Origin of the sequence: Maribellus sp. CM-23 (assembly GCF_021354595.1) — a bacterium.
In the GTDB taxonomy this organism is placed as follows: Bacteria; Bacteroidota; Bacteroidia; order Bacteroidales; family Prolixibacteraceae; genus Draconibacterium.
This window is the reverse complement of record NZ_JADWYJ010000001.1, coordinates 57,672-115,342: the sequence shown is the minus strand read 5'-3', so window position 1 is coordinate 115,342 and position 57,671 is coordinate 57,672. Positions and strand designations below refer to the sequence as shown.

General features: G+C 43.5%; 51 protein-coding genes and 1 riboswitch (2 of these 52 cut by a window edge). Of the genes, 32 read left to right on the top strand and 19 right to left on the bottom strand.

The window, feature by feature from the left end:
* The 24 genes from INQ51_RS00485 to INQ51_RS00370 form a co-directional block, all read left to right on the top strand.
* Positions 1-1,131: the 3' portion of a Gfo/Idh/MocA family protein gene (locus INQ51_RS00485; protein WP_233375932.1), read on the top strand. The gene continues 288 nt to the left of window position 1, outside the view; only the last 1,131 of its 1,419 coding nucleotides appear in the window; the start codon falls outside the window, past its left edge; its stop codon occupies positions 1,129-1,131.
* 220 nt (positions 1,132-1,351) lie between these two features.
* Complete coding sequence (locus tag INQ51_RS00480) at positions 1,352-2,731, top strand: mandelate racemase/muconate lactonizing enzyme family protein (RefSeq protein WP_233375931.1); 1,380 nt, start codon at positions 1,352-1,354, stop codon at positions 2,729-2,731.
* 21 nt (positions 2,732-2,752) lie between these two features.
* Positions 2,753-3,982, top strand: coding sequence for an Nramp family divalent metal transporter (locus tag INQ51_RS00475; protein ID WP_233375930.1), 1,230 nt, complete (start codon positions 2,753-2,755; stop codon positions 3,980-3,982).
* Positions 3,983-3,992: 10 nt separating this feature from the next.
* A complete protein-coding gene (locus INQ51_RS00470; RefSeq protein WP_233375929.1) occupies positions 3,993-5,120 on the top strand; it encodes a M20 family metallopeptidase in 1,128 nt (375 codons plus the stop codon).
* Positions 5,117-6,154 (top strand): NAD-dependent epimerase/dehydratase family protein, encoded by a 1,038-nt coding sequence (locus tag INQ51_RS00465; protein WP_233375928.1) that lies wholly within the window; start codon positions 5,117-5,119, stop codon positions 6,152-6,154. Before INQ51_RS00470 ends, INQ51_RS00465 begins: the two co-directional genes overlap by 4 nt.
* A gap of 13 nt (positions 6,155-6,167) precedes the next feature.
* Positions 6,168-7,235, top strand: a complete 1,068-nt coding sequence (locus INQ51_RS00460; RefSeq protein WP_233375927.1) for a dihydrodipicolinate synthase family protein — start codon at positions 6,168-6,170, stop codon at positions 7,233-7,235.
* Positions 7,236-7,552: 317 nt separating this feature from the next.
* Complete coding sequence (locus tag INQ51_RS00455) at positions 7,553-9,136, top strand: beta-N-acetylhexosaminidase (RefSeq protein ID WP_233375926.1); 1,584 nt, start codon at positions 7,553-7,555, stop codon at positions 9,134-9,136.
* Positions 9,137-10,208: 1,072 nt separating this feature from the next.
* The gene (locus INQ51_RS00450) at positions 10,209-10,640 is read left to right on the top strand and encodes an energy transducer TonB (protein ID WP_233375925.1); all 432 of its coding nucleotides are present in this window, start codon (positions 10,209-10,211) and stop codon (positions 10,638-10,640) included.
* Positions 10,641-10,817: 177 nt separating this feature from the next.
* The gene (locus INQ51_RS00445; RefSeq protein WP_233375924.1) at positions 10,818-11,372 is read left to right on the top strand and encodes a Crp/Fnr family transcriptional regulator; all 555 of its coding nucleotides are present in this window, start codon (positions 10,818-10,820) and stop codon (positions 11,370-11,372) included.
* An 81-nt stretch (positions 11,373-11,453) separates the two neighbouring features.
* Positions 11,454-12,050, top strand: a complete 597-nt coding sequence (locus INQ51_RS00440; protein ID WP_233375923.1) for an NAD(P)H-dependent oxidoreductase — start codon at positions 11,454-11,456, stop codon at positions 12,048-12,050.
* A gap of 1 nt (position 12,051) precedes the next feature.
* Positions 12,052-12,534, top strand: a complete 483-nt coding sequence (locus tag INQ51_RS00435; protein ID WP_233375922.1) for a DUF4405 domain-containing protein — start codon at positions 12,052-12,054, stop codon at positions 12,532-12,534.
* Positions 12,535-12,757: 223 nt separating this feature from the next.
* On the top strand, positions 12,758-13,474 hold the full coding sequence (locus INQ51_RS00430) for an RluA family pseudouridine synthase (RefSeq protein ID WP_233375921.1): 717 nt from the start codon (positions 12,758-12,760) through the stop codon (positions 13,472-13,474).
* A gap of 200 nt (positions 13,475-13,674) precedes the next feature.
* Positions 13,675-14,436 carry a hypothetical protein gene (locus INQ51_RS00425; protein ID WP_233375920.1) on the top strand — a complete coding sequence of 254 codons (762 nt, stop codon included), beginning with the start codon at positions 13,675-13,677 and terminating at the stop codon, positions 14,434-14,436.
* Between the two features lie 179 nt (positions 14,437-14,615).
* Positions 14,616-15,461, top strand: a complete 846-nt coding sequence (locus INQ51_RS00420; protein WP_233375919.1) for a DUF4349 domain-containing protein — start codon at positions 14,616-14,618, stop codon at positions 15,459-15,461.
* A 75-nt stretch (positions 15,462-15,536) separates the two neighbouring features.
* The gene (locus INQ51_RS00415; RefSeq protein ID WP_233375918.1) at positions 15,537-16,127 is read left to right on the top strand and encodes an RDD family protein; all 591 of its coding nucleotides are present in this window, start codon (positions 15,537-15,539) and stop codon (positions 16,125-16,127) included.
* A gap of 290 nt (positions 16,128-16,417) precedes the next feature.
* Complete coding sequence (locus INQ51_RS00410; protein ID WP_233375917.1) at positions 16,418-17,227, top strand: hypothetical protein; 810 nt, start codon at positions 16,418-16,420, stop codon at positions 17,225-17,227.
* A 135-nt stretch (positions 17,228-17,362) separates the two neighbouring features.
* Complete coding sequence (locus INQ51_RS00405) at positions 17,363-17,671, top strand: hypothetical protein (protein ID WP_233375916.1); 309 nt, start codon at positions 17,363-17,365, stop codon at positions 17,669-17,671.
* Positions 17,672-17,833: 162 nt separating this feature from the next.
* A riboswitch (cobalamin riboswitch) is annotated at positions 17,834-18,120 on the top strand.
* Between the two features lie 74 nt (positions 18,121-18,194).
* Entirely contained in the window at positions 18,195-19,010 is an 816-nt protein-coding gene (locus tag INQ51_RS00400) for an ABC transporter substrate-binding protein (protein ID WP_233375915.1), read from the top strand.
* A 3-nt stretch (positions 19,011-19,013) separates the two neighbouring features.
* Positions 19,014-20,033: a FecCD family ABC transporter permease gene (locus INQ51_RS00395; RefSeq protein ID WP_233375914.1), complete on the top strand. Its 1,020-nt coding sequence runs from the start codon at positions 19,014-19,016 to the stop codon at positions 20,031-20,033.
* A 4-nt stretch (positions 20,034-20,037) separates the two neighbouring features.
* Complete coding sequence (locus INQ51_RS00390; RefSeq protein WP_233375913.1) at positions 20,038-20,847, top strand: ABC transporter ATP-binding protein; 810 nt, start codon at positions 20,038-20,040, stop codon at positions 20,845-20,847.
* A gap of 137 nt (positions 20,848-20,984) precedes the next feature.
* Complete coding sequence (locus INQ51_RS00385) at positions 20,985-21,821, top strand: sugar phosphate isomerase/epimerase family protein (protein WP_233375912.1); 837 nt, start codon at positions 20,985-20,987, stop codon at positions 21,819-21,821.
* 169 nt (positions 21,822-21,990) lie between these two features.
* Complete coding sequence (locus INQ51_RS00380; protein ID WP_233375911.1) at positions 21,991-22,689, top strand: hypothetical protein; 699 nt, start codon at positions 21,991-21,993, stop codon at positions 22,687-22,689.
* Between the two features lie 361 nt (positions 22,690-23,050).
* On the top strand, positions 23,051-23,638 hold the full coding sequence (locus tag INQ51_RS00375; RefSeq protein WP_233375910.1) for an RNA polymerase sigma factor: 588 nt from the start codon (positions 23,051-23,053) through the stop codon (positions 23,636-23,638).
* Positions 23,628-25,139, top strand: a complete 1,512-nt coding sequence (locus INQ51_RS00370; RefSeq protein WP_233375909.1) for a tetratricopeptide repeat protein — start codon at positions 23,628-23,630, stop codon at positions 25,137-25,139. The genes INQ51_RS00375 and INQ51_RS00370 overlap by 11 nt, the downstream gene beginning before the upstream one ends.
* Positions 25,140-25,351: 212 nt before the next feature.
* Here the strand turns inward: INQ51_RS00370 and INQ51_RS00365 are convergent, their stop codons facing one another.
* The gene (locus tag INQ51_RS00365) at positions 25,352-28,225 is read right to left on the bottom strand and encodes a CHAT domain-containing protein (protein ID WP_233375908.1); all 2,874 of its coding nucleotides are present in this window, start codon (positions 28,223-28,225) and stop codon (positions 25,352-25,354) included.
* Positions 28,226-28,360: 135 nt separating this feature from the next.
* Between INQ51_RS00365 and INQ51_RS00360 the strand changes: the two genes are divergently transcribed.
* Positions 28,361-28,513, top strand: coding sequence for a hypothetical protein (locus tag INQ51_RS00360; RefSeq protein ID WP_233375907.1), 153 nt, complete (start codon positions 28,361-28,363; stop codon positions 28,511-28,513).
* 185 nt (positions 28,514-28,698) lie between these two features.
* On the opposite strand, the gene INQ51_RS00355 is transcribed toward INQ51_RS00360, so the two are convergent.
* From INQ51_RS00355 to guaA, 6 genes are all read right to left on the bottom strand, one after another.
* Positions 28,699-29,835: a class I SAM-dependent RNA methyltransferase gene (locus INQ51_RS00355; RefSeq protein WP_233375906.1), complete on the bottom strand. Its 1,137-nt coding sequence runs from the start codon at positions 29,833-29,835 to the stop codon at positions 28,699-28,701.
* Positions 29,836-29,848: 13 nt separating this feature from the next.
* The gene (gene epsC, locus INQ51_RS00350; RefSeq protein WP_233375905.1) at positions 29,849-30,775 is read right to left on the bottom strand and encodes a serine O-acetyltransferase EpsC; all 927 of its coding nucleotides are present in this window, start codon (positions 30,773-30,775) and stop codon (positions 29,849-29,851) included.
* Positions 30,776-30,859: 84 nt separating this feature from the next.
* On the bottom strand, positions 30,860-31,384 hold the full coding sequence (locus INQ51_RS00345; protein ID WP_233375904.1) for an AAA family ATPase: 525 nt from the start codon (positions 31,382-31,384) through the stop codon (positions 30,860-30,862).
* Positions 31,368-31,979, bottom strand: a complete 612-nt coding sequence (gene pnuC / locus INQ51_RS00340) for a nicotinamide riboside transporter PnuC (protein ID WP_233375903.1) — start codon at positions 31,977-31,979, stop codon at positions 31,368-31,370. The genes INQ51_RS00345 and pnuC overlap by 17 nt, the downstream gene beginning before the upstream one ends.
* 4 nt (positions 31,980-31,983) lie before the next feature.
* Positions 31,984-33,612, bottom strand: a complete 1,629-nt coding sequence (locus INQ51_RS00335) for a S41 family peptidase (RefSeq protein ID WP_233375902.1) — start codon at positions 33,610-33,612, stop codon at positions 31,984-31,986.
* A 72-nt stretch (positions 33,613-33,684) separates the two neighbouring features.
* Complete coding sequence (guaA, locus tag INQ51_RS00330) at positions 33,685-35,214, bottom strand: glutamine-hydrolyzing GMP synthase (protein ID WP_233375901.1); 1,530 nt, start codon at positions 35,212-35,214, stop codon at positions 33,685-33,687.
* A 209-nt stretch (positions 35,215-35,423) separates the two neighbouring features.
* On the opposite strand from guaA, the gene INQ51_RS00325 reads away from it, so the two are divergent.
* A complete protein-coding gene (locus INQ51_RS00325) occupies positions 35,424-37,922 on the top strand; it encodes a LysM peptidoglycan-binding domain-containing protein (RefSeq protein ID WP_233375900.1) in 2,499 nt (832 codons plus the stop codon).
* A 177-nt stretch (positions 37,923-38,099) separates the two neighbouring features.
* Entirely contained in the window at positions 38,100-38,471 is a 372-nt protein-coding gene (locus INQ51_RS00320) for a VOC family protein (protein ID WP_233375899.1), read from the top strand.
* A gap of 192 nt (positions 38,472-38,663) precedes the next feature.
* Here the strand turns inward: INQ51_RS00320 and INQ51_RS00315 are convergent, their stop codons facing one another.
* From INQ51_RS00315 to INQ51_RS00305, 3 genes are all read right to left on the bottom strand, one after another.
* Complete coding sequence (locus INQ51_RS00315; protein ID WP_233375898.1) at positions 38,664-39,668, bottom strand: YeeE/YedE thiosulfate transporter family protein; 1,005 nt, start codon at positions 39,666-39,668, stop codon at positions 38,664-38,666.
* A gap of 62 nt (positions 39,669-39,730) precedes the next feature.
* Complete coding sequence (locus tag INQ51_RS00310; RefSeq protein WP_262909844.1) at positions 39,731-40,615, bottom strand: carbon-nitrogen hydrolase; 885 nt, start codon at positions 40,613-40,615, stop codon at positions 39,731-39,733.
* A 6-nt stretch (positions 40,616-40,621) separates the two neighbouring features.
* Positions 40,622-41,665 (bottom strand): agmatine deiminase family protein, encoded by a 1,044-nt coding sequence (locus tag INQ51_RS00305; protein ID WP_233375897.1) that lies wholly within the window; start codon positions 41,663-41,665, stop codon positions 40,622-40,624.
* A gap of 151 nt (positions 41,666-41,816) precedes the next feature.
* Between INQ51_RS00305 and budA the strand changes: the two genes are divergently transcribed.
* Positions 41,817-42,581, top strand: a complete 765-nt coding sequence (gene budA / locus INQ51_RS00300) for an acetolactate decarboxylase (protein WP_233375896.1) — start codon at positions 41,817-41,819, stop codon at positions 42,579-42,581.
* Between the two features lie 139 nt (positions 42,582-42,720).
* Here the strand turns inward: budA and rocD are convergent, their stop codons facing one another.
* From rocD to INQ51_RS00280, 4 genes are all read right to left on the bottom strand, one after another.
* Entirely contained in the window at positions 42,721-43,944 is a 1,224-nt protein-coding gene (gene rocD, locus INQ51_RS00295) for an ornithine--oxo-acid transaminase (protein WP_233375895.1), read from the bottom strand.
* A gap of 214 nt (positions 43,945-44,158) precedes the next feature.
* Positions 44,159-46,219, bottom strand: coding sequence for a BatA domain-containing protein (locus INQ51_RS00290; RefSeq protein WP_233375894.1), 2,061 nt, complete (start codon positions 46,217-46,219; stop codon positions 44,159-44,161).
* Between the two features lie 53 nt (positions 46,220-46,272).
* Positions 46,273-47,250, bottom strand: a complete 978-nt coding sequence (locus tag INQ51_RS00285; protein ID WP_233375893.1) for an isoaspartyl peptidase/L-asparaginase family protein — start codon at positions 47,248-47,250, stop codon at positions 46,273-46,275.
* 760 nt (positions 47,251-48,010) lie between these two features.
* Entirely contained in the window at positions 48,011-48,514 is a 504-nt protein-coding gene (locus INQ51_RS00280; protein WP_233375892.1) for a hypothetical protein, read from the bottom strand.
* Positions 48,515-48,667: 153 nt separating this feature from the next.
* Here INQ51_RS00280 and INQ51_RS00275 point away from each other — a divergent pair, with 153 nt between their 5' ends.
* Entirely contained in the window at positions 48,668-49,243 is a 576-nt protein-coding gene (locus tag INQ51_RS00275; RefSeq protein WP_233375891.1) for a porin family protein, read from the top strand.
* A 4-nt stretch (positions 49,244-49,247) separates the two neighbouring features.
* Here INQ51_RS00275 and INQ51_RS00270 read toward each other — a convergent pair whose 3' ends face one another.
* The 5 genes from INQ51_RS00270 to dapB all read right to left on the bottom strand — a co-directional run bounded on the left by INQ51_RS00270 (position 49,248) and on the right by dapB (position 52,742).
* The gene (locus INQ51_RS00270) at positions 49,248-49,577 is read right to left on the bottom strand and encodes a transporter suffix domain-containing protein (protein WP_233375890.1); all 330 of its coding nucleotides are present in this window, start codon (positions 49,575-49,577) and stop codon (positions 49,248-49,250) included.
* Between the two features lie 11 nt (positions 49,578-49,588).
* A complete protein-coding gene (locus INQ51_RS00265) occupies positions 49,589-50,224 on the bottom strand; it encodes a WbqC family protein (protein ID WP_233375889.1) in 636 nt (211 codons plus the stop codon).
* Between the two features lie 2 nt (positions 50,225-50,226).
* Positions 50,227-50,574, bottom strand: coding sequence for a lipopolysaccharide assembly LapA domain-containing protein (locus INQ51_RS00260; protein ID WP_233375888.1), 348 nt, complete (start codon positions 50,572-50,574; stop codon positions 50,227-50,229).
* A 99-nt stretch (positions 50,575-50,673) separates the two neighbouring features.
* Complete coding sequence (gene lepB, locus INQ51_RS00255; RefSeq protein WP_233375887.1) at positions 50,674-52,014, bottom strand: signal peptidase I; 1,341 nt, start codon at positions 52,012-52,014, stop codon at positions 50,674-50,676.
* Between the two features lie 11 nt (positions 52,015-52,025).
* Positions 52,026-52,742, bottom strand: coding sequence for a 4-hydroxy-tetrahydrodipicolinate reductase (gene dapB / locus INQ51_RS00250; RefSeq protein ID WP_233375886.1), 717 nt, complete (start codon positions 52,740-52,742; stop codon positions 52,026-52,028).
* Between the two features lie 362 nt (positions 52,743-53,104).
* On the opposite strand from dapB, the gene INQ51_RS00245 reads away from it, so the two are divergent.
* From INQ51_RS00245 to INQ51_RS00235, 3 genes are all read left to right on the top strand, one after another.
* Positions 53,105-53,938 (top strand): HAD-IIB family hydrolase, encoded by an 834-nt coding sequence (locus INQ51_RS00245; RefSeq protein ID WP_233375885.1) that lies wholly within the window; start codon positions 53,105-53,107, stop codon positions 53,936-53,938.
* 60 nt (positions 53,939-53,998) lie between these two features.
* Positions 53,999-56,800, top strand: a complete 2,802-nt coding sequence (locus tag INQ51_RS00240; protein ID WP_233375884.1) for a M16 family metallopeptidase — start codon at positions 53,999-54,001, stop codon at positions 56,798-56,800.
* A 109-nt stretch (positions 56,801-56,909) separates the two neighbouring features.
* On the top strand, positions 56,910-57,671 hold the 5' portion of the coding sequence (locus tag INQ51_RS00235; protein WP_233375883.1) for a hypothetical protein. The gene runs 117 nt beyond the window's last position; 762 of the gene's 879 nt are visible here — the first part of the coding sequence; its start codon is at positions 56,910-56,912; its stop codon lies beyond the right edge, outside the window.

The window sequence follows — 57,671 nt, the reverse complement described above, 5'->3', positions numbered from 1 at the left end:
ACCCGTCCGCGCCAGATTCCGCAAATGGGCGAAAACTTTGGCAAATATGTGGGGCGTTATGCCGACTACCGTAAATTGCTGGAAGATAAAACCATTGACGCTGTTTATATCGGTACGCCGGATCACTGGCATGCCCTGCAAACCATCAATTCGATACAGGCAGGGAAAGATGTGCTGGTAGAAAAACCACTCACCAAAAGCATTCACGAAGGCAGGGCGATCATAAAAGCCTGGGAGAAAAGTAACCAGGTGGCCGGGGTTTGTTTAAACCGCCGTGGCTCGGGCACCTATCAACGGCTGGCCCAGGAAATCCCCGCAGGAAAAATCGGAAAGGTAACCTTTGCTTTAAGCAGTCATGTTTCAAACATGGCTCCCAACGGCATCGGGAAAATGAAACCCGAAAAACCCCCAAAGGATTTTGACTGGGACATGTGGCTGGGACCCAAACCTTACAGGCCTTACCAGTACAATATCGCACCCTATATGTTCCGCTGGTGGGAAGAATACGACAACCAGGTTTTAAACAACGGAGTACATTCGCTTGACCTGATTAGGTGGTTGTTAAATGAAAAAGCACCGGTTTCGGTCACTACGCTGGGAGGTAAGTATGTAGTAGACGACGACCGCACGATTCCGGATACCATGCAAACGATTTTCGAGTTCCCGTCCGGGGCGATTGTCTCGTTTACGCAGCTCGAAGGCAGTTCAGGCAGCCTGGTTCGCCAGGGATTCCTGGAAATGCGCGGAACCAAAGGAACACTCTACGCCGAGGGAAACAACGGGTACAAAATTGTTTCCGCATCAAGCGGTCAGTTTCAGACCTGGGACAAGCTGATGGCAGACGAAAGCTACGAGTTGGAAAGCGCCGGCAACGGAAAACTGTCGGATGGCACCTACGCCAACCCGGGCGCCAATATTGTTCGCAACTTCCTGGATTGTGTAAAATCGCGCGAAATGCCTATGGTCTCGCTCGAAGAGGGACACCTTTCCACGAACATGGCCCATTTGGCAACCATTTCTTTGCATGTGCAGCAAACCCTTAAATGGGATGCCGAAAAGGAAATGATCACCAACTGCGACGAAGCCAACAAGCTGTTGTCGTACGAATATCGGAAACCCTGGCAATTATAAACAGCTCCATGGAGACTGTCCAAAAGTGAAACATAAAAACGGAACGCTGATGACAGTGATTTTGACAAATAATCACGGATAAAAACAGCGAAAATCAGTCGAATCTGAGTTATCCGCGTTCCGGTCATTTCAAATGGTAAGTTTTGTTATTCTCTCTTTTTAGTTTTCTCGGACAGCTTCATTTTTTTAAGAAACGTGCGGCAGCACTAAAATTTCCGCAATGGAACGACGTAGATTTTTAAAGGACTCCGGCATGCTCTATCTTTTGGGTATGTGCAACATTTTGCCCGGAAGCTGCAGTTCACAGTCCCCCGGCAAAATATACATTGCAGATACTGCATCAGCGGTGGAAAAAGAACCGCTGCTTCAGCCCTTCGGTTTTAAGGGCGGCTATTTGTCGGAACTGTGGCAAACGGCAGCCCGGCTAACAGGTTCCGATAACGCCAAGGTGGTAGGCCTGGGGACACAAAGTGTGTTGTGGTCCGATCAGAAGGTCTTTTTGAACCACCCCGAAACGGAAGGCAATTCAATGATGTATGCCATCACCCAAAGAGCTTTGGAAATGCTCAAAGGACAGTATTATACCAACCCCGTGGAATTGCTGGAGAGCATCATGGATGAGCTGCTTGCTTACGGCAAAAAAGTGACAGGCAATCCCCAGCTTCGGAAAACATTTGTACTAAATGCCCTTGTGGCTGTTGACAATGCCCTTTGGCTGCTGTATGCAAAAGAAAACGGGATTACCGGTTTCGACCAGATGATCCCCGCCGAATACCGGTCAACCTTTTCAGAAAAACACCAAAAAATTGCAGCCATTCCGCTGATTTCGTATGGAACAACGCCCGAACAGTTAAAACAGGCGGTTGATGAGGGCAACTTTTTTATGAAGATAAAAATCGGGCAGCCGGGTTCACAGGAGGAGATGCTGCAAAAAGATACCGAACGCCTGAGTGCCCTTCATGGAATGCTAAAAGATGTCCGAACACCGCACACCCAGTCGGGCAAACTCCCTTACTATTTTGACGCAAACGGACGGTACGAGACCAAAGAAACCTTTCTCCGGTTTCTAGATCATGCCCAAAAAATAGGAGCATTTGAGCAGATTGCAATTATCGAAGAGCCTTTTCCGGAAGAACATGAAACGGATGTAAGCGACATTCCGGTGCGTCTTGCCGCCGATGAAAGTGCCCGTACCGATGTGGATACGGAGAAACGGATTCAAATGGGATACCGGGCGGTGGCGCTCAAACCCATTGCCAAAACACTGAGCATGACCATGAAAATTGCCAAAGCCGCTACCTACAGGGGTGTTCCGTGTTTTTGTGCCGATTTAACCGTGAACCCCGTTCTGGTGGAATGGAACAGGAACATTGCCGCCCGGCTGAAACCATTCCCGGGGCTTCAGAACCTGGGCTTGCTTGAGAGCAACGGACATCAGAATTACCGGAACTGGGAGAAAATGATGGGCTACCTGCCTGACCGTAACAAGCCCTGGGTAAAGGTCAGTAACGGGCTGTTCACCGCCGGGCAGGAGTTTTTTGAAAACGGAGGCGGCATTTTTCAGCCATCAGAACATTACAATGAATTATTCGCAAACTAATTTTCAATTGAAGAGGTAAGAATGAATTTTCTAAAAAAAATAAAAGAGTTTTTCAGATCACTGGGACCCGGTTTTATAGTTGCTTCTGCCGCCCTGGGCCCGGGAAGTATTACGGTGGCCTCCCGAATAGGCTCGGAACACGGGTATGCGTTTTTGTGGGTCATTGTGCCGGCCGGAATTTCAATGGTGGCTTATGCTTCGATGGCACTTCGCTTTGGAGTCTCCAACAAGGACTCTATTTTACAGTCCATCGCTTCGAATTACGGTCGATGGTTTGCCGGGGTAATCGGGATTTCCGCTTTTCTGTCGGCTTGCAGTTTCCAGTTTGGGAACAACCTGGGAATTGGAATTGCCATGGAAGGAATAAGCGGAGTGGATGAACGGGTATGGCCTTTTGTTTTTACACCGCTGGGAATGCTCCTGGTTTTCTGGGCTAAAAATCTGTACAAAATACTGGAAAAGCTAATGGTTGGGATGGTTATGATCATGATCCTGGCTTTCTTTTTTAATCTCGTGCTGGCTGAACCTGATCCGGTGCAACTGGCCTCCGGGTTTATTCCGCATTCCTTTGCCCTTGAAAATCTGGATATAATAGCTGCTTTGGTGGGAACCACGTTTGTTTTGCACGGGTCGATCTACCAGGCATATTTTGCGCAGGACAAAGGCTGGAAAATTTCAAGCCTTAAAAAAGGATTGACGGATACCTACATGGGAATTTTCGTACTGGCGGCTGTCTCCATCCTTTTAATAACCACCTCGGCTGCCATTCTTCATCCGCAGGGAATAACGGTTCGCTCGGCTGCAGATATGGCCATGCAATTGGAATCCTTGTTCGGCAGCTCGGCTAAAATCGTTTTCAGTATCGGGCTTTCTGCGGCTGCTTTTTCATCGCTGATGGTGAATGCAGTGATGGGAGGAGGCCTTCTTTCCGATGGTTTGGGGCTGGGACGTTCGATGAATGAAAAAATGCCCAAGATCTTTACTTCTGTGATACTACTGATCGGAATGCTGGTGGCTGTGTTTTTTAAAGGCGATGCGGTTTATGCGCTCATTCTAGCCTCGGCATCTTCTATTTTAGCCGTTCCTTTAATTGCCGCCGGTATTGTTTTGATCATGAACAATGCTAAAGTAATGGGCAAGTTAAAGAACAATTTATGGCAGAATGTATTAGCCATTCTGGGATTCATCCTGATCAGCATCATGGTTTATTTTATGTACAATAAGATCGTCATTTATATTCAATCACTGTAACTGAAAAATTATGCCAATTCCTGATGTAACAGATTTAACGCGCGAACTGATCCGGCTCAATACGGTCAATCCGCCGGGCAACGAGGAAAGTGCGGCAAAACTATGCGGCGCATGGCTCGCCAAAAATGGTTTTGAGGTGGAATATATCCCTTACGAAGAGAATCGTTTGCACCTGGTGGCCCGAAATAAAAGCGGGAAAGGAGAGCGTCCCCTGGTTTTTTCCGGTCATTTTGATACGGTTCCCTTTGCGGTGGAAAACTGGACTGTTTCCCCGCTTGGAGGAGACATCAAGGACGGCAAAATATATGGCCGCGGATCCAGTGATATGAAAGGAGGGCTGGCAGCGATGATGGTCGCAGCCATTCGTGCGGTAAGGCAAAAGCCTGATGCGGATGTTTGCCTTGTTTTTACCGCTGGAGAAGAAACAGGCTGCCAGGGGGCGGAACACCTTGTTGCAACTTATAAAGAGTTTGCAGGGGCAAAAGGAATTGTGGTGGCCGAGCCAACCGGGAACATCCCTGCCATCGGACACAAGGGAGCACTTTATTTGAATATAACGGCTACCGGTAAAACCGCTCACTCGTCGATGCCGCACCTGGGAGATAATGCCATTTACAAAGTGGCGCGCGCCATTTTGAAGGCTGAGAGTTTTGATTTTGAAGAGGAAAGACACCCCTTGCTGGGGCTTTCAACGCTGAATGTAGGAAAAATGCAGGGGGGAGCAAATCTGAATTCGGTGCCCGATTATGCCCTATTTACCATCGATGCAAGAACCACGCCCCATACCAGGCACGGTGATTTGCTCCAACGCTTGACACTGGCACTGGGAACAGAGGTTGCCATCGAAACGCTGGTTGATATGGAGGCCGTATCTACAAACGAAACAGATCCTTTTGTGCAGCTCGTTTACCGGGCGTGTGGGATTACCGGGCAAGCGGCGGGTTATCCAAAGTCGCTCCCTTACCTGACGGACGGAGCTGTGCTTCAGCCGGCTTTTAACGGGGCTCCGCTGGTGATTCTGGGGCCGGGAGAACCTGAAATGGCGCATAAAACAGATGAGTTTTGTTGTTTGGATAAGCTTGCAAATGCAGTAGAAATATACACGAAAATAATTTTGAAAGGAGATAGTTTACAATGAGGAAATATCCGGATAAAATTGAAAACGAAGACGCGTTGGAAGAGCAAATGTCGCGCCCGGGGAAAGAGGTAGTTGAATGGGCCAGACGCCTGGACGGAGACATTATCTTTTTGGGGATTGCCGGAAAAATAGGCCCCTCGCTGGCACACATGGCCCGGCGGGCGTGTGACGAAGCCGGTGTGAAAAAGAGAATCATCGGGATTTCACGTTTTAGCAATGCGGAAGAAAAGAAACACATCGAAGAGCTGGGCATTGAAACCATGCAGGGCGATTTGCTGGATACCGCTTTTTTGAAGAGTTTGCCCCAAGTGAAAAATGTATTTTTTCTGGCCGGAATGAAATTTGGCGCCGAAGATAACCTGTCGCTTACCTGGGGCATGAACACTTTCTTGCCCGGTTTGGTGGCCGAGCATTTTAAAGATTCGAGGATCGTTGCCTATTCAACCGGTTGTATTTACCCTTTGGTTCCCGTAGAGTCGGGAGGCTCGGTGGAAACAGACCGCCCCGAACCCGCAGGAGAATATGCCCAGTCGTGCCTGGGGCGCGAGCGGATGTTTGAATACGGCAGCAAAAAATACGGAACGCCGGTAACCATCATCCGGCTAAACTACGCCGTTGAGCCTCGTTACGGGGTGCTGGTCGATATCGCAACAAAGGTGAAAAACCAGCAGCCGGTGGATTTGGCAATGGGGTATTTTAACATCATTTGGCAGGGCGATGCGAATGCCATGGTACTGCGTTCTACCGAACATGCCCAAAGCCCGGCACTGGCATTAAATATAACCGGGGAAGAGACCTTGTCGGTGCGTGCGATTGCCCAACAATTTGGCGAATTACTGGATGTGGAACCTGTTTTTAGTGGCAAAGAAGCTCCAACAGCTTTGTTGAGCAATCCGGCAAAAGCCAGCGCTCTTTTTGGCCCGGCCACAGTTCCAGTTGAAAAAATCATTCAATGGACAGCAGCCTGGATGAAGGAAAACAAAAAATTATTAGGAAAACCTACTCATTTCGAAGTGAGAGACGGGAAATATTAAAAAGAACCGAAACATGGATAAGAAAGAAATCCCCCAAAATATATTGGATGCTTTTAAAAAAGGAACGGTGATTCCGGCACTTCCGCTGGCACTTGATAAAAACAGAAAGCTGGATGAACGCCGCCAACGCGCACTTATGCGGTATTACCTGGATGCAGGGGCCGGAGGTGTGGCCGTGGCCGTGCATACCACCCAGTTTGAAATCCGCTGGCCCGAGGTAGATCTTTTCAAACCGGTTTTGGAAATTGCGCGGGAGGAATTTGACCGTTTTGAGGCAAAAGAACATAAACCCGTTTTCCGGGTGGCCGGAGTAATCGGAAAAACAGAACAGGCAGTGGCCGAAGCAAAACAGGCGCTCGACAGTGGGTTTCATGCGGTGTTGCTAAGTGTGGCAGCCTTTGCCAATGCCACCAACAACGAGATTATTGAACATTGCAGGGCGGTGGCAAGTGTGATGCCGGTAGTGGGGTTTTACTTGCAACCTGCCGTTGGCGGACGTAGGCTCGACACCGCTTTCTGGCGCGAGTTTGCCCGCATCGAAAACGTAATTGCCATTAAAATGGCTCCCTTTAACCGCTACCACACTTTTGATGTGGTGCGTGGCGTGGCAGAGTCGGGCAGGGCAGACGAAATTGCACTTTACACCGGTAACGACGACAATATCCTGGTTGACCTGTTGGCAGAATACAAAATTGACGTGGGCCGACAAATGGTAAAGAAGCAGATTGTGGGCGGTTTGCTTGGGCATTGGGCGGTGTGGACCCGCTCAGCTGTTCAGCTGCTGGAAAAAGTGCAGCAGGGGAAAATGGACGGAGACATTCGGGATGTGCTGGCCCTGGCCAACCAGATAACCGACAGCAACGCGGCCTTTTTTGACGTAGCCAACAATTTTGCAGGATGTATAACCGGAATCCACGAAGTACTGCGCCGGCAGGGGTTGCTTGAAGGCATCTGGACCCTGAACCCGGACGAAGCACTTTCGCCGGGACAGAAAGAAGAAATAGACCGGGTGTACGCGGCATATCCTCATTTAAACGACGACGAATTTGTGCGGGAAAACCTGCATAAATGGCTGGAATAAGCGGGGAAACTCATCCCGTTCCTAAAAGTTATTTTCTTCTCCACCGGCGCAGGTTGGTCAATCTGTTTTCAAAACACAGAAAACGCACGATTGCAAATCTGCGCCGGTGTTTACCGGCTTCAGTAAAAGCCATTTCCCATTTTTCAAAGCAAAGAGAACCCCCGGAATCAATGATTTATATAACTTCACGGCAGTTTTTCCAGAACGAAAAAATAGCCGGGAAAATGGAAGGATTTGTCTTTTGACGACTTGAAAGCAGAAAGACGGCCTGGCTTTGAGTACTTCTAAATCAATTTGTACAATTAATAACTGAACCGATGAGTATGTTTCGATTTTGCAGCAAGAAAAAAGTAGTGTTATTGATGTGGCTGGTATTGGCCAGTGGCTTTGCGATGGGGCAGGGCGTTATACCACGGCCCAATGCAGTGGTGAACCACGAAGGTGTTTTCACGGGTGAAAAGGAGTTGACGGTTTTTAGCAGCAACGATGCCTTTCGTTCGCTTATTCCCGGATTTGCCGAATCCGCCCGGCATTTGGCTGGCTTGTCGGTGGTGGAGAACAAGAAAGCCGCCGTTCGCCTGGTGCATAACCCGCAAATAACGAATGCCCAGGGCTACCGGCTTACCATCAGCCCAAAGGAAATTACCGTGGAGGCTTCCACCGGGCAGGGCTGTTTTTACGGATTACAGTCCTTGTTGCAGCTGTTTGTGTTTTCCGATACACCGGGGGAGATTTCCTGCGCACAGATCGACGATGAACCCCGGTTTGGCTGGCGGGGCTTTATGCTCGACGAATCCCGTCATTTTTTTGGGGTGGAAGAGGTAAAAAAACTGCTCGACCAAATGGCACTGCAGAAGCTCAACGTATTTCACTGGCACCTGACCGACGAACCCGGCTGGCGGATCGAAATTAAAAAATACCCGCTGCTGACCGAGGTAGGCGGCATCGGAAACCAAAGCAACCGGCAGGCTCCGGCGCAGTATTACACCCAGGACGAAATCAGGGACATTGTGGCCTATGCCACGGCTCGTTATATCGAAGTGATTCCCGAAATTGATATGCCCGGACATGCCACGGCTGCCGTAAAGGCTTACCCCGAGTACAGCGGCGGTGGCTCTGAAAGACACCCCGACTTTACCTTCAACCCGGGAAGCATGGCCACGTATGCCTTTTTAACCGATATTTTGCGCGAAGTTACCACGCTTTTCCAATCGCAGTACATTCATATTGGCGGCGACGAGGTGAGTTTTGGGAACCAGCAATGGCCCACACTGCCGGGCGTAAAACGCCTGATGGAAGAGCAGGGCCTGACAAACCTGGTGGAAGTGGAGCACTGGTTTTTACAGCAGATGACCGATTCGGTGGCGGCACTGGGAAAGAAAGTGATTGGCTGGGACGAAGTGGTTTCGTCGGGTATCGACAGCGACAAAGCCCTTACCATGTGGTGGCGTCACGATAAACCCGAAATTTTGCTGCAAGCGCTCGAAAAGGATTTTCCGGTGATCCTGTGTCCGCGCATCCCGTTGTACTTCGATTTTGTACAGGTTGAAGAGCATACCTCGGGACGGAAATGGGGCGGAAAATTTGCCCCCGTTGAGAGCGTGTATCGCTTCCCTTCCGAAGAGTTTTTGCCGGTGTCGGCGTTGGCAAACCCCAAAGTGCTGGGTATTCAGGCCAATTTATGGACCGAAACGATCGCCACTAAATCGAGGCTGGAGTTTATGACCTTCCCGCGTATTTCGGCCCTCGCTGAAGCCGCCTGGACAAACGACGAAGCCAAAGACTACAACGATTTTCAGCAACGGATACAGAAGATGTTCCAACTCTATCAAAAAGAACAGATTGAATATTTCGACCATATCTCGGGGAAAGACGCCGAAATAAAAGGGCCTCAGAAATAGTGGGGAATTAATGACTTTTAGCTGAGAACTACACAAGCTTTAACGGTGATGGACTGATGGACTGAATGCGGAAATGCTTGAATGCATGAATGCTTTAATTTTTCTGCATTACGGCATCACCGCTCCTTCAGATTGCTTCTCCGTCCGTCTGCTGTCGGACGAATCGCAATGACGCCCGTTTTTGTTTTCGTTTGGCAGCAGACATAAGGTGTCGTAACTGGAAATTGTCTGCTGCTGTCCGCTGCCGGAACACATCGTCGTTGACGTCATGGCGAGCTTGCGAAGCCAACTCTTTCAGGAAGCATGGAGCACAGGGCAAAGAGCTCAACTCTGAACTACAAGCTTCGAGCCATGAGCTGCGAGTACAACAACACGGCAACACGGCAACACGGCATCTCCGAATTGTAAGCAATTGCCAAATTGTAAAACGGTTAAATTGCAAAGGGCACGGAGCAAAGAGCGAAGGGCATGGAGCGCAACTCTGAACTCTGAACTTTGAACACTGAACTAGCTACCAGTGATTGCTAAACGGTTAAATGGCTATTTTGCCCTCCGAGCCACAACATCACCCCTCCGAAGTACTCCTTTGGGCTTCAGAAAAACTAATTTCAGCTTTGGAAGAACTAATTTGAACCTCAGAGCCTCAAGCGAGAGCCTTTTTGCCCCGAATTTTAACAATTGAGGCCCGCGCTTGAGCCTTTTTGCCCCGGCTTTTAACAAAAAAGGCTAAAATTAGTTTCTCGGAGCCTCAACGTTGAGCCTCGGAGGCCCAAACGCGGGTCTCTGAAGTACCCCTCCCCACTTCCGAAGTACCCCCATCGGACTGAAAACTACTGCATAACATATTACCCGGGGTACGATTAATTCTTTTTATGTTTATTTTAGAAAACGAAAAAGAACCAGATACATTGAAAAAACTCTTGCAAAAAACAAACACTTGAGATACCAAATTTTGAAATATAAAATACACGAAGACAATCAATTATGCAGCTGGATGCTAATAGAATATAAGATGCATTGCAACATACATATACGTTGGCAATAATTTTAAACTAACACAAACAAAGAGAACATGAAACTAGCTTCACTTCTATTATTAATCTTGGCTTTCTGTACAACTCATGCTCAAGAAAAAAAAGATGATTACACAGCTTTTATGAAAAATGGTATTGAATATAAAACAAATGGTAAAGACACAATTGTTATTGTTGACCCTATGCCAGAGTTTAAAGGCGGAAAATCTCGACTAATAGAATATTTAAGCAATAACATTAACTACCCAGAAAAGGCAAGGCGAAATGAAATTGAAGGAAAAGTATTCGTCAATTTTATTGTTGCAGAGGATGGTAAAATTATTGACTGTAAGGTTGTGAAAGGTGTTAGTCCCGAATTAGACAAAGAAGCTTTGAGAGTGGCGAAAAAAATGCCAAAGTGGAAACCTGGCGAACAACATGGGAAACCAATTCGAGTCACTTACACCCTGCCAATTAATTTTAAATTGTGATAAAAAACTATTGCCAACAAATTGCAAATTGCATTGCGGGTGCAGTGGTGTTCGTTGTCTCTGCTCCTTTCTTGACCGTCATGTCCTACCGGACACTGACGCTCTTCGAAATCCGCAACGACAACTTGCAAGTGACCGTTGTGTACAATGTAAACAGAGCCTTGAACAAACTTGGAGATGATTGATAAATTGATTAATACAATTAAGGATGATAAGGATAAATGGAACCAGTTTCAACATATACTTATCGAAAAAAACATTGCTTCTAAAACAGTCCTTTTACACGAAGGAGAAATTTCAAACAATATATTTTTCATTAAAAGTGGATGTTTGCGAGAATGGTTCAACAAAGACGGAAAAGATATAACTTTTCAATTCTTTTTTGAAGGACAACCTGTTGCTTCGATTGACAGTTTTATAAACAGGGAACCGAGTCTTTTTGCAATTGAAAGTATTGAACCAACAACTATTATTACAATTGAGAAAGCAGATTTTGAAAATTTATTAATTAGCTTCCCAGAGCTCAAAATGGAATTCCAAAATTTTATTTTTCAGCGATTTAGAAATTACGGACAGCTATTTCTTTCAAGGATAAAGAATAGTCCAAAGGAGCGATATGAGGAATTGATTAAGAATCATCCAGAGTTTATAAAAAGGATTCCACAGCATTACATCGCATCTTTTTTGGGCATTACACCAATTTCACTTAGTAGGATTCGAAATAGGAAATAGAAATAATTAATTAACAATTGTTATCGTCCATCAATTTGAGAGTTTTGACCTTTGTGCTGTAAAATCAAAAACAGCATAATCATGAAAGCATTAATTGTATTCAACCACCCTTATGAGGGAAGTTATTGCAGCGCAATTTTAAATTCAGTCATTAATGGTCTGAAACAAGGAAAACACGAAATTGACATTATAAATCTTGACAAGGAGGATTTTAATCCTGTGATGACTTCTCAAGATTTAAAAGCATTTAGAGATAAGAAACCTATTGACACTAAAGTAATAGAGTACAAAAACCGCCTTGAAAAAGCAGACCACATTATTTTTATTTTTCCTATTTGGTGGGAGTTAATGCCAGCTTTAATGAAAGGATTTGTTGATAAAGTTATTTTTCCTGGTGTGGCATACGACTATGTTAATGGCAGCAACACAAAAATGAAGCCTCTATTGACTAATATTAAGGGAGTAACTGTAATAACCACAATGAACACACCAAGAATGTTATATCGTTTGGTTTTTGGTAATGCCATAGAAATGGCATTTATGCGTGGGACATTTTGGAAGCTAGGTTTTAAAAACCGAAAATGGATAAGTTATGATATGGTAAAACAAGTATCTGACGAAAAACGCAAGTTGTGGCTTATGGATATTGAAAGAAAGATTCAAAAAAGAGTATGCTAATATGAAAAAACTTATCACGAATCTTGGTTTACTCATCACTACTGTATTGACAATATATACAGGATTATTAATTCAGTTAGAATATCACATGGGAAATCATGGTTACAAGCCATTAGATAAAAGTGTAATAGGTCTTGATTATTCTGACTGGTCAATTTTTCATAAGATATCAATTATCATACTCTTAATTTTATTCGTTTTCCATATTTTGCTTCATTGGAAATGGTACAAAAACGTGATTTCAAAAAGATTATTCAATAAAAACAGACAAGTAATTACTTTAACGGTAATCTTTTTACTAGTTGCCATTACAGGATTTATTCCTTGGATTATTGATTTTATGAATGGAAACGAATCGACTCGGAATGGATTCATAGAGATTCACGATAAGATTGCGATTATTCTTTCAATATATTTTATCTTGCACATAATAAAACGATTGAAATGGTTTGTAATATCTTTTGAACGAATAAGAGAAAAATAAACACTACACACAACATTTTGCATATTCCATAGGGGTTTCAGCGGTTTTCGGGCATTCCAGCTTTTATCAAATTAAGGCGTAACGGTCGACAGTGACGCTCTCCGAAATCCCCTACGTAACATACAATTTACCGTTTTCCCACCTATTTCATCCCTATCATTTCTGCCAGCCACGCTATAATCCCAAAATATGACGATCTTCGCAATCAATTCAGAGAAAAAGTATGTCGGACAATAAAATGGGGGCGAAAAAGCACCAGCCGCGGGGGCTTGAAATTGTGTACGAAGACCGCGAGATTATTGTGGTGGATAAAATAAGCGGCTTGTTGTCGATGGGCACCGACAGGGACAAACAGCACTGTGCACATTTCTTATTAAATGCCTATGTGAAAAAAGGAAACCCAAAATCAAGGGAGCGGGTTTTTATTGTTCACCGCCTCGACAGGGACACTTCGGGACTGCTTGTGTTTGCCAAAAGCGAAAAGGCCAAGTTCTTTTTACAGCAAAACTGGGCTGATTTCCGAAAAAAATACGTGGCAGTTCTAGGCGGGAAACTCAACGATAAAGAAGGGATCATTGAATCGTACCTGGCCGAAAACAAAATGTTTAAGGTGTATTCCACCAAAAACAAGGCCATGGGGAAGTTTGCAAAAACAGGGTACCGGGTGCTAAAAGAAAGCGAAAAGTACAGCCTCGTGGAAATTGATCTTTTTACCGGAAGAAAAAACCAGATACGCGTTCATTTTGCGGAAAAGGGGCATCCTGTTGCCGGCGACAAAGTGTACGGCTTGGCCGACAAAGCCGTAAAACGTTTGATGCTGCATTCGTGCTCGCTCACCATCAAGCATCCGGTTACCCAAAAAGAAATGACTTTTGAGACCGGTATTCCCGCCTGTTTTAACGCGTTAATGAGTGCAAAAGACAGCAAAAGCAAAAGCTGATTTCAACTCCCGAAAATGTTAAGGTGGCCTTGGGACTTGACGATGTAAAGAAAATTCAGGAAATTGAGGTGGTAAAAATGACAGGATGGGTTATTATGCCCGGTTGAATTCCGGTTGGCAGTTTGATTTGTGTTCGGAAATGCCCCGCCTGTTGGAGACATAATGTGGCAACGAAATGATTGAAACCTCAAAATAAACAGATGATGAATACCCGTGCAGACAAAAAGCAGGAGAATAAAAGTAAATCCGGGCAGAGTGGATCGCTTCAAAAAAAGAAGAGTGGTGATGTTGCATTTCGAATGGCCGACAACCGGCCGGAAATCCTTGCGCAAAGAAAATTACAGGCAATGGCCAACAACAGCCCGCAGGCAAAAATAGCCACGCAACTGAAGGCCGTTTCTTCGGGCGATGTGGATGGGGTGGTTCAGCGGCAAATCGACATACATTATTTCGGCCATCAGGAAGATGACGGCAGAGCTTCGCATGTGGAAGCCACGGTTTCAGGTGCAACCCTGGAGGCCGGTGCCAATAACCCGTCGGAAGATCCTGTTGGATGGGGCGAGTTGGCCGAGAACTTCATTATGGACGATGTATTCCGAATGCATCTATGGAACGGGAGATTAGGCGGGCCGGGTGATAAGGCCTGGAACCTGACGCCCGGACTACGCGACGTTAATACAAGTATGGCGGATGAAGAAGTAAATGCGCAGGCGGAGGTAAATGACGGCAACATGGTGGATTTATGGACAGACGTTGCCTATGGCTATACGATTGATGACGAGGATCCGAGGTATTATTACCCCAACCATATCAGTTTTAACTGGAGGTCTCAGACAGATGAGGGCGATCATGTAGACGAAGGTGCGTGGCAGAGTATTGTGCCTTTGCCCGATGAGGCGGACATGGACTGGGATCCGAATAATCCGAACGATATGGGACTGGATGAGACGAATGCCTGGTAGCAAGGGTAAATCAACCCAATGTACAGACTGACAGCATTTACTTGCCGGGAGAGCGTTTCCGAAGCATTGTAATTTGTATATTTAGCGAAAGCAACATGTTATAAAAGAGTACTCCCTGCATATATTGGTTTCATAAATTATGCGGGTCTTATCTCAACTAAAATAAAAAACCATACCCAATGAAATCGATTTTTGCCATCATCTTTTTAACCGTTTTACTTGCTTCGTGCAGGCAACAGCCGGGAGGCGAGGCTTCGTATGCTTTAGGTGAGCAATACGACGACACAATGCCAATGGACCGTAGAGATCAGTTCAGTCCGCCACCACCTCCGCCGCCCCCGGTGAAAGAGCAGGAAGTGGTGAAAAAGAAAATCATCAAAGACGGGCGTTTGGGGATAGAGGTAAAAGACCTCGAAAGTACCAAAGCGCGTGTGGATACATTGGTGAAAATCTATGAGGGTTATTACGACAACGAGCGCTATAACAATACCGACCGCGAATCGTCGTATGACTTAAAAATCAGGATCCCCGCGTCAAACTTCGACCGCTTTATCAGCGAGGTGGAAAAAGGCAAGGGCGAAATAAAATACAAGGAGATCGATGCACGGGATGTAACCGATCAGTTCATCGATTTGGAAACCCGGCTTCAAAACAAAAAGAATTACCTGGCACGCTACAACGAGCTGCTGGCCCAGGCAAAAACGGTAAAAGAGATACTGGAGATTCAAGAGGAAATCCGTGGCTTGGAAGAGGAGATAGAAAGTACCACCGGCAGGCTGAAATACCTGGGCGATTTGGTCGATTACAGTACGTTGAACCTGACGCTCTCGAAACGAAAAGATTTTAAGTACAATCCGACCGACCGCGATAATTTTGGCGAAAGATTAAAACAGGCTCTGTCGAAAGGCTGGTTTGGCTTTGTCGATTTTATCCTCTTTGTGGTTAACCTGTGGCCGTTTTGGATGATTGTAACGCTGTTTGTTTATGGCCTGATACGGCTGGGAAAAAGGAAAACTAAGAAATAGAATTGTGGTGCAGACCGAATAAGGATAGACAGCCCTGCAGATATTACAAACATTAACGTTCGACACTAATTTGTTATGCATAATAAAATGATTGCCTCAAACAGTGCGCAGAAAGAGGTCTCCGTTGAAAGTACATCAGAGACGGTCGATCTGAATTCACGGTTTCTCCGGATTTCAAGTATGTTGCTGGACCACTTGATAATGATCATAGTCATTGTTCCACCTTTGATAATACTGATGATTCTTGTTAGTAATGATACTTTAAAGATGCCCGAAGAAATTTCATTGATGTTGTTCTTCTCACTGATATTTATTTATCTGAACAAAGATTTTATTAGAGGAAAAAGTCTGGCAAAACGAATTGTCGGGTATCAGGTGATTAGTCGGCAAACTGAGAAACCAGCCAGTGAATTACAGTGTTTTGTTCGCAACCTGACCATCACGGTTGCATGGCCTTTGGAGGTGCTTATTGGCTTTATAAACCCCCAGCGAAGAATAGGAGATTTTCTCGCCAATACAAAGGTTGTTAGAACGGAACGAGAAAAGATCAATTCGATTCTGACAGATATAAAGGGTATAAAGCCAAGGTGGAGCTTTGTTTTTATCGTGCTTATCGGAGTATTTTATTTCTATTTATTGAGCCTCACATTGCCAGGCATTAGATAAAATGACATTTTCTGATTGATAATCAGGAATATTTTGAAGTATTTTTCCTGGCATACAAATCTCTGAAATCTAAATCAACAAATAAACAATCTTATTTAGGAAACACGCATTCCGACGAAGGAAGTAAGCGTTCTGATTAAGAAAAAAAGCAAGATTCCCAAAGGTGGTTTTACCCTGGTCTCTCAAGTTATTTCTTATGAAATGTGTTTTCTAACAGCTAGTTGATGTTATTCCTGTTTATCAATAATAGATTACTTTTGTTCAAAATGTCTTTTAAAAACACAAAAATTATGGGAAAACTTTTAACTGTTCTACTATTGATTGTTTCATTATCGGGTTATTGCCAGACCGAGATACAGGATAAAGCTCATGCTTTGGCCCTCAAATACCAACTGGCAACAAATGCAAGCACCGTGGAAATGCAAACTGCTGAATCGGCTTTAACTGACTATTTCACATACCGGTCAAATGGCAGTACCGTTCCTGAAGCATTGCAAAACCAGGTGGACGCTATGCTAAAGGAGCTAACCGCCGGTACTTCAATGGCACTTAAATCAGCTCAGTCGGCAAGCAGTGCTGCAATTACATCCGGTTTTACCAGCAATGGTACACTAAACACAGGTAGTAAAACTTATAACAGGGTTGCGGGATCCAGTTATAATCCGTCGGATTTGTGTGCAACCCAGGGCGATCTTTCCGGATCGGGCTCTAACGTATACTACAATCGTCATAAGCTTACTGTAACCACAGCCGGTGATGTCACTATTGAGGTGGTCGAGCCTACAAGTCTTGACGATAGTTATTTGTTTCTCTATTGTTCATTTGATCCCCTGAATCCTAAACAGAACCTTGTACTTTCTAACGATGACGGAGGTGATGGCTTGCTTTCAAAATTGACACTCCCAAATTTGCCCGAAGGAACATATGATTTAGTTGTTACAACCTTTTCTAATGGCGATATGGGCGACTACACTGTTGAAGTAAACAGCACCGGCAATGTAGTGTTGGGCCCGCCGTTGGCGGTACCGGTAAGTTACTGGTGGATACTGGGATTATTCGTTGTAATAGCCGGATCTGTAGTTGTAAGGAAACTGCTATAAGAAAAAAACTGCATATTTGTTTAAAAAGGGGGACACTCAATGTTCTCCTTTTTTTGTTGCCGATCCTGGATAAACCCCGCTCATGCCAACCTGTAATCAGGAGTATTCCGAAGTATTTTACAGGCATGCAAATGCATGAAATCGAAATCAACAAACAAAGAGGATGATTTTGGAAACGCGCATGTCAATGAAAGAAATAAGCATCCTGTCAGAGGAAGTAAGCTGTCGGTAAAAGGAAATAGTCAATCCAATTTTGGAAACATGCATGTAGATCAAGGAAATACGCATGTCGATGAAAGAAATATGCATTCCACCAGAGGAAGTAAGGATCCCATTAATAGAAATAAGCATCCCATCAGAGGAAGTAAGCTGTCGTTAAAAGGAAATAAGCATCCTGTCGAAGGAAATAGGCAGTCTGATTTAGGAAACTCGCATTCCAATTAAGGAAACATGCATACCAACAATGGAAGTAAGCATCCCATCTCTGGAAATAAGCAGGATGTCCCAAAGAGGTTTTTCCCCAGCCTGTTAAGCCTGAAAAACGAAAGTAAATCCAACAAGGTGCTGACTTGCTTTGCCCGACCGGTCAACTGCCACGAAAAATTTTCTACCTTTACCGCGGTTGGTAACGAAGGATCGTTAAAAGGGAATCCGGTTTAATTCCGGAGCTGTACCCGCAGCTGTAAGTTCTAGCTTTTCTTCTGATTTGTGAGCGTATAGATACAGATCGTTAGAAAGACAGAATCCCGAAGATAATCAGGTGAAATGATGGTTTTCGAGGGATCTGTTCAAAGCAAACTGACTTTTCTTACACCATTATCCGTCGGTGGACGGATGAGAAGGTTGAAGTCAGAGAACAAGCCAGAAAACCTGCCAACAAAAAAAAGATGAACGAACTTCGGGAGTAAAGTGTCGGAAATCATTCACATGATTCTACCATTTGTTTCCGGACTGAAAAATGTATCCAATGAATGCGAAAAGCATTTGGCTGTCGGTAGTGCTGTTGTTGCTTGTTATTCCGGGATTTGCTGCGGGGGTGCAACGCGTGGTTTCGCTGGCACCTTCCATTACCGAAAATATTTACCTGATTGGCGCACAGAGCAAGTTGGTGGGCTGTACCAGTTACTGCACACAGGCGGTAAACGACGGCGTTGACCAGGTAGGCTCCACCATCGATGTAAACATTGAAAAGCTGTTTTCGCTCAAACCCGACCTGGTGCTGGCTTTGCAGCTAACCAAACAACAGGACATTGCGGCCATGGAAAAGCTGGGAATAAGGGTAGAAACCATGAAATCGCCGCGTAATTTTGCCGAAATCTGCGAACAGACAAAATACATTGCCGGCCTGCTGGGAAGCTCGGAGCACGCACTCGAAGTGCTGGCTCCGCTGGAAAGACGGGCGACCGAAATTCAGCAGCTAACCAAATTGCTGAAACCACAGAAGATCTTTTTCCAGATTGGCGCCAGCCCGATTTTCTCGGTGCTGGAAAATACCTATATGAACGATTTCATTACCTTTTGCAACGGCTCCAACATTGCCGCAGGCCTCACCAAGGGCACCATGACCCGCGAAAGTGTGGTGATGCGTAACCCCGATGTGATTATTATTGCAACGATGGGAGGTTTTGGAGAGACGGAAAAAGAAGAGTGGATGAATTACAAAAGTGTGTCGGCCGTGCAAAAACGCAAGGTCTTTCTGATCGATTCGGAGACTTCGTGCAGTCCTACACCTCAGAATTTTGTCAGCGCGTTGGAAGATGTCTATCGTTTTTTAAGTGAATAACAAATGGCAGGAATAAGAACCAGGTATTGGAAGTGGATTGTGTTTTTAGCGGCTTTGTTGCTCTTGCTCGCCGTGTCGGTGGCCATCTCCTTGTCGTCGGGCGAGATCGACATCAGTTTGGGCGGGCTCCCGCAAATACTTTCGCAACCCGATTCGATGGAGTTTACGATTTTGACACAGATCCGGATTCCACGACTGATTCTGGCCATTGCCGTTGGAGGAGCCCTGAGCCTTTCGGGCGCTATTTTGCAGGGAATTTACCGCAACCCGCTGGTGGAACCCTATACCCTTGGAATTTCGGGAGGAGCAGCTCTGGGGATTGCCATTGCCATTGTTTTTGGACTGAATAGCCTGAGTTTTCTTACGCTTCCGGTGTTTGGCTTTTTAGGAGCGATAATCACTTTGTTTCTGGTTTATTTTCTAAGCATAAAAAGGGCCGGGCTTAGCATCAACAGCATGTTGCTGATTGGTGTAATGGTGAGTTTTATTTCGTCGTCGGCCATGATGTTTTTGATGTCGATTTCCACTACCGATAATTTGCAAAGCATTGTTTTTTGGGTGATGGGTTCGCTCGATGAATCAAATTCGATGTTAATACGCATTGCACTTTATTCGTCGCTGGCCGGGTTGATCATCACTTATTTCTTTGCCCAACCTCTAAATGCGCTGCGCTTGGGAAATGCCAAAGCAAAACATCTGGGGATCAATACCGATGTAACGGTTCGCCTGTTGTTTTTTGTGGCCTCGCTGTTGACCGGGATCGCGGTTTCGGTAGCCGGGGTGATCGGTTTTGTGGGGCTGGTAATTCCGCATCTGGTGCGTTTGGTTATTGGCAATGATTATCGCGTATTGCTGGCCGGGTCTTTCCTGGGAGGTGCTATTTTCCTGGTGCTGAGCGATACCATTGCACGGACGATCATAGCCCCCAACGAGTTGCCGATTGGCGTAATTACGGGATTTGCAGGAGGATTGGTATTTATTATTGTGTTGAGTCGGTCACGTTCTCACGTTAAGTTGAATTGAATATATGCAGTCGTTTGTTAAAATAGAGCATTTTTCGTGCGGATATCCGGGGCATTTTATCCTGGATGATGTCAGCTTTGGGATTCAGAAAGGTGATTTTGTGGGGATTATTGGCCCGAATGGATCGGGGAAAACCACCTTGTTTAAAGGAATCTCTGCCGAGCTTTCAGCCTTAACGGGTGTAGTTACTTTAGACGGGAAAAACATCCACAAAATGAGTCTGCGGCAACGGGCGCAAAACTTGGCCATTGTTACCCAAACCATCGAAGCAGGTGCTATGACGGTGGAGGAATATGTGCTGATGGGCCGCATGCCTTATCGCAAACAGTTTCAGTTTTTCGAAAACGAGAACGACTTTGCCATTGCCGAGAAATACATGAAATTAACCGGTGTGGACCGGCTTCGGAACAAGTACATGAACGCGTTGAGCGGAGGGGAGCAACAGCTGGCCGGCATTGCCCGTGCGCTTGCCCAGGAGCCCCAGTTGCTTTTGCTGGATGAACCCACATCGCACCTCGACATAACGCACCAGGTTCAGATTCTGAATCTTATCCGCCGCCTGAGCCACGACCTGAAACTGACCATCCTGATGATTATTCACGACCTAAACCTGGCCGGTGAATACTGTGATCAGCTGATCATGATGCAAAAGGGGGGAGTCAGAAAGACAGGAGTTCCGATGGACGTGCTTAATTACAAAGACATTGAGGCGGTGTACGATACAGTAGTGATTACCCGTACCAATCCCGTTTCCGGGAAACCGGTTGTTTTCTTGATTTCGGAAGACGTAATGAGTACAAAAAAGCTTTCGTGAAACCTGTTGAAATTTTCAGCAATTAAGATTTACTGGTTGGTGATTATGCGATGCCCTGCATTCCATTTTTACTTGGTAGGTCTGCTTCCGTAAATTATTTGCTACTTTTATACCCATTACATCTAAATCATTGAACCATGAAGAAATTTCTAACATTTACTTTTCTGATTTTCTTGTTGCAACTGGCGGTGGTTGCTCAGCAAGCCCAAAGGCCCGATCCGCAGCCCGCACCCGAAACAAAAGAAAATTTCAAACTGGGAGTTGCCGGTTATACCTTTCATAAATTTGATTTGCAAACTACACTGGAGACGCTGAAGCGTTGCGATGTTCATTATTTGTGTATCAAGGATTTTCATTTACCCATTGAAAGTACCGATGAGGAAATTGCAGCTTTCCATGCCAAATGTGCCGAATACGGTGTAAAAGGCTATGCCGTGGGGCCTCTCTACATGCGTTCGAAAGAAGACATCGACAAATATTTTGAATACGCCAAAAGGGTAGGAGTGAATACGATTGTCGGGGTGCCGAATTACGACCTGTTACCGTATGTGGAAGAAAAAGTAAAAGAATACGGTTTCTTTTATGCCATTCACCTGCACGGCCCGGACATTGACATTTACCAGGATGCTGACGAGGTTTGGGAAAAAACAAAAGACCTTGACCCAAGAATGGGCATGTGTCTGGACATTGGCCACGATACCCGGAACGGTAAAGATCCTGTGGCCGATCTCAAAAAGTATCATTCACGTGTTTTTGACATTCACCTGAAAGATGTTACCGGAACTACAAAACTGGGCTATTCGGTGGAAGTTGGACGCGGTATTATCGATTTTCCGGCTTTTGTAAAGATGGTGAGAGAGGTGAATTACACAGGCGTAATTAGCCTGGAACACGAACGTAATATGGATAACCCGTTTATGGGAATTGCCGAATCAATCGGTTATTTTAGGGCCATGATTGTAGCAACCCGCTAAAAGAAGTTTATATTTACTAAATATTTGAGAGGTGTTAGCGTTATTGTTAACACCTTTTTATTTGCAGAAGATTCATGCCTTTCAGGTAGAATCTTAATAGCACTTAATTTTATACTTTTGTCGGGTGCAAAAACTGGGGAATATATATCGGAGAAATATTTACGGAGTGATGGGGACACTGGTCTTTCACATTCTTCTTTTTTCAGCTTTCTTGCTGGCCGATATCGACAAAAAGGGAAACATTAAGGAAGAAGTCATACTGATTGAGTTTCCGGATAATATTCCCGAACCCGAGCTTCCGGAGGAAGAACCCGAACAACAGGAGAAACAGCAACAACAAGCTCCCGCTCCAACTGTCAACAACAGAACCAACCTGGCGTCCAACCGCTCGGCGCGTGAGAATACCACCACTTCAAAAGAAGAATTCTTCGACAATGAATATTTAAAAGAAGTGGAAGCCGCCCAAAAACTGTCGTCAAGCGTTAGTAACAACCTTTCAAAAGACGTAGTGGATCTCAGCGAAATTAAGATGCCCGTTGAAACGACAGAGGGCATGGACAGGGATTCCATTAAAAATGTGATTTATGCAGGCGAAAGTAACATTGTTTATTACCTGGAGAACCGTTACCATGTGAGTCTGCCTGTTCCGGTTTACCTGGCGCAGGGAGGTGGGACTGTTATTGTGGATATTAAAGTGAACCGTGACGGGACAGTGGTGGACGCCACCGCCAGAAAGAACAATTCCATTCGCGACCAGCAAATATTTTTGTACGCACAGGAAGCGGCAACCCGTACCATTTTTAACAAAGACGATGCTGCTCCGGCCCTTCAAAAAGGGACAATTCATTATACTTTCGTTGCTCAGTAACATTCATGTTAATTTATCGGGCCTTTAACATGATTTAACACCTTTCTTTTGCTCCATTTGCTCTCCGGCTATATCTTTGCGGTACGTTTATTTTCATAAGTTTAGGTTTAGTTAGGTTAGTTAGTTTAATGAGAAAAGGATGGGTTGTTGAACCCGTCCTTTTTGTTTTTAGCCCCCTTTGAACATATTTTTTCTCTTATGCTTCTTTTTTTAAGATAATTTTTATCTTTAACTTTTATTGTAATTCATTGTTTATTAGCTTAGTTGATGCTTTTAGTGGAGATTGTTGATTAAGTTGTGAATAGAATAATTTTAAATAAAGGGTTACCTTTTTCGTAATAATCGAATAATATAATAGAACATGATAAACTATACGGATGCGCAAATCCTGAAAGGAATCTTAAGGCATGATAATTTAATTTTACAGTACATCTATAAACAGTACTACTATAAAGTAAATTATTTCATTAAGAAGAACCAGGGAAGTGAAGATGATGCCAGCGATATATTTCAGGAAGCCATTATCGTGATTTACAGAAAATTAAAGGAGAATGATTTAATTTTCGAAAAGAGTTCTTTTCAAGGCTATTTATTTTCGGTTTGCAGGTTTCTATGGTTGAAACAACTTGAAAAACGACGAATAGAACGAGAAAAACTGAACGATTCGTTACCATATCAGGAAGATATTTACGATGATAACCTGATGGAATTGGTAGAAAAAAACGAAAAGTACGGTTTGTATCAAAAGCATTTTAAAACCCTTAGTTCTGATTGCCAGAAGTTGTTGCAGCTGTTTTTCGAAAAAGTCTCGCTTAAAGAAATTGCAAGCATTATGGGCTTTAAAACGGAGAAATATGCAAAAACCCGAAAATTCAAGTGTAAAGAGCTGCTTATAAAAAGGATTAAGCAAGATACAGAATTTAAAAAAATACTTGAAGATGACACCTAAAACAGAATTAATTGGACGCATTGAAGACTATTGTTTAGATTTAATGGACGCACAGCAAAGACTTGAATTCGAAAAAGAACTGGAATTCAATCAAGAGCTGAAGGAAGAAGTAGAACTTCACAAAAATCTACAGGCCGCAGTGCTCGAAATGGACGTGTTAAACCTCAAAGGCAAACTTCTGGAAATTCAGGAGGAAACAAAATCAGAAAAAATTACAAACGGATCGTTTGCTTTGCTGGAGGATTTGGAAGAAATCCAGGAGCTGACAGACGAATTGACTTTTGCAGAACTGGTGGACAGTTTTGAATCGTTGCCCAAGGTGCACGTGTATCAACACGAAAAGACAAGTAACGAGAATATCCATCATTTCTACAAGGAACAAGGTCAGAATGGAGCCGAAGTCAACGGTTACGATGAGGAACTGAATGGCTTCGAAATGGAAGATTTGGATGGCCTTGAAGAAGCCGTTTTGGAAGCTGACATAATGAATCTCCGTGAAACCTTGCAGCAGGTAGCCAAATCTGTAGAACCTCAGTATTCTGCCGAAGAAATTGATGACTACCTGAACGGAGAGATGGATGACAATATTTTGGCTGAATTTGAAGCTGAAATGAAGCAGAATAAGCAACTGCTCGAAGAAGTGAATCTGCATATGGAATTGGAGGCTGCGCTCGAAGAATTTGATGTAATGAAGCTGAGAGACGAGATGAGCAGCATTATGGATGCAGAAACTTCGTGGAATGTAAGCGAAAATACAATTGAAGACTTTATCGATGGTGTTCTTGACGATGAAGAATTACTGGAAGAGTTTAATATCGAATTAAAAGAAAATACCGACTTGATGGCTGAGCTCTCGTTGCGTGAACACATAAATTCAGCCATCGGTGAAAAAGACATTATCTCGTTACGGGAAAGCCTGTCGGAGGCACGCAGAGGTTCAGAAAAGCAAGAAGTAAAATCGATCGTAATGCCACGATTCGATACGCAGTCTACGCGATTCTGGAGAAACAGTGTGGCTATGATCGTTGTTTTGATCGGTTTGGCGGGCATTTTAAATACCGGAATGCAGTCGACTCAGGGGACCTATGCAAAATATTTTGAAACACCTACCTGGGCTTCCGAACGTTCTGTGAACGCAAGTTTGGACGCGATTCAGACGGCAAAAATATACTTCCAGCAATCCGATTATCAAAAAGCGATCAAAGAGCTGGACAATGTCACTCCGCAGAAAGACCAGGCCTTTGTTGCCCAGTTTTACAAAGGATTGAGTTATCAGAACCTGGATCAGTACGACAATGCAATTCAGGAATATACGAAAGTTATAAATCATGGAAATAACTTATTCGTGGAAGAAGCAGAGTGGTATAAAGCTTTGTGCTACTTGAAAGAGAACAAGCGAAGTGAGGCAAGGGCTGAGCTGCTGGCAGTAATCGACCGTAAGGGACACTACGAAAAAGATGCAAAAGCCATTATTCGCAAGTTAAGGTATACGTTTAAATAAATTCTGTTCATTCAAAAGTGGATTGATTCAATTTTAAATACACATTCACCTTTTTAAAGATTGAATCGAGAAACAAAATAACACAAGCGTTCAAATGAAATAAATAGACTGATTCGATTTTAAATACACATTCACCATAAAATTGAATCAAGAAACAAAGTAGAAGATATACACATTCAACGCGAAATAGATTTATTCGAAAAAATACACATTCATAAAGCCTGTCTTTTCTGACGGGCTTTCTTTATGCGTAAGATCTGGTCAATAGAGAAAATAAGAATGAGTAAAATAAGAATTCCAAAGAAATAGATATCATAACTGGTGTAAAGTGGCGAATTGTCTCCGATGGACTTAAAACTCATCCAATAGTGAGGGTGCGCCAATCTTGAATTGGATTGATCCAGGTATTCTATTTTGGCTAATCTTAGTGCTTCGTCTTTGGTTTTTCCTTTTTTAAGGTTTTTGTAAAAGGATGTCATTATCTCCGTTCCTGCCTGGTCTTCAACTTCCCAGAGCGAAACCACAATAGAAGGGCAGCCGGCATATAAAAATCCTCTGGAGAGACTCATTAATCCTTCTCCTTTTTGCATTCTTCCCACTCCTGTGTTGCAGGCACTTAGGACTGTAAGCCTTGCATTTCGTAAATTCAGGTTGTAGATGTCTGCGGTATTAAGCCAGCCGTCTTTGTCAAGCGGTTCATTGGGCGTTTCCGGCATTGGCGAGAAAGCAAGTCTCGAGAACGCCGGAAGGGAATCGTTGATATATGCGTGCATAGCCAAATGCAATATGTCGTATTCCTGGCTAAATTTTCTGAAATTTTCTTCCGTTGCTTCATGTCCCCTGTAAACGTCTGTTTTTACGGTCTTTGCAATAGCGTCTACTTCCTTTTGCACACCCGGAAGTGGCATTAGCGTGTAACTGGCATTTGATAGTTCAAACTTTTCGGAAGCATATAATGGAGCAAATGCCAGTGTGTGATTTTTTAACTGGCGTTTGGAGTGGCTGTTCTTAAAATAAATATTTGCAGAATTGGCATAATTAATATTGAAGTCACGGATCAAATAATCCAATTTTGAAAAATCGATCACCTGGCTTGTGTCCGGGAGTGATTTTAGCAGGCCGTCAAACGCAATGTAATTCAGTTTCCCGTCAGGAATAATAATTAAGTTCATATTCTTTAGCGCATATTGAAAAGGCTGCAACAGCAATGTGTACATATCGTTGGCGGCTTGGCAATATTGCTTTGAATCCTCGTTGTGTGTAAAAAGAAAATTGGGAGTAGTCATAAAATGAAACATGTACTCGAGCGACCGCTGCATATCGGAAGATATCTTTTGAGAAGTAAAGAACTTGTGGTCTTTTGTAATCAGAAAAGTAAACAGCTCTGATGCAGTATCTGTTTGATTGATTGCATATTCGATTATTGCTTCATTCTTTTTTAGTTTATTTTGTACATCATTTACATTAAGCATGGAAGCGGAATATTTCAGGTTGTAATAATCCGGATATTCTTCTTCTAATAGGTGATTCAGTTCGTCGCGGCTTTTCGAGGCCTCAAAAATTTTGTTGTTGTACTCTGCAATTAACTTTGAATCGGCACTGTCTTTACTTTGCTCCTCAAATAATTTTTCGTTAAAGGTTGATATGGTACTGTTTAGCTTGCTTTCGAGTTCTAGTAGAGTGTCAGGAATCAGGCTGTTTTCCTGGGCAAGGTCATCCGATATTTTGTCAAAAACAGCGATACTTTTCATTTGCTCTGCATTCTGAAATGCAAGGTCCAGGTATTGCTCGTCCTGATTGTAATCATAAGCCAGGTAAGCAGTTTCAATGGTTTTCGAGAATGTTGACGATTCAAGGCTGGCGAGCTGTAGCTTGCTCTCATCACTTGATATTTCCATTCGCGCGCGTTGGATTAGTTGGCTGGTTACCTTATAGTATTCAAGAGCGTTTTCCAGCGAACTCAAATAAATATCACCTTTGGGGTCATTATTTAGGATAGCTATTTCTGAGTAAGTATCGGCTATGGTCTTTAACAGTATAACACAGTCAGTAAATGATAAACAGTTATCGGTGGTTAAATTCCCTATTTTAAGTTCGGTATCTTCTTTGTAAAGCGCTTGCAGGCTCTCGCTATACCATTGTATTGCTTCTTCCAGATTTTTCCTTTTTTGCTGTTTAAATGAAAGTACACTTGGAGATTCAATGGGTCTATTCCTTATGAGTTCTCCTTTGAACTCATAGTAGCGTGATAGTTCAACTCCTCTTTTATCTTGGCTTTTTCTGATAATATTAAATGCATTATTTAAAGCTGCCAGACCGTCTTCATATTCAGATATACTAGAAAGAAATTCAGAATAATTAAGGTAAGTAATTGCCGTTTCTAGGTGATCTTTTCCATAATAAGATATGGAAAGAGCTAAATTCTTCTCATAATATTGTTTGGCTAAGCTAACGTTATCTGTTTTTTGATAAATAATACCCAATAATTCTAAATAATAAATTCTATTTAGTGTATCTGGTGTACTCTCATACAGCTTAAGCATTTCGATGGCATCTTGATAATCTTCCCTCAAATAGTGAATTTCTGCAATAGCATAGTTCGCCTCTAGTATATCGTATTCATTGATGGAGGATTGGTTTGAATAGATATTTAGAGATTGTTGAGAATATTTTAAAGCTTGTAGATAGTCTAATTTCGCTCGATAGATATTACCTATATTTCGATATAGCCTGGCCAAAGAAACTAAGTTTGAGTCATTTCTTAAAAGATAGTTTTTTTCTGCTAACTTATAATTTCGAAGTGCTTCTTCATTTCTGCCCAGTAATTTGTAGGTAATTCCAATGGAAACATATATTGTCCCTAAAAAATAATTTTCCTCTCCATAAATTTTTTTTCTATAGTCGAGAGCGAGTTTAAATGAATCAAGAGCCTCAATACTTCTTTTTTGATTATTTAGGTTAATGCCTGCATTGTATAACTCTCTGACTCTTATGTTGTAATGATCATTGTTATTTGTCTGTCCCAAAAGAATATTTGAAAGGAACACTAGGAAAGCTAAAAGATAAAAGGTTCCAATTTTGCCCATAATAATGTTATGATTTCAAACGCCAAAGTAAAGGTTTTTTAATTTTTTTCAAATTCGGGGGTTACCTTTTTAGGCTTTTAGGAATATATAAGTGAATGTGTATTTAAAAAGTTTAACGAATTAATCTATTTAATCATGAAAAGGGTACTGGGACAAACAACTGAAAACACTTTTGCTAGCTTCAATTTTGACGTTTTGACCAATGAGGAAATGAGAACTTTAAAAGGTGGTGACGAGTCAAGACCAAAATCCAGAGATAGGGATGTTTATGATACTTTAGAGGGATAATACCTCAAATCATTAGCTGTTTTATTTTTATTGTCTTACAGGATAGAGTATCCTTGTTTAACTAAGATTAATACGTTTCTTTAAAATTAGGAAGAAGAGTAGCCTATATACAGAACCAATTAAGTTGTTAGTACAGGGGGTTAAGACGCAACGTTTTAAACCCCTTTTGGTTTGAAAGACTCAACTCAACTTCTTTTCCCTTCAAAGATTTCGTATTTATTGAAGTTACACTCCAAAGCTCCGTTGAAAAGCTCCTGTTTACTCGTGGGTTTTAATCCAATGTATTTCATGCTTTCCTTAGCTGAGCTTATAATCCAGGCTTCATTGCCGCAGTAATGGTGCTTAAGGCGTTCTCCTATCATTTGATACAAACTATCTAAATTTTCGCTTTTTAAACGCTCTCCATAGGGTGGATTGGTAATAATGGTGCCGTTGTGCATCTCAATGGGCAAATCTTTAAAGTCTGCTACCGCAAATTTGATTTTGTTAAAAACCAACGCCCGCCGCGCATTTGTTTGTGCGTTTAGAAGATTGCCAGCTGATATATCCGAAGCATATATGGTATAACGGTATTCACGTTTTTCTGTAGGTTCGGTAATTTTATCCCATAAAAGCTGGTCGTAATCGTTCCAGTTCTGAAAAGCAAACTCTTTTCTGAATTTAGCCGCCGGAATATTTTGGGCAATCATGGCTGCTTCAATAGCGATGGTTCCTGAACCACACATCGGATCCATAAAATCGGAGTTTCCGTACCAGCCAGCCAACATAATCATGCCGGCTGCCAATACCTCGTTTAAGGGGGCATCGCCTTGTTTTATACGGTAACCTCTTTTGTGCAACGATTCACCCGAACTGTCGAGGGAGATGGTACATGTATTCTGGAAAATGTGAACATTAATGATCAGGTCAGGATTATCGGTATCTACATTGGGCCGTTTTCCCTGTTTTTCGCGAAAATAATCAGCGATCGCATCCTTAACTTTCAGGGAGGCAAACATTGAGTTACGGAAGTCCCTTGAGTTTACCACCACACTGTCGATTGAAAAGGTATCTTCAAGTCCCAGGTGCTTCGACCAATCGATATTTTTACACTTTAGGTAAAACTGGTCTACATTCTTAAACTGAAAATGATCAATCTCTTTTAATACTTTTAACGCCGTTCGCAGATAGTAATTGGAACGATAGATCATTTCAAGATCACCTTCGTAAAAAACGGCTCGTTTTCCGCGACGTACATTTTTTCCGCCCAGACGTTTTACCTCTTTGGCCAGTACATCTTCCAGCCCTGCAAAAGTTTTTGCAATCAGTTTATAATCTTTCAATATTTTGAGTTTATCAAATACCGGCTCCGTCGGTAAATGTTGATTCTTTTGGTCTTTTTTGAATAATACGTGAATTGGGCGGCAAATCGTTGGTAACCCACACATTTCCTCCGATTACAGAACCTTTTCCAATGGTTACCCGGCCAAGTATGGTAGCCCCGGCATAGATTACCACATCGTCTTCCACGATCGGGTGGCGCGGTATGCCTTTTATCGGGTTCCCGTTTTCGTCGAGCGGAAAGCTTTTGGCACCCAGAGTTACCCCTTGGTATATTTTTACATTGCTTCCGATAATACAGGTAGAACCAATAACTACACCGGTTCCGTGGTCAATAGTAAAACTTTCCCCAATTTGCGCCCGTGGGTGTATGTCTATCCCGGTTTCGCTGTGCGCCATTTCAGCGATAATGCGTGGCAAAAGCGGCACCTGCAGTTGCAAAAGCCGGTGTGCCAACCTATAGTTGGTGATGGCGCGGATTCCCGGATAACTAAAAATGACTTCTCCGTAATTTTTGGCTGCCGGATCGTTTAGAAAGGTTGCTTCAACGTCGGTTACCAACTGGCGCCTCATTTCTGGCAGAAATTCGATCAGATCAATGGTGTCTTGTTCTGATTTTGAACGGTGTCGTTCTACTTTGCTAATGGTTGTTTCTTCACATTCGAAACACATGCTGGCAAGAATTTCCCCGCTTAATAATTCGTAAAGTTCATCCACATAAACTCCCATGTAGTGTTTGGTCGTACCTCCCCGCAGGGTTGTATTTCCAAAATACCCGGGAAACAGGATTTCCCGAACCAGCTCAATAATCCGGGCAATGTTTTTATTCGACGGCAGGGGTTCTCCTTTAAGATGTTCGTGACAAACCAGTTTGTAAGACTCGGGTTCACTCAGTTTATCAATGGTGTTCTGCAATCGGTTTTCGAATTCCTGTGTTGTCATAATTTTTAGTCTAATGCAAAGCTAAGCAGTATCGCTTAACAAATTACATTAAAAACGATTTATTGAATGTTTTGTTGATAAAGGTTAAAGTATCCTGTCGATCACCGAGATGGCATTTTGTACTCTTGTTCCGTTCATGCCCTGAATGATTTCGTAGGGAAAACCGTATTTTCCGATTTCGCTGATGTATTTTTCCTGCAAGCGCTCTCTGTTCTCTCCCCCGTTTTCACGAACAGGATCTGAGATCCAGGGAAGGTCTGTGTCGCAGACAAGAAATAGATCAATTTTTGTGTTTTTTAATTCGTTTTCAATCCAGTGGGGAATCCTGCCAAAAACGACCTCGAACCACACTTTTGTGATGAGTAACCAGGTATCCAGAAAAATGACCTGGAAACCTGACTTGATCAGGTCATTGTATTGCTCTACCTGTTTTTGCGCAATGTACTCAACATCTTCAAAGGTGTATTTTCTATCCAGGTTCTGAATGTAGTCGCGTGCATATTCAGGAATAAACGGCGCTCCGTAATGTTCTGATAGTTCCCTGGCCAGATTACTTTTTCCGGTAGATTCGGCCCCGGTAATGGCTATTATTTTAGGACGCTGCTTCAACTCGTTTCAATAAATCTTTCTTCCATGCAAAATAACCATAAATGGCCATAAACGTGTATATCGAAAACAAGATAACAGTGGCCCATAAACCTTTATATACATAGAGACCTGCCGAAACTGCATCGACAAAAATCCAGATGAGCCAGTGTTCAACGTACTTTTTAGCCAGCATCCAGGTGGCAACGATACTCAAGGCTGTGGTTAAAGAATCCAGGTATGGAACATCCGAATCTGTAAAGTTTTTTAGGATAAACAGGATAAGAGCGTACAAAACAACCGATGCTGCTACCAGCATGTATCTTAGTTTTGAGGTAGTGAGCCGTACCGGAACCTGTGCCTGGGCATCCGGTTTTTTCCCTTTCATCCAAAAATACCAGCCATACAAGCTTATAACCACATAGTAGACCTGTAGTCCCATGTCGGCGTATAGCTTTACGTCAAAAAATACGATAACGTACAGAAACGAGGAAATCAGTCCGGTGGGCCAGGTGAATATATTCTGGCGGATCGAAAAGAATATATATATCATACCAAGAATGGCTCCCAGTACCTCCGTTTGGTGTTCTGAAAGCCATTCCAGAATTGTCTCAGTCATAAAATTATTCGTTGGTTACCAGTAGGCCCTCGTATTCTTTTTTATCGTCGAGTACCTCCAGTGCCTTACTTATTTCAGGATCGTCCTCATTGAGAACTTTGTACATGTCGTTACGCGAATACACATCGCGGGCGATAAAAGCCTTTAATTCTTGCTTTAAATTGTCTTTTATAAAAGCAATACTTTCATCGTTTCTTTCCACGCCTTCTTTTTCTCCCCGGCTTACAATTTCTTCCACTGCATCATCACCAATGGTGAAATTCCGGTTGAACTGATCAAATTCCGGATAGTCTTTTTTCAGCTCATCGCGGTTTGTATCAATGAAATCGAGGACGTAGTTGAAAACCACATTTTTTCTTCTCAACTGGTTCAGGTAAATATAGTTGTGTGAAGTATCGAGCGGAACAAAAATATCGGGCATTACACCACCTCCTCCGTAAACACTTCGGCCATTCACCAGTGTTTTGTGTTTTAAAGAAGTATCAAAATGAATGCTGTCGGCATTAAACATTTCGCCGTTGCTCATCCGGTTGGTGTAATCTTTTCTGTATTCGCTCACGCCGTCTTCATATGGTTTCTGAATACAGCGCCCACTTGGTGTATAATAATGGGCGGTTGTAAGCCGAACCATTGATCCGTCAGTCAGGAAAAATGGTTTTTGTACAAGTCCTTTTCCAAACGAACGACGGCCAATTATAACTCCACGGTCCCAATCCTGAACAGCGCCGGACACAATTTCGCTGGCCGAGGCTGATCCTTCGTCTACCAAAACAACCAGCTTTCCGGTTTCAAACAAACCTTTGGCCGAAGCATCGTAATCCCGTTTGGGATCGTTCTTGCCACTTGTATAAACGATCAGTTTATTGTTGTCAAGAAACTGGTCTGAAATTTCAATCGCGGTTTTTAAATAGCCTCCGCCGTTGCCACGCAGGTCAAGCACCAGGTTTTCAATCCCCTGTTGTTTCAGGTCTTTCATGGCTCCCACAAACTCGTCGTTGGTGGTTGCCGAAAACCTGCTCAGTTTTATGTAGCCTGTGTTTTTATTCAGCATGTAAGAGGCATCAAGGCTGTAAATCGGAATTTTATCGCGGATGATGGTAAAAGCCAGAAGGTCTTTTTCCAATTTGCGCGACACCTTCAGATTCACCTCAGTGCCTTTATCTCCCCGAAGCATGTCAAAAACATCGGAGTTTTTAAGGCCGATACCTGCAATGTTTTTACCATCCACTTCCACAATCCGGTCGCCGGCCCGTAAGCCAACTTTTTCGGAAGGGCCTCCGGCAATGGTGGTTGTAACCAGCAAAGTATCTTTGAAAATGTTAAACGATATGCCAATACCTTCAAAATTTCCTTTTAAAGGTTCGTTCATCTTTTCCACTTCTTCTTTTGAAATGTAGGTAGAATGCGGGTCCAGTTCACTCAGTACATGAACAACGGCATCTTCTGCCAGCTTTTCGACATTGGCCGAATCAACATAATAACCGTCAATCAACCGAAGCAGGCGGCCAAATTTCAGTTGGCTTTGCTGAACGTTTTCCTGTGCGGAAAGCTGCGCAAAAGGCCAAGCCAGAAAAATTGCTAAAAGTATCCTTAGCCCTAAGTTGGACGTTTTATTAAATCTTGAAACTTTCATAGTCTTTTTGTTAATGTAACCCGGTAAGCTGCCAAATATTGCTTCAGGCAACCAATATCAAAAGCCTAACAACTATTCCCATTCAATTGTTGCCGGCGGTTTGGAACTAATGTCATAAACTACGCGGTTAATTCCCCGCACCTTGTTAATGATCTCGTTCGACATCTTCGCCAGAAAATCATAGGGAAGGTGCACCCAGTCTGCCGTCATTCCGTCGGTAGAAGTTACAGCCCGCAACGCAACGGTATTTTCATAGGTTCTTTCGTCGCCCATTACACCTACCGACTGCACGGGTAGCAGCATAACACCTGCCTGCCAAACATCGTCGTACAATCCCCATTTTTTCAGACCATTGATAAAAATGGCATCGGCTTCCTGCAGAATTCTTACTTTATCGGGAGTTACATCGCCCAGAATGCGGATGCCAAGCCCCGGACCCGGGAAAGGATGGCGCCCCAGTAATTCCTGTTTAATCTGAAGGGCTTTACCCACACGACGAACCTCGTCTTTGAAAAGCAGTTTCAACGGTTCCACTACTTTCAGTTTCATTTTCTCAGGCAATCCACCTACGTTGTGGTGCGATTTTATGGTGGCTGATGGACCGTTTACCGAAACCGATTCAATAACATCGGGGTAAATGGTGCCCTGTGCGAGCCACTTCACATCTTGTATCTTGTGCGCTTCTTCATCAAAAACTTCAATAAAGTTGCGGCCAATAATTTTTCTTTTTTGTTCCGGATCGGTAACCTCGGCCAGGTCGTCCCAGAATTTTTGACTGGCGTCTACACCAATCACATTCAGTCCCATGTCTTTGTAGGAATGCAGTACATCTTCGAATTCATTCTTACGAAGAAGTCCGTTGTCAACAAAAATACACGTCAGATTTTTACCGATTGCCTTGTTTAGCAACACCCCGGCAACCGACGAGTCAACACCTCCAGAAAGGCCTAACACTACTTTGTCGTTACCCAGTTGTGCCTTTAATTCATTCACGGTAGTTTCCACAAACGAGTCAGGTGTCCAGTTCTGCACGCATCCGCAAATGTCGGAAACGAAGTTTTCCAGCAACTGTTTGCCTTCGGTGGTGTGGTAAACCTCGGGGTGAAACTGAATAGCCCAGGTACGTTCGTCGTCTACTTTGTAGGCAGCATAATTAACATCTTCAGTCGATGCAATTACCTTATAGTTTTTCGGAAGTTTTACAATGGTATCTCCATGCGACATCCACACTTGCGTATGAAGTCCTACATTCTTGAAAAGCTCACTGTCGTGGTCAATGTATCCCAGGTTGGCCCGTCCGTATTCTCTTGAATCCGAGGGAGCCACTTCTCCGCCATAAAAATGAGCCAGGTACTGAGCGCCGTAGCAAATCCCAAGAACAGGCAAAGTTCCTTTGATTTTCGAGAGGTCGGGTCGGGGCGCATCTTCGTCTCTTACCGAATAAGGACTACCTGAAAGAATCACGCCTTTCACGCTTTCGTCAATCTCAGGATAGTGATTAAAAGGATGGATTTCACAATAAACATTCAACTCACGGACCTTTCTTCCGATCAATTGCGTGTACTGCGACCCAAAGTCTAGAATTAGAATCTTTTCCTGCATGAAAATTTTACTTTTGATTGTGAATGCACAAAAGTAAGAATATCGCCAGAAAACCTGGCCAATTGTTGGTTAAAAAGAAGTACATGTTAACAACACTGCCAGAAAGTACGGTTTCAGGAATGGGCTTAAAATTAATTTCAAATTAAAACGTTAGAATTTTGTGTTGGCTATTATTTGTTAATTTTGGTCCAAAATTTAAGCGCTTATCAATGAGGGTTATTCTGAAATTTATTGTTGTTTTCCTGTTGGTTGTTTTTGAATTGCCGCTAAACGCCCAGAGTCTGAAGAAGAATGAGGTAGTGGTGATCAGTGGCGAAAAATTCATTGTACACCAGATCGAAACAGGTGAAACCATTTTTTCCCTGACGCAAAAATTCAAGGTTAGTAGGGAAGAGCTGGAAAAGTACAATCCAAAGTTGACAGAAGGCCCTAAAATTGGCGACGTCATAAAAATTCCTTTCCGCGAAGATGCGGATGTGTCGGCAAAGTCGGGACAGGAAAGGGGAAAACCGTCCGGATTTTTAACGCATAGGGTAAAGTCGAAAAATGAAACGGCTTATTTCATCGCACGTCAATACGGAATTTCGGTAGAGGAATTGTATGCTCACAACCCGGGGGTAACCACCATCAAAAAAGGGTTGAAACTGCAAATTCCTTTCTGGAATGAAAAAACGCCAGAGGCAGAGGCTCCAAAAGTACCGGTGGCAGAAAAGAAGGAGGAGGTAAAAATTCAGCCGCAACCATTGCCTGCGGGTACATTAACACACCAGGTGGTTTCCGGAGAAACCTTGTATTCCATTGCCAAGAAATATGGTGTTGGCGAGACAGAAATTTTAGCATTGAATCCGGCGGCCAGAAACCTGAAAGCAGGTGCGGTACTTTCAATTCCTGTGAAGAAGAAAGAAACTGCGGTTGTTCCGGTTAAAAAACCAAAAGAAGAATTCTCCGGAAAGTACTTTGAACACATCATCGAGTCGGGAGAGACACTTTGGGGAACCGCCCGGAAGTACGACGTAACAGAGGGGGAATTAAAAGCGCTTAATCCTATTCTGAATACCGACTTTCCGGCCGGTGCCGTGATTCGCGTGCCGGTAAAGGAAACCGAGATAGAGCAAACCGAGGCCAGACCTTTGAACGAAGAGGCGTTTGATAAGCACGATGTTACGAAGGGGGAAACATTGTATGGCGTTTCAAAAGAATTTCATGTAAGTATATATGAATTAAAAAAATACAACCCGGTGTTGGAGCACCGTAACCTGGTGGAAGGCGAAACGATTCTGATTCCGCACAAAACAGAGGAAGCAGCGGTAACACAATCTGGAACTGAATCAGTATCTGAAACTGTAGTGTCGTCTGAAGCGGCTCTGCCGGATGAGAAATACTTTGCCGTAGATGCGACCATGGAAATCCCCGAGTTTTGCAAACCGCAATTGAGGGAATTTTCATCGGAAACTTTTGACGTGGCACTTTTCCTTCCCTTGTTTCTGGAAGCCAACGACACGCTGAACCGGGAAGAGGCCATTCCCGACTCCATGATTTATCTGGCCGACGTTAATACCCATTCTCCCAACAATCAGCATTTACTGGAAGCGATGGCAAACCAGGATACCACCATTGAGGTGGAGCGAAAGCCCATGTTTAAGAAGTTTTACCGGAGCAGCGAAAACTTCGTGCAGTTTTATGAAGGTGTTTTGATGGCGCTCGATCATTTGGAACAGGCCGGGCAAAATGTTCGTCTGCATGTTTTCGATACAGAACAACGCATGGACGCCGTTCGAAAGTTTATTTTTACTGACGAGTTTTTACAGACCGATCTGATTATTGGCCCTATTTATCCGGAAGTACAAAAGGAAGTTGCTCAGATAGCTGCCAAAAACCGGATTCCGTTGGTATCACCGTTGGCTGCACAATCCGGCTTGCTGAGTTCCAATCCGTATTATTACCAGGTAAACCCAACCCGCGATTACCTGACACAGCAAACGGCAGACATGGTGGCAGAAGAATACCACAACAGTAATTTTATTATTCTGAAAACACAGGAATATGCCGGCACGCCCGAAGGGAAAATGGTGGATATGCTGCAGGAAAAGTTTTTTAACTCAGGTTTTATGAGTGAAAGAGACGGGGTGAATTTTACCATCTATGACTTCCAACGGGAGGGCGCTTTTGGTTTGCGCCGGATCATGTCCTCCACCAAGGAAAATGTGATCTACATTCCTTCATCGGACGAAGGAGTACTTAGCATTTCCATATCGAACCTGAATAACCTTGCCAGCGATTATTCGATGACGCTGATTGGTACTCATCGTTACCCAAGCTATCAAAGTATTCAAATCGATCACTTCCATAATCTGAAACTCAAATACCTGGCTCCATACTGGATCGATTATAATTCGCCGAAAACGATTCGTTTTGTCAGCGGTTTTAAAACAGCGTTTGGTACCGAGCCCGATAATTTTGGATTCCAGGGATACGACGTTACTACCTATTTTGTAAAAGCGTTGGCCGAATTGGGCCGTGATTTTGGCGAATGTCTTCCCTTTTTTCATGTCGACCTGATTCAAGGTAATTATCACTTCGATAAATATTCACAGTTTGGAGGATACATGAACCAGGGCGTTTCGGTTATTTCCTACACACGCAATTACGATGTAAAACGTGAGCGTGTAAAAGGACAACCCCGGTTGGTGGCTGAAATTCCGGAATAAGAAACAACTATTAAAAAAAGAAGGGTTGATAAAGTTGGCATGATACTCCTTAGGTTGCCTGTGGAATAGTCAATTTTAAGAATTATCTTTATCTGCAGCAGGCCTTTTTCTGAATATAGTTTTTGACCCAAAAAACATGGATGAAGGCACCGAAGTAAATACTAAAAACAGAAAAACATGAAATTAGGAGCATTCTCAGTTAGTCTCAATGTTAAAGACTTAGGAGCATCAAAAGAATTCTATGAGAAATTAGGTTTTATTGTTTTTGCAGGAAGTAAGGAACAGAACTATCTAATAATGAAAAATGGCAATGCTCTCATTGGAATTTTTCAGGGTATGTTTGAAGGTAACATTCTGACTTTTAACCCGGGATGGGATGAAAATGCAAGTAACCTGGAAAACTTTGAAGACATACGTGAAATTCAGAAACAATTAAAACAAAGCGGACTTACATTAATGAGTGAAGCTGACGAAAAAACGGAAGGTCCTGCAAATCTTATGTTGACCGACCCTGACGGGAATGTGATTTTACTTGACCAACATCGCTAAAAACAAATCCCCGAAAACGTTACATCGACTAAGAAAACATGCGGACTGCGCTGTAAGATGAACGTTATACCAATCTATCTTGCTACTCATTACCCAGATCTCAGATCTTAATTCTTCTTCTGAATTTCATTCAATTTAAAACCTATGGACTTCCAGTGCAAAGTGGTTTCGTTTTCTGATGCCTGGGTGCAGTTATTTCTTGTAAAAGAATTTTCCGGTAAGTAACAGGCTTGCAAAAACTACTGCTGCAAACAACAAACTGCTGAAAGCTACCTGCATCCCTCCGGAGAGAACATGTCCGCTGGTACATCCGCCTGCCATACGGGCTCCGAAAATCAGTAAAAAGCCGCCGATAAAAGCCCACAAGGCACGTTGTGTTTTGGAAGTGCCTTTGTATTTTTCCCAGTTTTCATACACCAGGCGAAATTCAAATTTCTTTTGCAACAACGATCCGATCAGCCCGGCCAAAAATGCCCCGGATAAAAAGATCAATTCCCAGTTTCCCGGGTTTTGAATCTTGGTGAAATATTCGTTTTGAGTGAGTCCGGCTAAAGCATCGCCTACATACGGATAGGTGGTGGAAGCACCAATGGGGCGGTCAGAAGCAAATTTTGAGAATACGATCACGTTTAAAACCGCCAACGCAATTCCGGCTACCAGCCAGCGGTAATTGGTTGATTTTTCCGCTTTGTTCAAAACAAAGGCAACTCCGATAAACAAGGCTCCAATCAGGAAAACCAGCAGATAAAAGACTAGGTTGCTGTCTAATGCCGTTCTGAGCGAAAAAGCACCCAGGTTGGGGCCCAGTATTCCCTGTAGGAAAGGAAGCACCAGCGTATAAACAATGCCGGCCAAAATTCCTCCGATAATTCCAAGCAAAGCATCAAGCGATCCTTCTCCCAGCGAAATGGCGAGCGTTCCGGGACAATAACCCAGAATGGCCATGCCGGCACCAAAAAGAAGGCCTCCCAAAACCAGTCCTCCCAAAATCAGCGGTTTTACATGGTACGAAGCCATTCCAACTCCAACTTCGATGTTGATAAGAATGGCTCCTAGGCCAACAGCTACGGCAATGGCTTTGGCAACCGTTAGGTTGTCTAAGGTAGCCATCCCACTAATGACGTTAAACTTGTTAAGGCTGGCGTACTGAAGTGTAAGCCCAAACAGAAATCCTAAAAACAGTGTAAGTACAATCATGATATTGGATTTTTACAAAGGTTTTCGGTTGTGTTGTCAGCTAAATAGGAAACAGGTGGTTCTTAATCCCTGTAACGTTTCAAGATATCTCCGTAGGCATCAATCCGGCGGTCGCGGAAGAAAGGCCAAATTCTGCGAACATCTTCGGTGCGTGTCTTATCTATTTCAATTACTTCGGATTGTTCGTATTCCGCCGAAAAACGGCAGATAAACTCTCCCTGGGGACCGGCTACAAAGGAGTTGCCCCAGAACGTTATGCCTTTGCCTATGCCCGACGGATCGGATTCAAAACCTGTGCGGTTAACACTGATCACGGGCAGACCATTGGCCACTGCATGTCCGCGTTGCGAGATGATCCAGGCATCCAGCTGGCGTGCTTTTTCTTCCTGTGTATCCGCTGGGTCCCAGCCAATGGCTGTTGGATAGATCAATACTTCTGCTCCCGCGAGCGCCATCAGGCGGGCAGCTTCGGGGTACCACTGATCCCAGCAAACCAATAATCCCAGTTTGCCTACCGAAGTGTGGATTGGGTTAAAACCCAGATCGCCCGGAGTGAAATAAAATTTTTCGTAAAAAGCAGGGTCATCCGGAATGTGCATTTTTCGGTATTTGCCGGTTATCGAACCGTCTTTTTCGAAAACAACCGCTGTGTTGTGGTACAAGCCAGCCGCCCGTTTTTCAAACAAGGAAGTAACGAGCACAACGCCCGCATCTTTGGCTGCCTGCGCAAAAATGTCGGAATCGGGTCCGGGAATCGGTTCGGCCAGATCGAAGAGGTTCACGTCCTCCGTCTGACAGAAATACAAGCTGGCGTGTAACTCTTGTAAAATTACAAGCTCAGCACCCATCGAAGCACATTTTTTTATTTCTTCAATACTTTTCTGAATGTTACTTGTCTTATTACCTGAACATTCCTGCTGAACGATTCCAACTTTTATTTTGCTCATGATTTCTTACTTTTTACAATTGAATACTACTGCTTTGGGATATTGCATGGTTACACAGTGCAGCGATCCATGCTGTTCAATCAATACCCGGCAATTTACCGGAATAATTTCTCTTTCGGGAAAGATTTTTGCAAATATATCCACGGCTATCTGATCCTGCGGAAGCTCATATACCGGAACTAAAACAGCATCATTTATTACCGTAAAATTGGCATATGTGGCTGGTAAACGGTTGCCCTCACTGTCGAAACAAGCATCGGGGAAGGGGAGTTCAACCAAATCATAGGGTTTTCTTTCAGCGTTGGTAAACTGTTGCAGCTGTTCTTTCATTTGCTGCAAAGCATTGTAATGTTCATCATCCGGATTGTTGCAGCCAACATAAGCAATTGTATTCTCGTTGCAAAAGCGGGCCAGCGTGTCGATGTGCGAGTCGGTATCATCACCCGCCAGGTAACCATGGTCGAGCCAGAGAACCTTCTTCGCTCCCAGGTTTTGTTTCAGAATGGCTTCAATTCCTGCTTTTGAAAGCTGCGGATTTCGGTTTTTCTCCATCAGGCATTCTGTTGTGGTCAGAATTGTTCCTTTGCCATCGCTTTCGATGGAACCGCCTTCCAACACAAAATCGAAACTTTCCAATACACTGTTTTGAATCAGGTTTTGTTCAAACAGATTTTTGGTAATTTGATTATCGAGACCAGCCTCGAATTTTTTCCCCCAACCGTTGAAAATGTAATCCTGCACTACTGCTCCTCCATCAGTTAAAACAGTAATTCCACCGTGATCACGTGCCCAGGTATCGTTTGACGGAATCTCGGTAAAATAGATGTTCGTGCAATCCGAAAAATAGCTTTTTACGCGGGTTACACTGTCGCAAACCACCAACACGGGCTGAAAACGGGCTGCCGCTTCGATAATGTTCACAAAGCATTTAGACGCTTCCTGCAGAAGGTATTCCCAGTCGCTGTTGGCATGTGGAAAAGTAAGCTGCAAAAAAGACTGTGGTTCCCACTCAGCAGGCAGTCGCCGATCGTATGTTGATGTATTGCTCATGTATTCTTCAAACTAACTTATGGGGCAAAAATAGTATGAAATACATAATAATTTAAAGATACATCCAATTTCTTGGCAGGCTCTCTTTCTTGTCTTTACGTAGATGTCAAAATTGTCTTAATTTTAGAAACTAAATCGAAATTCCGAACTCATGATAAAAAGTGTGGTATTCCTGCTTGGTGTATTTTTATTTGTTGGTTGCAGTCAGAATCGTCAGCAAAAATTGGTACAGGTTTCCACTATCGATGCCTTGTTGCAAGGAGTTTATGACGGGAATACCAGTTTGCAAACACTTGATAAATATGGAGATTTTGGCATTGGTACTTTTAACGGCCTTGATGGAGAAATGATTCTGCTTGACGGGCATTTTTACCAAGTAAAAGCCGACGGTAAAATTTATCATCCCGAGTCTGATGTCTTAACGCCTTTTGCATCAGTAACTAATTTCGAACCGGGGAAAGAATACCCGTTGAATAAGCTTTCATATTCTGAACTGAAAGCGACGATAGACAGTTTGGCTCCAAGCCCCAATTTTTTTTATGCGATCAAACTGAAGGGAACTTTTGATAGGGTAAAAACACGCAGTGTACCCATGCAAAAAACTCCGTATCCGCCACTGGTTGAAGTGACCGAAAATCAACCTGAATTTGAAACCGTCAACATTTCAGGAACCTTGGTTGGTTTTTACTGTCCTCCGTATGTTACTGGTTTGAATGTTCCGGGGTATCATCTTCATTTTTTGTCAGATGATAAAAACTTTGGCGGACACTTGCTTTCATTCGAACTAAAAAGCGGACACTTGCAAATTGATCAGATCAATGAGTTCACTCTGAAGATTCCTGCTGAAGGACATTTCCTAAAAACTTCGCTTGACGAGGATCTTAGCGAAGACCTGCAAAAAGTGGAAGGAGAATAGGTTTTCAATGAAAATACGTTTTTCACGATTTGAATCAAAATCTTCTCAAATGTTTCAGGAACGAAACCTCTGGACATTGGCACAAAAAAATGGGGCCCAACCAACGTTGAACCCCACTAATACATTATTCTAATTCGTCTTATGCTTCAAACTCTTTAAAAGTCTTTTTGATAATTTCGATGGCTTCCATCATTTGCTCTTCGGTGATCACCAGCGGCGGTGTAAACCGGATGATGTGTTCATGGGTTGGTTTGGCGAGCAGGCCGTTTTCTTTCATTGCCAGGCAAACATCCCATGCCGATTTGCCGTTGGTCGGTTTAATTGCTATGGCATTCAGCAAGCCTTTTCCCCGAACAATTTCAATCATTTCCGATTTAATTGCTTTCATTTCAGCGCGGAATATCTTGCCCAGGCGTTCTGAGTTTTCCACCAGTTTTTCTTCCTGTAACACATCCAGAGCGGCCATGGCAACTTTGGCGGCCATCGGGTTTCCTCCGTAGGTGCTGCCATGCTCTCCAGGTTTAATAGTAAGCATAATTTCGTCGTCCGCCAGTACACATGAAACCGGGTACAAACCACCCGAAACGGCTTTGCCCAGCACCAGAATATCGGGGCGGACATTTTCGTGATCGCAGGCCAGCATTTTTCCGGTACGTGCCAAACCGGTCTGCACTTCATCAGCTACAAAAAGCACATTGTATTTTTTACACAGTTCCGACGCTTTTTTCAGATAACCATCTTCCGGAACGTAAACGCCTGCTTCTGCCTGAATCGGTTCTACCAGGAATCCGGCCACATTCGGATCTTTCAGCTCTGCTTCGAGCCTTTCCAGATCGTTGTACGGAATGTTGACAAAGCCCGGCGTGTAAGGTCCGTAATGTTGGTAGGCATCCGGATCAGACGACATGGAAATGATGGTGATCGTTCTTCCATGGAAGTTTCCGTCACACACAACAATTTTAGCTTCATTGGTAGGGATACCTTTTACTTTGTATGCCCATTTCCGGATGAGTTTCAAAGCGGTTTCGTCGGCTTCGGCACCCGAGTTCATGGGCAGCATTTTGTCGTAGCCAAACAATTTGGTCATGTATTCTTCCCAATCGCCAAGTACGTTGTTGTAAAAAGCGCGCGAGGTAAGTGCCAGCGTTTGTGCCTGATCGGCAAGTGCTTTTACTATTTTAGGGTGACAATGGCCCTGATTTACGGCTGAATAGGCAGCGAGGAAATCAAAATACTTTTTCCCTTCCACATCCCAAACAAATACTCCTTCGCCTTTAGCTAAAACCACGGGTAGCGGGTGATAATTATGTGCGCCAAACTTGTCTTCTTTGGCCATGTAATCTTTCGAGGTCAGTGTAGTCATTTAAATTGTTTTAAGTTTATGCAGAAATACGATTTTTACCCCGAAAAAGCAACCAAAATATCAGTGTTAAAGAGCAGTGAGAAATATCAGGTTCGGAAGATATTATCACAAATTTCCTGAGAAACAATTCCTTTTACATCTTGCTCGAATCTTCTGAACTGGCATGAATAGTCTGGATGAAAGGTTTCTTTAACGAAAAGAGGTCAGCAGAAATTTATTTCCAGAAACGGATGAGCAACACTTCAGCAAGAATAAAAAACAGCGCCAGCAGAATGCACACCTTCCAAAGTTGTTTGCCGTTTTGAATCTCGCTCAGCACTTCCGAAAAATTACGGTCTACTGCACGCACCAACGTTGCATTGTTCAATTGGTTCTCCTCCAGGTTTGATTCAATTTCGTCGGCAGTGAAATAACGCAGGTCCGATTCTTTTCGGTCGAAGTTAAAAGCCATGGAAGCAACTGCCACGCCGTCGTTTTCGATCAGATAATGCCCGTCGCCTGTTATTTGGTCTCCAAAATCGATGCGCATGCCTTGCCCCGATGCACTTACGGTGGGTATAATTTTATCCTGGTTTTTCCGGTTTACAATTTCAACCGAAGCATTCAGGTCGATATTGATGTTTCGTGGAAGGTAATAAAAGGTATTTTGCCCAACGGTAAACGAAATCTCCTGTTTAGGGAGGCTGTTCAGAACCATGTTGTAAAGGGTGGGGACAAACAAAATGTCGCGTGCAAAAGCTTCGTTTTCGTTGTTTAACGGGAAACTGAAAATCCAGGCTTTTCCGTTTTCGATGTTTAGTTGCGACAATGCTTTGTCTCCGTTTTGGAAAGCCAGCAGGTTTTGTTCGTCGGAACGGGTGGCCGATTCAAAACGCAGATGACCTTTAATTACCGGAAGTATGGGGTTTTGTTCCCGCTTTTTGAAAACATCGCTGTAGAAATTATTCTCAAACTCGATGCGTGAGATTTCTTGCGTGGTGGAATCTGTTCCGATAATGCGGTTGGCATTAAAACGTGAAAGGAAATTATTGAGTAGCGCCGGGTTCGATTCCAATTCAGGAAACAGAACCACGGATGCACCATTTTTTACCACGGTCTCTAGTTCGTTTAAAAAACCGCTGGAGAAATTCTCGGTGTTCACCAGGAAAATGGTGTTGAATTCATTCAAGCGGTTGACTTGCAGGCTTTGCTCGTTCATTTTCTCAAGAATGACATAATCGTCGTTGGCAAACAAAGCATCCAGGTAAGCCAAGCCTTCTTGCGAAGCCTTCGAATTGTTGAAAATGGCCAGTGCTTTCAGGTTGCGCTCTACCTGGTAGCTGATGTACCAGTTATTGTCGTGCGTAAACGGGTAATCGCTTATTTCAATCCGTCCCAGTTGCAGCCCGCTGGTGTTGTTGGTGTATTTCAGGCTGGCAACAATGTCGTTTTGTGCTTCCACGTTAAAGTTGGTGATCGACTTGAGCGAGTCGTTCAGGTAAAGTTTCAACGGCAGGTTTTGGTAGTGCTGGTTGGAGCTGTTTTTAATCCGAACCATCACGTTTTCTTCCTGCCCCAGTCGGTGAGCAGGAACTTCCACCCAGCACGAATCGATGTAAAGATTGGCCACTTCGTTGGGGACCAGTGGAAGATAATAACTGAAAGTGCTTTTGTCAGAAAAATTCCCGAAATCGCTAACCGGGCGTTGAAAATCGGAAATGAAATACAGGTTTTTATCTGATTTTGTACCATCCGCACTTTGTTCTTCTGAAAAGCGATTGTAAACGAGCGAAAAGGGAACAACATTGGGAGAAGGCTGAACTTCGGAAACTTCGCGGATAAATTGCTCGCGGTTTAAATCGTGCTGATGTTTGGGTTTTAAGTCGTTGGTAAACAGCCTGAATTTTGTGCCGGCCGGATAAGCCAAGCAAATTTCAAGTGCTTTGTTGCGGGCCACTTCCAGCAGCTGTCCCTGTTCTGAAAGCGCATTCATACTAAACGAATTGTCGATATAAACAGCTACCGTCTGCCGAATTTGTTTCTGAGTGTCCCTGTTTGCCGGAATATAGGGCTGGGCAAAGGCAAAAACGAGGAAAATGATGGTCAGAATGCGCGCGGCAAGAATGAGCAATTGTTTGAGCCGTGATTTCTTTTTTGATTCCTTTTTGATGTCTTTCAGAAAATCGACATTGCTGAAATACACCGTTTTGTGTCTTTTAAAACTAAAAAGGTGAATGATGACCGGAATAGCGATGGTCAGCAATGCGAACAGAAAGGATGGAAACAAAAATTTCATATACAAGCGATATTCAGAAGTCGGAGGGCCGAAGTCTGAGGTTTATGTATTTATTATTCGTCTTCAAAAATAGCGATTTCTTTTTCTCCGCTTGATTTTAAATAGCCGCGGAACATGCCGCTGGTATTAAACTCCATGGCAATGTTTCCCTGCTTGTCAACTCCTATAACACCACCAGTTCCTCCCAGGTTGGTGAGTTTATTGATTTCTTCACGGCAGGCGGTCTGTAAATCCAGGTTTTTGTATTCCATCATGGCTGAAATGTCGCGGGCAAATCCCAGCCGGATGTAATATTCTCCGTGCCCGGTGCAGGAAACTGCACAGGTATTGTTGTTGGCATACGTTCCGGCGCCAATAACAGGGGAGTCGCCAATACGGCCGTAGCGTTTGTTGGTCATGCCGCCGGTAGAAGTTCCGGCACATAAGTTTCCGTAGCTGTCGAGGACCACACAACCAACAGTGCCGGTATTGTCTTTGCCGGTTCTTTCCCGTTCCTTTTTTAGTAATTGCTGAAGCGATTGGTAGCGGCTTTCCGTATAGAAATATGTATTGGGAACAATCTCGAGGCCCTGTTCTTTGGCAAATTGCGAAGCTCCCGGGCCGCTTAGCATCACATGTTCTGAATGTTCCATAACAGCACGTGCCGCATTAATCGGATTCTTGATATCACGGACTCCGGCAACTGCCCCGGCATTCAGCGTTTTTCCTTCCATAATGGAGGCATCCAGTTCGTTAACACCTTCGTGGGTAAAAACAGCACCTTTCCCGGCATTGAACAGGGGAGAATCTTCCATTATGTTAATGACCTTTACTACGACATCGGTTGCCGTTGCTCCTTCAGCAAGCATTTTATTTCCCACTTCCAGTGCTTCGTTTAGCTTGGCTTTATACTCGCTGCGCGCCGCTTCATTAATGCGTTCTTTCGACATTATACCGGCGCCACCGTGAATGACGACCGTATACTTTTTTTGCGATTGTCCTGATAATGATAAAATCAGAAAGGCTAAAAAGAAAACCGTACAAAGTCTCATTTTAATTTGATTAATGATTTACAAAAATGACATAATAATGCCGATAATAAAATAAATCATTATCGAATTTATAAGTCCTGAGTACTACGTTTTACAATGTTGAGTGTGGACTAATTCGTGATTTGCCGAAATTAGTCAATTATATGTCGATGTTCATCCGATTCGATAATATGTACTTTTACCAGAAAAAACAATAAAAGCAAAACAACTGCAATAGATGTAAAAACAATTCCCTTGTACACTGTCATATTATCTGATGCCATTGGAAAAAACACCACAGCCGAAATACAACAAAGTAAGATTATCACAACTGTCCAACTACGATTCCTGTTACTTTTCATCCCTTTTTTAAATCCCTTTTTATGGTTATTCAAAACTTAGAAATAACCATTGATTAATAACATCCTGTTTGTGTCAAGACGATTACAAAGATTTTGTCATCTTTCCGATAGAAAATAAAAACTGTCCCTTAAGCAACAATATACAATAATTTGTAAATACGACGCAAGACAGTCAGCTGTATTGTTTATTAATCAGTGGGTTTATTAACAATTGAAATACGTAGGCTTTCCCCGGTTGATGGCTGTTTCACGTGCGTTGGTGTTTTGTGAACACTTATGTGTAGTGGATAAATGAAGTGTAGAAGAGGGCTGGAATGTAGCTTGGCGGTTCTGTTTCCGTCCTCTTGAATCGATAAAACTAATTTTTTGGAAAGGGTGTTTGAATTACTTTGTTTTTAGGAATAATATGGTTTTTCCAGCTATTCTTCTTCCTTAACCTGGGTCATTCCCGGCACCAGTTTTACTCTTTTGGTTGATGAAGTATTTATCTCGAGCATTTCGTCGTCTTCGCTTTCGGGGGTGTTGCTAAAATACAGGTGGTAGTTAGCATCAATCGGAACCATTACTTTGCAGCCAAGCATGGGCGGTATTCGTATGTCCATAAAATCACAATAGTTATTTTCATCCCAGTAAACATCGGTCAGCATATTGATGTACATGGTGTCGGCAGAGATATTCAGAAGCTTTATTTTTTTAAATTGCTGATCAGAGAACACGTAAGTAACTTCTGTATCAAGTGCGGCTCCTACAATGGAACTGGTAAGAGTGGCGCCGATATCGAAAACAACATTGGCAGATCTTGATTGCCGTAATTCCTTTTGTCTTTTGAGACTTAGCGGGTCATGAAAATATTTTGGAGCGGCACAGGCTTGTAAAAGAACCAGTGTGGTAAGACTTAGGATATAGATTAGTGGCTTTTTCATTGAGATAGATTTTCATTTGGCTTTGTTGACGATAAACAATTTTCGTGCCTGCAATTTCGTTACCGCAATAAAAATAACTTAACTTGTATCGGGAGTATACTGAACGAAATAACCTTTCGTTATTTACTATATTGAACTCAAAAAAACAGAAACATGAAACGTATTATTTTTATTTTTTCACTGGTGCTTTGTTCTGTCATCGGACATGCACAACCTATATTCGATTTGGGGCTCAAAGCGGGGCTGAATAATTCAAAAGTCAGTCTGGATATAAATGATTACAGCGAAGAGTCGATCACAAAAATGCATTGGGGAGCATTTGCCCGGGTAGGAGTGGGTAAAGTTTATGTTCAGCCCGAAGTGTATTTTACGCGCAAAGGCGGTGAATTTAAGGACGTTAGTGAGATGGCTGCTGAGTTTAATTACAAGTCGGTGGATGTTCCGGTTTTACTGGGTGTTAAACTATTGGATGCCAAAGCCGTGGATCTGCGGGTAATGGCTGGCCCTGTATTTAGTTTTGTTACCGACAACGATGCAGATAAATTCAACTTTTTGGAAGAACAGTACTTCAAAGATCGTTATACCGCTCTTCAGTATGGAGTAGGTGTAGATGTATTGTTTCTCTCGCTGGATTTTAGAATGGAGCACGCAAACAAGGTTTATAATTCTCCGGAATTGGAGGCCAAAAACCGCACGTTTATGGTCACGCTCGGGTTTAAAATATTGTAGGCAACTATAATTCTTCAGAAGAGGCTTCACCTGTGTGAGGCCTTTTTTGTTGCTCTTCTGCCGGAAGCAGGGTTTTATCGGTTTTCTGTTTTCTTTGAAACCAGGTGCGCGGATCTAACTGCTTCCTGTATTTCGAAAACAACTCTTTGCCCACCAGTAATCCTCCCAGCCAGAAAACTATTTCCATCAGGATAAGGCTGGTGGTAGTGGCAATCACTTTGGTTTTGGCGGAGAACTCCAAAAATGGAATCACGAATGTAGCAGCAAAAAATACACCCGAGAAAACCATCAGGAAAATACCCAGTTTGATTCGTTTGTTTTGCGAAATTCCCATGCCTTGTTTTTCTACAAGGTAATACTTTCCATCAATACGTCATAAGCGTTGGGCCCTTCATTGAAAAGCAGGTCGAGAATACTCAGGTTGGGAACAAAATCGAACTTTTCACTAAAAACCTGTATGTAGGGCTTTGGCTGAAATGCGGTATCCAAAGTTTCTTTGACTTTGGGTGAAATTGCCTGGCGCAAGTTTAACGTGTTTTCAGGAACCTTTTCAAAATCTTCGGTCAGCTTTAGTTTGTTTTTCACTTCCATAAAACCGCATAGCATCTCATGGATCTCTATGTTGTGATCCATTAAAAAACGGCTCTTTTTCTCAAAGAAGGGCAGAAGTTCGTCCTGGTAATATTCGAAATAAGGCGAAGAATTATAAGCCGAAACAATGGTTTGCCACTGGTTTCTTTGCCATTCTGTGTCGTACGATATTTCGAGGTCTTTGATAAGCGTTTTGGGGCCGCGCCCTTTTACAACGGGTAATACAAGCGACACCTGGCCATTGCCGGCCAGAATAACACAACGGTTACGATAGGTTTGCTTGGTGAAGTTTTCGTATTGTTCGAGGTACACTTCCGGATGATGAAGATAGCGCGCATAGTAATGCACCGGCCCGAAATAGGCAGTGCTGAGCAAAAGAGGTATTCCCATTTTTAATCTCTAAAAAAATTATGACTGTCGTCGTCATCCAGTTCAATTCCTTCCGGGTCAGAAACTTCTGCTGCTGTTTCTGGCTTTGGATGATCTAAGTCGTGCTGATGAAGATCGTCGTTTGCCCGAAGCACCTTTTTATACTCGCGCCTAGCTTTCCAAAGCTTTGGGTAAAAATAAAGGGTGGCCAGCAAATAGCCCAGAATAAGACATCCGAGTATGACGAGCACAAACGGAGCATTGCTTATTTCCCAAAAGAAAAGATGAATGGTGACACTGACCGAGTTCTGAAGAGTGAATATCACGAGCAGAACGGCCAGGATAATGATAACAACGACAAGTGCACTCATGACAAAATGTTTTTATAAATGTAAAAAAGGATAGCGTACCGGCTATCCTTTTTTGCGAATATTTTTATTACTGATGGTATCAGTCGTTTTCGTCACACTTTACTTCACCACACTAAACATCCTTTTCAGGCGGATGTTGGCCGGGAAGCCTTTGTCTTTGTCCAGCGAAAGCCAGATAAACTTGGCTTTACCAACCACGTGGTCTTCCGGAACAAAGCCCCAGTAACGCGAGTCGGCAGAATTGTGGCGGTTGTCACCCATCATCCAGTAGTAATCCATTTTGAAGGTATAGCTGGTGGCTGTTTCTCCGTTGATTTTTATTTGCGTGCCGTTTACTTCCAGTTCGTTGTTTTCGTACACATCAATAATTCTTTGGTACAAAGGCAGGTTGTCAACCGTTAAATTAACGGTAGCACCTTTTGCCGGAATGGTTATCGGGCCAAAATTGTCTACGTTCCACGGGAATCTTGAATCGGATGGGAAAATGGCGGGTTCCCATTTCCCTGGTTCTTCCAGCACTTTGGTTACTGCTTTTACATTGGTGAATGCCTTGATTTCTTCGGCTGTGCTTTCGGTAAGCGGGAAGAAATAACGCTGGCTGGAGAAAACTCCGCGATCGGCTTCTGAAATATTGAGTCTGTCAAGCGCTTTCGGATTGATGGATGTTCCGTTGGTTTCAACCACATAATCGAACTGAATGCCCGGAAAGTCTTTCTGCGTTTTTCCGTTAACATACAACTGGCCTTCGGTTATTTTAATTTCGTCGCCCGGAATACCCACGCACCTTTTAATATAGTTTTCGCGTTTATCAACCGGCCGCGAAACAACTTCACCAAAATTTCTTTTGTCGCTCCAAACGCGTGCTCTTCCGTTTTCCCTGATCAGCTGGTAGTAACTTGCATTGGGAATTCCCAAAGCTACCGTGTCGCCTTCGGGGAAGTGGAAAACCACCACATCATCGTTTTTAATTTCGCCAAATCCGGCCAAACGTTTGTACGGACGTTGAATAAGTTCCGAATAGGATTTTCCGCCGACAACCGGCATCGTGTTGTGAACAAAAGGAAAAGAAAGCGGCGTATTGGGAGTTTTTGGTCCGTACGCTGTTTTGCTTACAAACAGGTAATCGCCCACTAACATCGATTTTTCCATGGATGATGTTGGAATGGTGTAGGCTTCGATAAAAAACATCCGGATGAAAGTAGCGGCAATTACCGCAAAAATAATGGCGTCCACCCATTCAACTACTTTGGTTTGTTTGCCGTTGGGCGGATTTTTCTTTTTCCAGAATGCCCAATGCACTTTTTGGGTAATGTAAATATCAAAAATGATGGCAAGTCCTATAAACCACAAATAACTGCCTAGCCAAATTACCCACAATGAATACAGGAGTCCTACGGTTATGAACTTAAACCATTTGTTACTTAATATTGAACGTATCATCCGATCTTGAATTATAGATTTAATAAGTCTTTCATGTTTAGAATGCCTTTGTGGTCGAGGCAATATTCGGCCGCCAGAACCGCACCAAATGCAAATCCCTTACGGCTTTTGGCGCTGTGTGTAATTTCAATGAAATCTATGTCCGACTCATACCTCACTGTATGAATTCCGGGGACTTGCCCTTCGCGTTCCGACTTAATGTTTAACTCATTTTTGGCCGGTGTGGCATCGTTCACCCAAGTATCTTTTCCGGGGAGAATATTCAGCATATCATCTGCCAGGCTGATGGCGGTTCCACTTGGCGCATCCAGTTTCTGAGTGTGGTGCACTTCGGTCATTTCCACATCGTATTCGCCGCGGGGAGCCATTAATTCAGCCAGTTTTTTGTTGAGTTCGAAGAACAGGTTAACGCCTACCGAAAAGTTACTTCCGTAAAAGAAAGTTCCGTCTTTCTCGGCGCATTCGCGGTAAACCTGCTCCTTTTTGTCGAGCCATCCGGTGGTTCCGCTAACTACCGGTATTCCGGCATCGAAACACAGCGAGTAATTCGCGGTAGCCGAATCAGGTATGGTAAACTCAATGGCGACATCACATTTTTCCAGGTTTTCAACCGTAAGGTCTTGCTGGTTGCTGATGTCTATTTTTAAGCCTATTTGGTGGCCACGTTCCAGGGCAATTTTTTCAATTTCCTGTCCCATTTTGCCGTAGCCTATAAGAGCGATCTTCATTTTTATTCCGATTTGAGATAATGAGCATAAAGCAATGTGTGAAAAATCATCTGTCAAAGCTTTTTACTCACAAGCGTTTCCGTATTTTCAGTTTTTATCGTCGACAAACCTTACTAAAACCGATACGAGGCATTATTGTTTTACCACAAAATCTTTATTTTTTGCCACCGCATCTAAAAGTATGACCGTCTGAATCAAGGCACAAAGATATAATATTACTCAAATCTACCCAGTAAGCGTTCAAACTTAAAATTATTTCGACCAACGCGTGAAAGCACCGGATAAATGAAGCTCCACAAATCAGAAAGATGTTTTCGCGGCTCATCTTATTTTGGCTACTTTTACACCTCAATTTTGAAAGCATGAGAAACATTAAATTGGTGGCAACAGATCTCGACGGGACATTTCTCCGAAACGACCGGACAATTAGTGAACCGAACCTGGAGGCATTGAGAAAACTGGGTGAACGTAACATTATCAGGGTAGCGGCTACCGGACGTAATTTAAACAAGGTAAAAGAAGTTTTAAACGACGAAGTGCCTTTTGATTATGTTGTTTTTTCGTCGGGTGCCGGTATTTATCAATGGAATAAAAAGGAACATCTTTTTGCGCAGAATCTGAGTCAAACTTCTTCAGAAAAGCTGCTGCATGCGTTTATCAGCCGGGGGCTGAATTTTCACGCATTTTACCCGGTGCCGGAAAATCATAACCATTATTTTTTCAGAGGCACGGAACCTTGCGAAGAGTTTGAACGCTATTTCAATTTTAACCGGTATTACGCCAGCGAACTCGATCCGGCACAGCTTCCGCAAACCGAGCTTTGCCAGTTTCTGGTTATTATTAAGGAGGATGAAGACGATTTTGAAAAGCTAAAAGCCGAGATAGAAAGCCTGTGTCCCGAAATTCGCGTTATTCGTTCGTCGTCGCCCATTACGCCCGGATACATTTGGATCGAAGTATTTCATCGTTCGGTTTCAAAAGGGAACGGTGTTCGTAAAATATGCAAACTCACCGGTGTGGGTGCCGATGAAACCATGGGGCTTGGAAACGACTACAACGACTTTGACCTGCTCGAATTCACGCGGCATTCCTTTCTTACCGATAATTCACCCAAGGCGATTCAGCACAAATATCCGCTGATGCCAAGCAACGAAAAAGATGCTTTTGCTGTGTCTGTTCAGCGTTTACTCGAATAAAAATTTGTAATTTCTTCCCCCAATTGAATACACATAAAACAAATTTCAAAAAAAATAAAAATGAAGTTATTCTGGATTACATTCATGGTTCTGGGGACGTTGTTCGTTACTGCCCAGACCAATGTTGATTTAAAAAGTTCACTGCCTGAAGATCCTGCAGTAAGCAAAGGAATGCTCGAAAATGGAATGACCTATTACGTGCGTGCCAACAGCGAGCCTGAAAACAGGGCCGAACTGATGCTGGTTTTAAAAGCCGGCTCGGTTGACGAAGATGACGACCAGCAGGGCTTGGCGCATTTTGGTGAACACATGGCTTTTAACGGAACAAAAAACTTCCCCAAGCACGAACTGATTAACTATTTCGAATCGATCGGGATGGAATTTGGACCCGAAATCAATGCCTACACCAGTTTCGATGAAACGGTTTACATGTTGAAAGTTCCGCTCGATCAGCCGGAATACATGGAAAAAGGATTGCAGGTACTGTACGACTGGGCTTGCCAGATCGATGATTCGGACGAAGAAATCAATGCGGAAAGAGGCATTATCCTGGAAGAAGAAAGAATGGGCCGCGGAGCCAACGACCGGATGATGAAAAAATGGCTGCCTGTGTTTTTGCACGATTCAAAATATGCCGTGCGCTTGCCGATCGGGAAAGTGGATATTATTGAAAATTGTGCACCGGAAACACTGCGTCGTTACCGGAACGACTGGTACCGCCCCGATTTGCAGGCGGTGATTGTGGTAGGTGATTTCGACCAAAACGAGATGGTGGAGAAAGTAAAAGAAAAATTTTCGGCCATTCCGGCTCGTAGCAATCCAAGAGAAAAGAAGTATTTCGAGATTCCGGGCCATGCAGAAACATTGGTAAGCATTAACACCGACAAAGAAGCACAATACCCGGTTGCTTTTGTTTATAACAAACACGACCTGAAAAAATCAAAAACTCTTGGCGATTACCGTCATTCGATCTTGGAAAAACTGTATACTGCCATGATCAACAGCCGTTTGGCAGAGAAGACCCAGCAAGCTGATCCTCCTTTCCTGATGGGACAATCGGCCTATGGTCATCAGTTTGGCCCTTTGAGTACCTATGTTTCGATTGCGGTTACGCAGGGCGACAAAATGGAGACAGGCTTAAAAGAGGTGTTGCTTGAAAACGAGCGGGTGAAGAAATTCGGCTTTACTGAAACGGAGCTGGAACGCCAGAAAAGCTCACTGCTCAACAACATGGAGAAGGCGTATAACGAACGCAAAAATACCAAGTCGGTTAATTATGCCAACGAATACAAGCGCAATTTCCTGATGACTGAAGAGTCTTTCCCCGGAATGGAAAACGAATATGCTTATTTCAAGGAATTCATGCCGGGTATTGGTGTGGACGAAGTAAACGCGCTGGCGAAAGAATGGATCACCAAAGAAAACCGCGTGGTGGTGGTTACTGCTCCCGAAAATGAAAAAACCAAGGTTCCAACCGAAGAAGAAATAAGAGCTTTGTTGGACGAGGTGGAAAACACCGAGGTGGAAGCTTATGTGGATGCTGTTTCGGATGTGCCGCTAATTGCCGACGAACCTTTTGGAAGCAAGGTGAACGAAGAGCGTTCGATCGAGAAGGTGGATGCCGTGGAATGGAAACTGGCAAACGGGGCAACCGTGGTGGTGAAGAAAACGAATTTCAAGGAAGATGAAGTGCTGTTTAATGCATGGAGCTTGGGCGGAACATCGGTTTATCCAAAAGAAAGCGATGTGTCGGCCAACCTTACTACCGATGTTATGACTGAAAGTGGAATTGCCCGTTTTGATGAGATTACGCTGAACAAAATGCTTTCGGACAAAGTATTTGGCCTGAATCCGTATATCAGCGATTTGCGCGAAGGTTTCAACGGAAGTTCTTCTGTAAAAGATGTGGAAACTCTGTTGCAGATGTTGTACCTCTATTTCACCGAGCCCCGCTTTGATGAAGTAAGCTACCAGTCGCTCATGAAACAATATGCCACGGTGCTTGAAAATAAATCAGCTTCACCCGAGGCCAATTTCAGAGACACCTTAAACGTGGTATTATCGAACTACAACGAGCGCTCAAAACCAATGTCGGTTGAACGTCTGGCCGAAGCATCTTTTCCTGAAATGAAAAAGATCGGGAAAGACCGTTTCAAAGACGCTGCTGATTTCAAATTCTTCTTTGTCGGAAACATCGATCTGGAGACATTCAAACCGATGGTGGAAAAATACATTGGAGGAATCCCTACATTAAACAGAAATGAAAAATGGGTAGACCTCGGTATACGAAAACCGGAAGGTGTTGTTGAAAAAGTAGTACACAAAGGACAGGAAGAAAAAGGCATTCAATACATCGTGTTTCACGGGGCTTTTGATTACAGCGGAGCAAACCAGGTGCAGCTTGACGCTGTGGGGAAAATCCTGAGTACACGTTTACTGGAGGTGATTCGTGAAGACAAGGGCGGTGTTTATTCCATCGGAGCTTATCCGTCATCGTCGAAATTCCCGCAGCCCGAATATACCGTTGCCATTTCGTACGGAACATCGCCGGATAAACTGGATGAGTTGAAAAAAGCGGTATTCGATATTATTAAAGAATACGCAGAAAACGGTCCAACAGAGGACGAACTGAGCAAGGCAAAGGAAAAAATGCACCGCGAACGCGAAATCCAGGTGCGCGAAAACCGGTTCTGGCTCAACAATCTGAGCAACACCTATTATATCAAAGAGGGTGATTTCTCTGAATTCGGAACTTTTGGACAGCTTGTAGATAATCTGACAGTTGAGTCGACTAAAAAGGCTTTCAACAATTACTTTAATTTCAAGAACTACGTGAGTGTGGCACTTGAACCGGCAGAATAACAACTTTATAATTGATATCAAAGCCGGAGTTCTTTTGGGACTCCGGCTTTTTTGTGCATCAAAAGTTATAATTTAGGTGCTCCAAATTCAGCGTCTGAAAAATAACAGAATGAAAGTTTGCGGATTTACATTTATACGAAACGCCGGGAAGTTCGATTTCCCGATTGTGGAAGCCATAACTTCGGTTTTGCCCATCTGTGATCATGTGGTGGTAGCAGTTGGAAAATCGGAAGATGAAACAAGGAGTATGATTGAAAAAGTTGCTCCCGGCAAAATTTCGATTGTGGATACGGAGTGGGATGAACAGCTAAAGGAGGGAGGCCGGGTGTATGCTTCGGAAACCAACAAGGCGTTCGATGCAATTCCTGCTGAGTACGACTGGTGTTTGTACATTCAGGGCGATGAGGCGCTGCACGAAAAGTATCTGCCGGTGGTAAAAGAGGCCATGCAGCAACACCTCGAAAACAAAGAAGTGGAAGGCCTGCTTTTTGATTACCGGCATTTTTATGGTTCGTACGATTATGTGGGCGATTGCAGGCATTGGTACCGGAAAGAAATCCGGGTGATCCGCAACAACAAAAGTATCCGCTCTTACAAAGACGCACAGGGTTTCCGTAAAGACGGGCAGAAACTAAAGGTGGTGCCTGTTAAGGCCGAAGTTTTTCATTACGGCTGGGTGCGGCATCCGCGGTTTATGAAGCAAAAAGTGGAGGCTGTAAAAGCGTTTTATGATGGCATTTCGGAAGAAGACGCCCTGAGGAAAGCAACAGACCAGGAATTTAATTATGCCGAAGAATTTGACGCACTGGCCCGTTTCGAAGGGACTCACCCCGAAGTGATGCGCGAACGGATTGCCCGTTTGAACTGGGAT

Coding starts and splice junctions, on each gene's coding strand:
- INQ51_RS00280 (WP_233375892.1), bottom strand. CDS start 48,514: ATGAAAAAGCCACTAATCTATATCCTAAGTCTTACCACACTGGTTCTT.
- INQ51_RS00480 (WP_233375931.1), top strand. CDS start 1,352: ATGGAACGACGTAGATTTTTAAAGGACTCCGGCATGCTCTATCTTTTG.
- INQ51_RS00315 (WP_233375898.1), bottom strand. CDS start 39,668: ATGATTGTACTTACACTGTTTTTAGGATTTCTGTTTGGGCTTACACTT.
- dapB (WP_233375886.1), bottom strand. CDS start 52,742: ATGAAGATCGCTCTTATAGGCTACGGCAAAATGGGACAGGAAATTGAA.
- INQ51_RS00360 (WP_233375907.1), top strand. CDS start 28,361: ATGAAAAGGGTACTGGGACAAACAACTGAAAACACTTTTGCTAGCTTC.
- INQ51_RS00370 (WP_233375909.1), top strand. CDS start 23,628: ATGACACCTAAAACAGAATTAATTGGACGCATTGAAGACTATTGTTTA.
- INQ51_RS00265 (WP_233375889.1), bottom strand. CDS start 50,224: ATGGGAATACCTCTTTTGCTCAGCACTGCCTATTTCGGGCCGGTGCAT.
- INQ51_RS00420 (WP_233375919.1), top strand. CDS start 14,616: ATGAAATCGATTTTTGCCATCATCTTTTTAACCGTTTTACTTGCTTCG.
- epsC (WP_233375905.1), bottom strand. CDS start 30,775: ATGACAACACAGGAATTCGAAAACCGATTGCAGAACACCATTGATAAA.
- guaA (WP_233375901.1), bottom strand. CDS start 35,214: ATGCAGGAAAAGATTCTAATTCTAGACTTTGGGTCGCAGTACACGCAA.
- INQ51_RS00435 (WP_233375922.1), top strand. CDS start 12,052: ATGAAAAAACTTATCACGAATCTTGGTTTACTCATCACTACTGTATTG.
- INQ51_RS00475 (WP_233375930.1), top strand. CDS start 2,753: ATGAATTTTCTAAAAAAAATAAAAGAGTTTTTCAGATCACTGGGACCC.
- INQ51_RS00390 (WP_233375913.1), top strand. CDS start 20,038: ATGCAGTCGTTTGTTAAAATAGAGCATTTTTCGTGCGGATATCCGGGG.
- INQ51_RS00440 (WP_233375923.1), top strand. CDS start 11,454: ATGAAAGCATTAATTGTATTCAACCACCCTTATGAGGGAAGTTATTGC.
- INQ51_RS00405 (WP_233375916.1), top strand. CDS start 17,363: ATGAAATCGAAATCAACAAACAAAGAGGATGATTTTGGAAACGCGCAT.
- INQ51_RS00285 (WP_233375893.1), bottom strand. CDS start 47,250: ATGAGACTTTGTACGGTTTTCTTTTTAGCCTTTCTGATTTTATCATTA.
- INQ51_RS00430 (WP_233375921.1), top strand. CDS start 12,758: ATGTCGGACAATAAAATGGGGGCGAAAAAGCACCAGCCGCGGGGGCTT.
- INQ51_RS00395 (WP_233375914.1), top strand. CDS start 19,014: ATGGCAGGAATAAGAACCAGGTATTGGAAGTGGATTGTGTTTTTAGCG.
- INQ51_RS00245 (WP_233375885.1), top strand. CDS start 53,105: ATGAGAAACATTAAATTGGTGGCAACAGATCTCGACGGGACATTTCTC.
- INQ51_RS00465 (WP_233375928.1), top strand. CDS start 5,117: ATGAGGAAATATCCGGATAAAATTGAAAACGAAGACGCGTTGGAAGAG.
- INQ51_RS00260 (WP_233375888.1), bottom strand. CDS start 50,574: ATGAGTGCACTTGTCGTTGTTATCATTATCCTGGCCGTTCTGCTCGTG.
- INQ51_RS00240 (WP_233375884.1), top strand. CDS start 53,999: ATGAAGTTATTCTGGATTACATTCATGGTTCTGGGGACGTTGTTCGTT.
- INQ51_RS00460 (WP_233375927.1), top strand. CDS start 6,168: ATGGATAAGAAAGAAATCCCCCAAAATATATTGGATGCTTTTAAAAAA.
- INQ51_RS00305 (WP_233375897.1), bottom strand. CDS start 41,665: ATGAGCAATACATCAACATACGATCGGCGACTGCCTGCTGAGTGGGAA.
- INQ51_RS00375 (WP_233375910.1), top strand. CDS start 23,051: ATGATAAACTATACGGATGCGCAAATCCTGAAAGGAATCTTAAGGCAT.
- INQ51_RS00290 (WP_233375894.1), bottom strand. CDS start 46,219: ATGAAATTTTTGTTTCCATCCTTTCTGTTCGCATTGCTGACCATCGCT.
- INQ51_RS00445 (WP_233375924.1), top strand. CDS start 10,818: ATGATTGATAAATTGATTAATACAATTAAGGATGATAAGGATAAATGG.
- INQ51_RS00320 (WP_233375899.1), top strand. CDS start 38,100: ATGAAATTAGGAGCATTCTCAGTTAGTCTCAATGTTAAAGACTTAGGA.
- INQ51_RS00470 (WP_233375929.1), top strand. CDS start 3,993: ATGCCAATTCCTGATGTAACAGATTTAACGCGCGAACTGATCCGGCTC.
- INQ51_RS00400 (WP_233375915.1), top strand. CDS start 18,195: ATGAATGCGAAAAGCATTTGGCTGTCGGTAGTGCTGTTGTTGCTTGTT.
- INQ51_RS00425 (WP_233375920.1), top strand. CDS start 13,675: ATGATGAATACCCGTGCAGACAAAAAGCAGGAGAATAAAAGTAAATCC.
- budA (WP_233375896.1), top strand. CDS start 41,817: ATGATAAAAAGTGTGGTATTCCTGCTTGGTGTATTTTTATTTGTTGGT.
- lepB (WP_233375887.1), bottom strand. CDS start 52,014: ATGATACGTTCAATATTAAGTAACAAATGGTTTAAGTTCATAACCGTA.
- rocD (WP_233375895.1), bottom strand. CDS start 43,944: ATGACTACACTGACCTCGAAAGATTACATGGCCAAAGAAGACAAGTTT.
- INQ51_RS00410 (WP_233375917.1), top strand. CDS start 16,418: ATGGGAAAACTTTTAACTGTTCTACTATTGATTGTTTCATTATCGGGT.
- INQ51_RS00270 (WP_233375890.1), bottom strand. CDS start 49,577: ATGGGAATTTCGCAAAACAAACGAATCAAACTGGGTATTTTCCTGATG.
- INQ51_RS00450 (WP_233375925.1), top strand. CDS start 10,209: ATGAAACTAGCTTCACTTCTATTATTAATCTTGGCTTTCTGTACAACT.
- INQ51_RS00275 (WP_233375891.1), top strand. CDS start 48,668: ATGAAACGTATTATTTTTATTTTTTCACTGGTGCTTTGTTCTGTCATC.
- INQ51_RS00325 (WP_233375900.1), top strand. CDS start 35,424: ATGAGGGTTATTCTGAAATTTATTGTTGTTTTCCTGTTGGTTGTTTTT.
- INQ51_RS00415 (WP_233375918.1), top strand. CDS start 15,537: ATGCATAATAAAATGATTGCCTCAAACAGTGCGCAGAAAGAGGTCTCC.
- INQ51_RS00385 (WP_233375912.1), top strand. CDS start 20,985: ATGAAGAAATTTCTAACATTTACTTTTCTGATTTTCTTGTTGCAACTG.
- INQ51_RS00335 (WP_233375902.1), bottom strand. CDS start 33,612: ATGAAAGTTTCAAGATTTAATAAAACGTCCAACTTAGGGCTAAGGATA.
- INQ51_RS00365 (WP_233375908.1), bottom strand. CDS start 28,225: ATGGGCAAAATTGGAACCTTTTATCTTTTAGCTTTCCTAGTGTTCCTT.
- INQ51_RS00455 (WP_233375926.1), top strand. CDS start 7,553: ATGAGTATGTTTCGATTTTGCAGCAAGAAAAAAGTAGTGTTATTGATG.
- INQ51_RS00380 (WP_233375911.1), top strand. CDS start 21,991: ATGGGGACACTGGTCTTTCACATTCTTCTTTTTTCAGCTTTCTTGCTG.
- pnuC (WP_233375903.1), bottom strand. CDS start 31,979: ATGACTGAGACAATTCTGGAATGGCTTTCAGAACACCAAACGGAGGTA.
- INQ51_RS00310 (WP_262909844.1), bottom strand. CDS start 40,615: ATGAGCAAAATAAAAGTTGGAATCGTTCAGCAGGAATGTTCAGGTAAT.